The 57,026-nt window shown below is 47.7% G+C and carries 58 protein-coding genes (1 of these 58 cut by a window edge); 40 read left to right on the forward strand and 18 right to left on the reverse strand.

Going from position 1 to position 57,026, the window contains the following annotated elements:
- On the reverse strand, positions 1-754 hold the 5' portion of the coding sequence (locus PPG34_RS00925) for a CocE/NonD family hydrolase (protein WP_313831248.1). 971 nt of this gene lie to the left of the window's left edge; 754 of the gene's 1,725 nt are visible here — the first part of the coding sequence; the start codon lies at positions 752-754; its stop codon lies beyond the left edge, outside the window.
- Between the two features lie 323 nt (positions 755-1,077).
- Here PPG34_RS00925 and PPG34_RS00930 point away from each other — a divergent pair, with 323 nt between their 5' ends.
- Entirely contained in the window at positions 1,078-1,641 is a 564-nt protein-coding gene (locus tag PPG34_RS00930) for a metal-dependent hydrolase (protein ID WP_313831249.1), read from the forward strand.
- A gap of 67 nt (positions 1,642-1,708) precedes the next feature.
- Here the strand turns inward: PPG34_RS00930 and PPG34_RS00935 are convergent, their stop codons facing one another.
- From PPG34_RS00935 to PPG34_RS00945, 3 genes are all read right to left on the reverse strand, one after another.
- Positions 1,709-1,960 (reverse strand): hypothetical protein, encoded by a 252-nt coding sequence (locus PPG34_RS00935; RefSeq protein ID WP_313831250.1) that lies wholly within the window; start codon positions 1,958-1,960, stop codon positions 1,709-1,711.
- Positions 1,961-2,288: 328 nt separating this feature from the next.
- Positions 2,289-2,861: a DNA-3-methyladenine glycosylase I gene (locus PPG34_RS00940; RefSeq protein WP_313831251.1), complete on the reverse strand. Its 573-nt coding sequence runs from the start codon at positions 2,859-2,861 to the stop codon at positions 2,289-2,291.
- A gap of 7 nt (positions 2,862-2,868) precedes the next feature.
- Positions 2,869-4,218 carry an endonuclease/exonuclease/phosphatase family protein gene (locus tag PPG34_RS00945; RefSeq protein ID WP_313831252.1) on the reverse strand — a complete coding sequence of 450 codons (1,350 nt, stop codon included), beginning with the start codon at positions 4,216-4,218 and terminating at the stop codon, positions 2,869-2,871.
- A 189-nt stretch (positions 4,219-4,407) separates the two neighbouring features.
- Here PPG34_RS00945 and PPG34_RS00950 point away from each other — a divergent pair, with 189 nt between their 5' ends.
- Positions 4,408-6,090 carry a formate--tetrahydrofolate ligase gene (locus PPG34_RS00950; RefSeq protein WP_313831253.1) on the forward strand — a complete coding sequence of 561 codons (1,683 nt, stop codon included), beginning with the start codon at positions 4,408-4,410 and terminating at the stop codon, positions 6,088-6,090.
- Positions 6,091-6,139: 49 nt separating this feature from the next.
- Here the strand turns inward: PPG34_RS00950 and PPG34_RS00955 are convergent, their stop codons facing one another.
- Entirely contained in the window at positions 6,140-6,844 is a 705-nt protein-coding gene (locus PPG34_RS00955) for a S16 family serine protease (RefSeq protein ID WP_313831254.1), read from the reverse strand.
- Between the two features lie 404 nt (positions 6,845-7,248).
- On the opposite strand from PPG34_RS00955, the gene uvrB reads away from it, so the two are divergent.
- The gene (gene uvrB, locus PPG34_RS00960; RefSeq protein ID WP_313831255.1) at positions 7,249-9,264 is read left to right on the forward strand and encodes an excinuclease ABC subunit UvrB; all 2,016 of its coding nucleotides are present in this window, start codon (positions 7,249-7,251) and stop codon (positions 9,262-9,264) included.
- A gap of 72 nt (positions 9,265-9,336) precedes the next feature.
- Here the strand turns inward: uvrB and PPG34_RS00965 are convergent, their stop codons facing one another.
- Positions 9,337-9,597 carry a DUF4321 domain-containing protein gene (locus PPG34_RS00965; RefSeq protein ID WP_313831256.1) on the reverse strand — a complete coding sequence of 87 codons (261 nt, stop codon included), beginning with the start codon at positions 9,595-9,597 and terminating at the stop codon, positions 9,337-9,339.
- A gap of 196 nt (positions 9,598-9,793) precedes the next feature.
- On the opposite strand from PPG34_RS00965, the gene ffh reads away from it, so the two are divergent.
- From ffh to PPG34_RS01020, 11 genes are all read left to right on the forward strand, one after another.
- Positions 9,794-11,182, forward strand: a complete 1,389-nt coding sequence (ffh, locus tag PPG34_RS00970) for a signal recognition particle protein (RefSeq protein ID WP_313831257.1) — start codon at positions 9,794-9,796, stop codon at positions 11,180-11,182.
- Positions 11,183-11,268: 86 nt separating this feature from the next.
- Positions 11,269-11,541 (forward strand): 30S ribosomal protein S16, encoded by a 273-nt coding sequence (rpsP, locus tag PPG34_RS00975; protein ID WP_313831258.1) that lies wholly within the window; start codon positions 11,269-11,271, stop codon positions 11,539-11,541.
- A gap of 84 nt (positions 11,542-11,625) precedes the next feature.
- Positions 11,626-12,186, forward strand: a complete 561-nt coding sequence (gene rimM / locus PPG34_RS00980) for a ribosome maturation factor RimM (RefSeq protein ID WP_313831259.1) — start codon at positions 11,626-11,628, stop codon at positions 12,184-12,186.
- Entirely contained in the window at positions 12,173-12,919 is a 747-nt protein-coding gene (trmD, locus tag PPG34_RS00985; protein ID WP_420888073.1) for a tRNA (guanosine(37)-N1)-methyltransferase TrmD, read from the forward strand. Before rimM ends, trmD begins: the two co-directional genes overlap by 14 nt.
- A 28-nt stretch (positions 12,920-12,947) precedes the next feature.
- A complete protein-coding gene (rplS, locus tag PPG34_RS00990) occupies positions 12,948-13,379 on the forward strand; it encodes a 50S ribosomal protein L19 (protein ID WP_313831261.1) in 432 nt (143 codons plus the stop codon).
- Positions 13,380-13,415: 36 nt separating this feature from the next.
- Positions 13,416-14,072 (forward strand): ribonuclease HII, encoded by a 657-nt coding sequence (locus tag PPG34_RS00995; RefSeq protein ID WP_313831262.1) that lies wholly within the window; start codon positions 13,416-13,418, stop codon positions 14,070-14,072.
- On the forward strand, positions 14,069-14,455 hold the full coding sequence (locus PPG34_RS01000; RefSeq protein WP_313831263.1) for a YraN family protein: 387 nt from the start codon (positions 14,069-14,071) through the stop codon (positions 14,453-14,455). The genes PPG34_RS00995 and PPG34_RS01000 overlap by 4 nt, the downstream gene beginning before the upstream one ends.
- A gap of 156 nt (positions 14,456-14,611) precedes the next feature.
- Positions 14,612-15,280 carry a cell division ATP-binding protein FtsE gene (ftsE, locus tag PPG34_RS01005; protein ID WP_420888074.1) on the forward strand — a complete coding sequence of 223 codons (669 nt, stop codon included), beginning with the start codon at positions 14,612-14,614 and terminating at the stop codon, positions 15,278-15,280.
- Positions 15,277-16,185 carry a cell division protein FtsX gene (locus PPG34_RS01010; protein ID WP_313831265.1) on the forward strand — a complete coding sequence of 303 codons (909 nt, stop codon included), beginning with the start codon at positions 15,277-15,279 and terminating at the stop codon, positions 16,183-16,185. The genes ftsE and PPG34_RS01010 overlap by 4 nt, the downstream gene beginning before the upstream one ends.
- Positions 16,175-17,365: a murein hydrolase activator EnvC family protein gene (locus tag PPG34_RS01015; RefSeq protein ID WP_313831266.1), complete on the forward strand. Its 1,191-nt coding sequence runs from the start codon at positions 16,175-16,177 to the stop codon at positions 17,363-17,365. The genes PPG34_RS01010 and PPG34_RS01015 overlap by 11 nt, the downstream gene beginning before the upstream one ends.
- Before the next feature lie 30 nt (positions 17,366-17,395).
- Positions 17,396-18,721 carry a S41 family peptidase gene (locus PPG34_RS01020; RefSeq protein WP_313831267.1) on the forward strand — a complete coding sequence of 442 codons (1,326 nt, stop codon included), beginning with the start codon at positions 17,396-17,398 and terminating at the stop codon, positions 18,719-18,721.
- An 11-nt stretch (positions 18,722-18,732) separates the two neighbouring features.
- Here the strand turns inward: PPG34_RS01020 and PPG34_RS01025 are convergent, their stop codons facing one another.
- Positions 18,733-18,969 (reverse strand): Lrp/AsnC family transcriptional regulator, encoded by a 237-nt coding sequence (locus PPG34_RS01025; protein WP_313831268.1) that lies wholly within the window; start codon positions 18,967-18,969, stop codon positions 18,733-18,735.
- 88 nt (positions 18,970-19,057) lie between these two features.
- A complete protein-coding gene (locus PPG34_RS01030; RefSeq protein WP_313831269.1) occupies positions 19,058-19,531 on the reverse strand; it encodes a histidinol-phosphatase in 474 nt (157 codons plus the stop codon).
- Positions 19,532-19,747: 216 nt separating this feature from the next.
- Between PPG34_RS01030 and thiS the strand changes: the two genes are divergently transcribed.
- The 10 genes from thiS (at position 19,748) to PPG34_RS01080 (ending at position 29,690) form a co-directional block, all read left to right on the forward strand.
- The gene (gene thiS / locus PPG34_RS01035) at positions 19,748-19,948 is read left to right on the forward strand and encodes a sulfur carrier protein ThiS (protein ID WP_313831270.1); all 201 of its coding nucleotides are present in this window, start codon (positions 19,748-19,750) and stop codon (positions 19,946-19,948) included.
- Positions 19,949-20,041: 93 nt separating this feature from the next.
- Positions 20,042-20,815, forward strand: coding sequence for a thiazole synthase (locus tag PPG34_RS01040; RefSeq protein ID WP_313831271.1), 774 nt, complete (start codon positions 20,042-20,044; stop codon positions 20,813-20,815).
- Between the two features lie 109 nt (positions 20,816-20,924).
- Complete coding sequence (thiE, locus tag PPG34_RS01045; protein ID WP_313831272.1) at positions 20,925-21,560, forward strand: thiamine phosphate synthase; 636 nt, start codon at positions 20,925-20,927, stop codon at positions 21,558-21,560.
- A gap of 218 nt (positions 21,561-21,778) precedes the next feature.
- Complete coding sequence (gene arc / locus PPG34_RS01050) at positions 21,779-23,458, forward strand: proteasome ATPase (RefSeq protein ID WP_313831273.1); 1,680 nt, start codon at positions 21,779-21,781, stop codon at positions 23,456-23,458.
- Between the two features lie 32 nt (positions 23,459-23,490).
- Positions 23,491-24,975, forward strand: a complete 1,485-nt coding sequence (dop, locus tag PPG34_RS01055; protein WP_313831274.1) for a depupylase/deamidase Dop — start codon at positions 23,491-23,493, stop codon at positions 24,973-24,975.
- A gap of 42 nt (positions 24,976-25,017) precedes the next feature.
- Entirely contained in the window at positions 25,018-25,854 is an 837-nt protein-coding gene (gene prcB / locus PPG34_RS01060; RefSeq protein WP_313831275.1) for a proteasome subunit beta, read from the forward strand.
- Between the two features lie 2 nt (positions 25,855-25,856).
- On the forward strand, positions 25,857-26,540 hold the full coding sequence (gene prcA / locus PPG34_RS01065; RefSeq protein WP_313831276.1) for a proteasome subunit alpha: 684 nt from the start codon (positions 25,857-25,859) through the stop codon (positions 26,538-26,540).
- 239 nt (positions 26,541-26,779) lie between these two features.
- Positions 26,780-28,156 carry a Pup--protein ligase gene (gene pafA / locus PPG34_RS01070; protein ID WP_313831277.1) on the forward strand — a complete coding sequence of 459 codons (1,377 nt, stop codon included), beginning with the start codon at positions 26,780-26,782 and terminating at the stop codon, positions 28,154-28,156.
- 31 nt (positions 28,157-28,187) lie between these two features.
- Positions 28,188-29,081: a M23 family metallopeptidase gene (locus PPG34_RS01075; protein WP_313831278.1), complete on the forward strand. Its 894-nt coding sequence runs from the start codon at positions 28,188-28,190 to the stop codon at positions 29,079-29,081.
- Between the two features lie 69 nt (positions 29,082-29,150).
- Positions 29,151-29,690, forward strand: a complete 540-nt coding sequence (locus tag PPG34_RS01080; RefSeq protein ID WP_313831279.1) for an LOG family protein — start codon at positions 29,151-29,153, stop codon at positions 29,688-29,690.
- 51 nt (positions 29,691-29,741) lie between these two features.
- Here the strand turns inward: PPG34_RS01080 and PPG34_RS01085 are convergent, their stop codons facing one another.
- Entirely contained in the window at positions 29,742-30,584 is an 843-nt protein-coding gene (locus tag PPG34_RS01085; RefSeq protein ID WP_313831280.1) for a hypothetical protein, read from the reverse strand.
- A 279-nt stretch (positions 30,585-30,863) separates the two neighbouring features.
- On the opposite strand from PPG34_RS01085, the gene PPG34_RS01090 reads away from it, so the two are divergent.
- The 9 genes from PPG34_RS01090 (at position 30,864) to PPG34_RS01130 (ending at position 40,054) form a co-directional block, all read left to right on the forward strand.
- The gene (locus PPG34_RS01090) at positions 30,864-32,453 is read left to right on the forward strand and encodes a TolC family protein (RefSeq protein WP_313831281.1); all 1,590 of its coding nucleotides are present in this window, start codon (positions 30,864-30,866) and stop codon (positions 32,451-32,453) included.
- Positions 32,454-32,523: 70 nt separating this feature from the next.
- A complete protein-coding gene (locus tag PPG34_RS01095; protein ID WP_313831282.1) occupies positions 32,524-33,660 on the forward strand; it encodes an efflux RND transporter periplasmic adaptor subunit in 1,137 nt (378 codons plus the stop codon).
- A gap of 50 nt (positions 33,661-33,710) precedes the next feature.
- The gene (locus PPG34_RS01100) at positions 33,711-34,472 is read left to right on the forward strand and encodes an ABC transporter ATP-binding protein (protein WP_313831283.1); all 762 of its coding nucleotides are present in this window, start codon (positions 33,711-33,713) and stop codon (positions 34,470-34,472) included.
- Complete coding sequence (locus tag PPG34_RS01105) at positions 34,469-35,692, forward strand: ABC transporter permease (RefSeq protein ID WP_313831284.1); 1,224 nt, start codon at positions 34,469-34,471, stop codon at positions 35,690-35,692. Before PPG34_RS01100 ends, PPG34_RS01105 begins: the two co-directional genes overlap by 4 nt.
- 99 nt (positions 35,693-35,791) lie before the next feature.
- Positions 35,792-36,448, forward strand: coding sequence for a CPBP family glutamic-type intramembrane protease (locus PPG34_RS01110; protein WP_313831285.1), 657 nt, complete (start codon positions 35,792-35,794; stop codon positions 36,446-36,448).
- A gap of 51 nt (positions 36,449-36,499) precedes the next feature.
- A complete protein-coding gene (locus tag PPG34_RS01115; RefSeq protein WP_313831286.1) occupies positions 36,500-36,838 on the forward strand; it encodes a DUF3147 domain-containing protein in 339 nt (112 codons plus the stop codon).
- A 45-nt stretch (positions 36,839-36,883) separates the two neighbouring features.
- Positions 36,884-37,312 carry a DUF6941 family protein gene (locus tag PPG34_RS01120; protein ID WP_313831287.1) on the forward strand — a complete coding sequence of 143 codons (429 nt, stop codon included), beginning with the start codon at positions 36,884-36,886 and terminating at the stop codon, positions 37,310-37,312.
- Positions 37,313-37,514: 202 nt separating this feature from the next.
- Positions 37,515-37,940: an alternative ribosome rescue aminoacyl-tRNA hydrolase ArfB gene (arfB, locus tag PPG34_RS01125; protein WP_313831288.1), complete on the forward strand. Its 426-nt coding sequence runs from the start codon at positions 37,515-37,517 to the stop codon at positions 37,938-37,940.
- Positions 37,941-37,981: 41 nt separating this feature from the next.
- Entirely contained in the window at positions 37,982-40,054 is a 2,073-nt protein-coding gene (locus tag PPG34_RS01130) for a S9 family peptidase (protein WP_313831289.1), read from the forward strand.
- 18 nt (positions 40,055-40,072) lie between these two features.
- Here PPG34_RS01130 and PPG34_RS01135 read toward each other — a convergent pair whose 3' ends face one another.
- The 6 genes from PPG34_RS01135 to PPG34_RS01160 form a co-directional block, all read right to left on the reverse strand.
- Positions 40,073-41,311, reverse strand: a complete 1,239-nt coding sequence (locus PPG34_RS01135; RefSeq protein ID WP_313831290.1) for a sigma-70 family RNA polymerase sigma factor — start codon at positions 41,309-41,311, stop codon at positions 40,073-40,075.
- A 57-nt stretch (positions 41,312-41,368) separates the two neighbouring features.
- Complete coding sequence (locus PPG34_RS01140; protein WP_313831291.1) at positions 41,369-42,895, reverse strand: DegQ family serine endoprotease; 1,527 nt, start codon at positions 42,893-42,895, stop codon at positions 41,369-41,371.
- 336 nt (positions 42,896-43,231) lie between these two features.
- Positions 43,232-44,638: a heavy metal sensor histidine kinase gene (locus PPG34_RS01145; RefSeq protein ID WP_313831292.1), complete on the reverse strand. Its 1,407-nt coding sequence runs from the start codon at positions 44,636-44,638 to the stop codon at positions 43,232-43,234.
- A complete protein-coding gene (locus PPG34_RS01150; RefSeq protein ID WP_313831293.1) occupies positions 44,631-45,308 on the reverse strand; it encodes a response regulator transcription factor in 678 nt (225 codons plus the stop codon). The genes PPG34_RS01145 and PPG34_RS01150 overlap by 8 nt, the downstream gene beginning before the upstream one ends.
- Positions 45,309-45,323: 15 nt before the next feature.
- On the reverse strand, positions 45,324-45,770 hold the full coding sequence (locus PPG34_RS01155; RefSeq protein WP_313831294.1) for a hypothetical protein: 447 nt from the start codon (positions 45,768-45,770) through the stop codon (positions 45,324-45,326).
- A gap of 63 nt (positions 45,771-45,833) precedes the next feature.
- On the reverse strand, positions 45,834-46,025 hold the full coding sequence (locus PPG34_RS01160) for a YgaP family membrane protein (RefSeq protein WP_313831295.1): 192 nt from the start codon (positions 46,023-46,025) through the stop codon (positions 45,834-45,836).
- A gap of 169 nt (positions 46,026-46,194) precedes the next feature.
- Here PPG34_RS01160 and ttcA point away from each other — a divergent pair, with 169 nt between their 5' ends.
- Positions 46,195-47,070: a tRNA 2-thiocytidine(32) synthetase TtcA gene (gene ttcA / locus PPG34_RS01165; RefSeq protein WP_313831296.1), complete on the forward strand. Its 876-nt coding sequence runs from the start codon at positions 46,195-46,197 to the stop codon at positions 47,068-47,070.
- A 25-nt stretch (positions 47,071-47,095) separates the two neighbouring features.
- Here the strand turns inward: ttcA and PPG34_RS01170 are convergent, their stop codons facing one another.
- Positions 47,096-47,827 carry a hypothetical protein gene (locus PPG34_RS01170; RefSeq protein WP_313831297.1) on the reverse strand — a complete coding sequence of 244 codons (732 nt, stop codon included), beginning with the start codon at positions 47,825-47,827 and terminating at the stop codon, positions 47,096-47,098.
- 298 nt (positions 47,828-48,125) lie between these two features.
- On the opposite strand from PPG34_RS01170, the gene PPG34_RS01175 reads away from it, so the two are divergent.
- Together PPG34_RS01175 and PPG34_RS01180 are read left to right on the forward strand one after the other, a co-directional pair.
- The gene (locus tag PPG34_RS01175) at positions 48,126-49,178 is read left to right on the forward strand and encodes an AI-2E family transporter (RefSeq protein ID WP_420888075.1); all 1,053 of its coding nucleotides are present in this window, start codon (positions 48,126-48,128) and stop codon (positions 49,176-49,178) included.
- Positions 49,179-49,311: 133 nt separating this feature from the next.
- Positions 49,312-49,749: a hypothetical protein gene (locus PPG34_RS01180; protein WP_313831299.1), complete on the forward strand. Its 438-nt coding sequence runs from the start codon at positions 49,312-49,314 to the stop codon at positions 49,747-49,749.
- Positions 49,750-49,808: 59 nt separating this feature from the next.
- On the opposite strand, the gene PPG34_RS01185 is transcribed toward PPG34_RS01180, so the two are convergent.
- Positions 49,809-50,198, reverse strand: a complete 390-nt coding sequence (locus PPG34_RS01185) for a CBS domain-containing protein (RefSeq protein ID WP_313831300.1) — start codon at positions 50,196-50,198, stop codon at positions 49,809-49,811.
- A gap of 22 nt (positions 50,199-50,220) precedes the next feature.
- Entirely contained in the window at positions 50,221-51,876 is a 1,656-nt protein-coding gene (locus tag PPG34_RS01190) for a DUF342 domain-containing protein (protein WP_313831301.1), read from the reverse strand.
- A 486-nt stretch (positions 51,877-52,362) separates the two neighbouring features.
- Here PPG34_RS01190 and PPG34_RS01195 point away from each other — a divergent pair, with 486 nt between their 5' ends.
- The 4 genes from PPG34_RS01195 to PPG34_RS01210 all read left to right on the forward strand — a co-directional run bounded on the left by PPG34_RS01195 (position 52,363) and on the right by PPG34_RS01210 (position 56,490).
- Positions 52,363-52,959: a PEP-CTERM sorting domain-containing protein gene (locus tag PPG34_RS01195; protein WP_313831302.1), complete on the forward strand. Its 597-nt coding sequence runs from the start codon at positions 52,363-52,365 to the stop codon at positions 52,957-52,959.
- A 629-nt stretch (positions 52,960-53,588) separates the two neighbouring features.
- Positions 53,589-54,185, forward strand: a complete 597-nt coding sequence (locus PPG34_RS01200) for a PEP-CTERM sorting domain-containing protein (RefSeq protein WP_313831303.1) — start codon at positions 53,589-53,591, stop codon at positions 54,183-54,185.
- A 633-nt stretch (positions 54,186-54,818) separates the two neighbouring features.
- Positions 54,819-55,421 carry a PEP-CTERM sorting domain-containing protein gene (locus PPG34_RS01205; RefSeq protein ID WP_313831304.1) on the forward strand — a complete coding sequence of 201 codons (603 nt, stop codon included), beginning with the start codon at positions 54,819-54,821 and terminating at the stop codon, positions 55,419-55,421.
- A 466-nt stretch (positions 55,422-55,887) separates the two neighbouring features.
- The gene (locus tag PPG34_RS01210; RefSeq protein WP_313831305.1) at positions 55,888-56,490 is read left to right on the forward strand and encodes a PEP-CTERM sorting domain-containing protein; all 603 of its coding nucleotides are present in this window, start codon (positions 55,888-55,890) and stop codon (positions 56,488-56,490) included.
- Positions 56,491-57,026: the final 536 nt, after the last annotated feature.

Below are 57,026 nucleotides of genomic sequence, written 5' to 3' on the forward strand. Positions count from 1 at the left end.
TTGTATCTTGATACCACATGGGCCCCAAGGCATCGATGTTGGGTAAATCATGATTCGAAGGTGGGGTATCGTCGCGAAAGGTAATACCCAGAGCTTCCTTATGGGGTTTCCAATTTAAGCGATGGGAGGCAATTGCTTTAGAGAGCATAGTTTCGTTGGGATCTTCGTCAACGGGGTGAACACCAATGATGGACAAGTTCGCAAGCCATCCTCCAAAGGGCAAAGTGTTTTGATCTAAACTATCCGTGATTTGTTGCCAGGTGTTGGTAAACCAAGTCAGGTGAATCCCGCCTGGAAACGCGATTTCCGGATAGAGATCAAATCCCGAAAACATGGGGGCAACGGCCTTCACCGCTGGGTGCTGGTTCACAAGAAGTAATTCGGCGGAGGCGCCTGAGTAGGAAATGCCCAACGAGCCAACCTGCCCATTCGACCATGGTTGTTGCAGTATCCAATCGACAATATGTCCGCCATCGCTGATTTCTTCCGGGGCATGTGAGTAACGGCGATGACCAAAGGAGGCGCCCGATCCGCGAACGTCGACACTCATCCATGCATATCCATTCGCCAAAAAACGTTTGGCATAGTGACCCATCAGCCCACGGGGGAGAGATTCCTTGAAGGCGCTTAGGGGCCATCGGTAGGCCATGGCTCGCCAATATCGCGTTTGATGAAGAATGGTCGGCATCCGTTGCCCGGGATGCCAGGTGGAAGGCAAATACACATCGACCGCAAGTTTGATTCCATCCGGCATCGTGAGATATCTCGACGTTTTGGTAAAAGACAAATCTTCATGTAAAGGCTGGCCTGGGTAGGGACGCGGGTGGGATCTAACGGTGTCTGATCCGTGGGCCAGAATCGGCACTGCCAGAAAGCTTAGGATTACCAAAACTCTATGGAAGACCATGATAGGACATTGGTGGGGCATGCGGGGAATCTTGAGGGTTATTCAAGCCGAGGTGGTTATGGATGGGAATTCACTGAGTAACATTCTTATTGCGTTTTGGACTTATTTTTTCTTTCTACCATGTCGAGAATGTTCACGCACGAGGAATTTGTTACCGGTGCAATAATCTTATGGCTTCTTGGTTAACCCATGCTTTTGTAGCTGGTGCCTTGGGAAAGGCGCAAGTTCCCCATGTTCGAACCGTGCGTTTTTGGATGTGGTCGGTTCTCTGTTCGGTGTTGCCAGATGTGGATGTTCTTGGATTGTTTATGGGCATTGACTATGGGCATGCGTTGGGCCATCGGGGCTTCATGCATTCACTGAGTTTTTCCTTTGGAGTGGGGCTCGTGACGGTTATGGTAGGATTTTCCCATGTCGTTCGTGGTTCAACATTGTGGTGGATCCTCATCTTCCATTTTACGGTGGTGACCGCATCTCATGGAGTATTGGATGCCATGACGAACGGGGGGCTAGGCGTCGCGTTTTTTGCTCCGTTTGATAATACTCGGTATTTTCTTCCTTGGACTCCGATCCTGGTTTCGCCCATTGGGGCAGAGTTTTTCGGATGGCGAGGGTTGGAGGTCATTGCTAGTGAAATCTTCTACGTCTGGATTCCTATTCTGGTTATCGCGTCGGGTGTGGCGGTGATACGCAAAACACTGGCCGACGGGAATTCCGCAGAGTTGGAAAAATGAGGAGGGTAGAAAAAAAGAGACTCCTAACCGGTTGCCCACCAAAACAGAGGAACGAACGAAGGTAGAGTTACAATTCCATGTGCGGGTGTGGAAGTCGGTATTCTCCGGAAAGAATAGGAAGTTGGTAATCCAAGAGTTTTCGTAATTCAAACTCCGCCCCTTCACGAAATCGTTCGGCATCTTGCTCTGCCAGAAAGGGACCATAAATGCGGGGTTCGAATAAATTGCACGAGATTCTTACAAACCACTGTTCCCCGAGTTTTGGTTTTCGTTTTTTGAAGATAGTTTCCTCTCGTTCAATAATCATCTGACTCGCCATACCTTGCCTCCTTTCAGTATTTGATTCGATCCTTGAATCCATGTCGAGAGTGCATTATCTCGGGTTGTCGAAGTGCCAAAATCCTAAGATTTACGCCAATTTTTCACATTTCAAAAGCACATATCCTGTGGGTATTAATTATAGGTGCTACTATATATTGATGTTTTTTTTATTTTTGTCAAGATCTTTTATTAAAAAAATATACTGATGTGGTTAACCCTAGGTAGTAAAGCGCATGGTTTCTAATGAAACACTTCGGCAATGAGGTGGCTTAATCCTACATTCTGAGTGTGGTGTCGTGAGGCTTGGGTGGGGGGGGCAACAAAAATTATGCGAGTTCTTTATAGCGATAACAATCGATGGTATGGTCGTTTACCATACCGGTGGCTTGCATGAAGGCGTAGCAAATCGTGGTGCCGACGAAGGAGAATCCTCGTCGTTTGAGGTCCTTGCTCATCGCATCGGATTCCTTGGTAGAGCACGGGATGTCTTGGTGAGTTTTCCAACGATTCTTGATGGGCTTCTTCTGGACGAATTGCCAAATGTATTCATCAAAAGAGCCAAATTCCTTTCGGAGGGCCAAGTATGCCTGCGCGTTGCTGATGGCCGAATTGATTTTCAGTCGGTTGCGAATGATGCCAGCATTCTTGAGCAGTTGTTGAATTTTTGGATTGGTGTACTTCGCGATACGAGTGGGGTCGAATTGGTCAAAAGCCTCACGAAAGGCTTCCCGCTTTTGCAAGATCGTGTGCCAACTGAGCCCAGCTTGCGCGCCTTCGAGAATTAAAAATTCGAATAGTCGGCGGTCGTCATGAAGAGGAATGCCCCACTCCGTGTCATGGTAGAGAATCAGTCGTTCATTCTTGGCCCAAGCGCATCTGGTGGCCTGGCGGTCTGACATGGTCGCCTTAATCCTGATCTTGGTTGTGAATGTCGATGACCACCGGGCAATGGTCGGATAGCCGTTGATAGGCTAAGGGATAGTCTCCCGCAATTCGTTCACATCCGGCAATGGCGCAATATCCGGTGACCCGGGCCGATCGTGTGCGGACTTCCTCCATTCCATGATTGACCAATACATGATCGAGCCATCCACCACGTCCTCGAAAATAATGGGAACATTGCGGCACTAACGGGAGATCCTGGAACCCAGGCATTTCTTTGGATACCATTCGCCGGACATATTTTAATTCCGAAAGTCGGGAGGCATTGTCTCCTGCCCCCATGGTGTTGAAATCTCCAAGAATGATGACATCTTGATCTTTTTCTAGAAAGGAACTGACTGTTCGGTCAATCCGGTTGAGAGCTTTCTGTCGATCTTCCACGGCGAAAACCGTTGGTCCAGATTTCAAATGAAGCGCAATGAGATGGAAGTCGGCTCCCGGCTGTGGTTGTGCTTGGACATACGCATAATGTCCTGGGCGAAGTCCCCCTTCACAGGGTTTGCCATTTGAGGGGGCTTTGACGTTGAAGGTCCACAGACTTTTGGGCAAGGTCAAATCCACACGTTTGGTATTCCAGAGATACCCGATCTTATGGCTCTCCGGCTCTCCGCACCGTTGAAGGATCCACCGCCAGGAATTTCCAGTGGTGTTTTCCAGAGAGGCTAAAACGGTCTTCCACGTTTTAATGGCCTTTGAAGTGTCGAGACTTTCTTGTACGGCTAGAATATCCACGTTCATCCATTCGATCGTGCAGATGATCCAAGGCACATCGGTTTCTTCTGCCTCCTTGCCTTTTTGGGCAGGAGGATGGCCATAGGGAAACCAGCGAATATTCCATGTCCCTACCCGAAGGGTTTCAGGGGAGGATATAGCCATACGTCCGCCATCTTGTACCACTTGCTGGCAGCCTTCCCGTGAGCCCCACACTAATGCTTCCTCTTCTTTGGAACTGGTATGGAACTTTGTGGATGATATGGATTGCGACTCTGGCTGGGGTATGGGCTGTGATTCTTGCTGTGGTGGTGCCGAATTGGTTTGAATAAACTTGGGTTTCACCCAGGCATTTTCTCCAGATGAAAATTTGATGAAGATCCACTTGTGATCCTCGCTCAATTTTTGCACGATCCCTCGTGATCCGTTTGGGATGTGTTTCCAATAGCTGGGCGTGGGTTTCTGGTGAAGAGGCACACCGATGGTTTTGGGGGAGTTCAGCTTGACCGATTGCCCGACCTGGAATTCTAGGGCCAATGTCCACGACGGGAGGAAAAAGAGGATAAGAAAAAGCGTTTTTATCATGTAATGGGTCATAAGCATGAAGCTTTCTTAGCAAAAGGGTATTGAAATACCAAGTCTGTAATTATGTCCGGTGTTCTAGAGGATGGAACAGTCTATTCAAGCATCTTTGAGGGAGTTGGTTCTGTATCATAGATCACGATACAATGCATGCCCCAGCTCTAATGTTATCATGTTTAGTAAATGAATGAAGGGAAGTGCGAAAAACTTATGGCTGTTCCACTCAGTAATATTGAAATTGCCAATTGTGCGAAATTATGGCCGATTGGCGACGTTGCCGAAAAAAAACTTGGGTTGTCAGTCAAGGATTTAGAGCCCTTTGGATGGTATAAAGCCAAAGTGCCGCTAGCCTTTATCAAAAAGCTCCCTTATCGTCCTTCCAGTAAATTGATCCTTATGACAGCCATGACCCCAACAATGGCTGGCGAGGGAAAGACTACGACATCCGTAGGCCTTGTGGATGGGCTCAACTGCATCGGAAAAAAAGCGATGGCTGCCTTGCGTGAGCCAAGCCTGGGGCCGTGTTTTGGGATGAAGGGAGGAGCCTGCGGGGGAGGGTATGCGCAGGTGGTTCCAATGAGTGATATCAACCTGCATTTCACCGGCGATTTCCATGCTATCACTTCAGCCCATAATTTATTAGCCGCGATGGTCGATAACCATCTGTATTGGGGACATTCCCCCATGTTGGACGCAAGGCGAATCACCTGGCGGCGTACCATGGACATGAATGATCGCTCGCTTCGAAGTATTGTGACGGGAATCGGATCTGTGACTAATGGGTTTGCGCGGGAGGGAAAGTTTGATATTACCGCGGCCTCGGAAGTGATGGCCATTTTGTGTCTGGCGACGGATTTACACGATCTACAACGCCGTTTGGGAAATATCAAGGTTGGACGCACTGCGAAGAAAGAGTTTGTGTTTGCCAAAGATATCAAGGCCGAAGGGGCGATGACCGCCTTATTAAAGGATGCCTTAAATCCCAACCTTGTTCAGACGCTGGAGCATAACCCAGCTTTTGTGCATGGGGGACCATTTGGGAATATCGCGCATGGGTGTAACTCGGTGGTCGCAACCAACGCGGCCTTAAAATTGGCGGACTATGTGGTGACGGAGGCCGGGTTCGGCGCAGATCTAGGAGCTGAAAAATTTTTGAACATCAAATGTCGACGAGCTGGTTTTGAGCCCGCCTGTGCCGTGGTGGTGGCGACGGTGAAAGCTTTAAAACTCCATGGAGGAGTTAATCCCAAAGAGCTGGGAACAGAAAATCTCGAAGCCGTGAATCGGGGACTGCCGAATTTAGTGCGGCACCTCGACAATCTTAAAAAGTTTGGCGTGCCAGTGCTGGTGGCAATTAATCAATTTGCGAGTGATACAAAAGCGGAGCTGGACCTAGTACATGAAATTTGTGCGGGTCGGGGGGTGAAGGTTGCCTTATCCAATCATTGGGCACACGGGGGGGAAGGGGCCAGGGCCTTGGCGGAGTTAGTCGTGAAAACGATCGAAAACGAGCCATCAAAATTTCATACCTTGTACCCCGACGAAATGTCGCTGGCCGAAAAAGTGAGAACCGTATCCCGAGAAATTTATGGGGCCGATGATGCCGATATTCCCTATGCCGTGCTTAAACGTTTTGAAGAGCTAGAGAACGCCGGCTATGGGCATTACCCGGTTTGTATGGCGAAGACTCAATACAGTTTTTCAACGGATCCTTCGAAGAAAGGGGCGCCAACAGGGTTTACCATTCCTATACGAGAAGTGCGACTTTCACTCGGAGCTGAATTCATCGTGGTGTTAACTGGGGACATCATGACCATGCCGGGTCTTCCCCAAGTGCCAGCAGCGGAAGTCGTGGGAGTAGATTCCAAGGGTGACATCTTGGGGTTGTTTTAGTTGAGGGAGAAGGGCCTCATGCCCTCGATTGTCGTGAGGCTCAACGGTGTTATTGGAGTGTGTGCCCAGTGAGGACATAGTAGGCCTTGTCGAGGGTACTCACTGGAGAAACTTGCATCATAAAAGGTGTTTGCCATTCGTCATCCCTCAAGTCGCGTTCCTCAGGAATCACGATCCGATCCATATGCTCTGCATAGGCGGCTTCGACTTTATAGGGAATACCGCCAACTGCGCCGATGTGCCCATCTTCAGTGATGGTCCCGGTAATGGCCCGTCCAAAAATTACCATGTCTCCTTTTGCCATGGCGACGACGCTTAATCCCACCATGGCGGATAAACTATCTCCATACATCGTCAATCCCTGATAAGGAAAGGTCAGATAGATCGTCCAGGAGTCAAGCCGAAGATGGGCGGCTTGGCAGGCTCGAGCGATGGCTTGGGTAACGGCATGTTGTGCATATGGAGAGAATCGACCGGGATCAATTCGGAAGCGGAGCTGTAATCCATTGTGGTCGGGTCGTTGTTCGAAGTAGATGACGACATGGGTGACAATCCCCATGGGTTGGTGTTCTTGGTTGAGTGTGACCCCAAGAATCGGAACGGCCAATTGTTGATATTTCAGCGGAGTAGGATTTGGCGCCCCGCGAGCCGGCATACTAGAAAGCAAGATCCCGGCACTCAGCAAGGAAAGGAGGAGAAATCTGTGAGCGCTTGACTCGGTGGAACGCTTGGTGAAACCTGAGTGATGAGGCATAACTACCTCCCTTGGTTTCTGTTGCTTTCCTTATATTTCTTTCATCGGCAACTTTATTGAGAAAAATTAAGCAATCCAGATGCCAACACGGATTTTTCCAAAATGTTTTATTCATGACAAAACTGAAAATGAAATAATGAGGTTGTTTCTAACCTATTAATTACAAAGGGAAAATAAGCCATGATTTTCTGGCCTGGGTATGGGTGCTGGAAATGGAAGTCCTAAACAGCCAGAACTCTTGGTGAAGGGGAATTGCCGAGTTGCCATGGGGAATTTGTCAAAAATGTGGACATGGTCAAGAATTTGTCACTCGATTGACGGCTGCATTTTTTTGGAGGGATCCTGGTAGGGTAATCTGGAAGGGCTTTATATAATTTCGGAAGAATAGGGATTCAAGATAACGAATGGCGAAGTTCAATTTACAGTCGGAATTTTCTCCCAAAGGCGATCAGGGGCAGGCGATTGCATCACTGACACAGGGGGTTCGAGAGAACAAGAAACACCAGGTGCTTCTAGGGGTCACGGGGTCGGGCAAGACATTTACCATGGCAAATGTCATTGCCAACGTTCAGAAACCGACGTTGGTCGTGGTGCATAACAAAACCTTGGCTGCGCAATTGTATCAGGAATTTAAAAGTTTTTTCCCCGACAATGCGGTGGAGTATTTCGTTAGTTATTACGACTACTATCAGCCCGAAGCATACATTCCGACGACGGATACCTACATTGCCAAAGACTCGGCAATTAATGACACCATCGATCAGATGCGACATGCGGCAACTTCCGCACTCTTGGAACGGGACGACATTATTATTGTCGCGTCGGTGTCCTGTATCTATGGGTTGGGATCTCCAGAGGTCTACCATGAAATGTTGTTGTTTCTGGAAGAAGGCATGGAAATTCGCCGGGAAGCAATATTGGCAAAACTGGTGGATATTCAATACTCCCGCAATGATCTGGAGTTGCAACGTGGAATGTTTCGTGCGCGCGGCGATGTGATTGAAATTTTTCCAGCTGCCTCGGATTCCAACACCATTCGTGTGGAATTGTTTGGCGATACCGTGGATTCGATTTCAGAGATCGATCCGCTCACTGGCCAGTCGTTGAAACGCTTGTCAAAAATACCCATTTATCCCAAAAGCCATTACGTCATTGCGCCGGATCGGTATGAAGGTGCATTGAAGGGGATTGAAGAAGAGTTGGAGGAAAGGATTGCGTATTTCAGTAAAAATAACCAACTTCTTGAAGCGCAACGCATTGAACAGCGGACGCGGTTTGATCTGGAAATGATTCGGGCGATGGGCTATTGCCATGGAATCGAAAACTATTCTCGCCATTTGAGTGGTCGAGCGCCAGGTGAACCCCCTCCGACCCTGCTAGATTATTTTCCCAAAGATTATCTCCTGGTGGTGGATGAAGCGCATGTGACCATTCCGCAATTTGGAGGGATGTATGAGGGCGATCGCTCTCGCAAGAAGACGTTGGTGGAATATGGCTTTCGGCTTCCCTCTGCTTTGGATAATCGACCGCTGACGTTTCAAGAGTTTGGGGGGTTTGTCAATCAGGCAGTGTATGTCTCGGCCACTCCAGGTCCCTATGAATTAAAACATGCGGGAAAAGAAGTCGTGGAGCAAATAATTCGCCCCACGGGATTAATGGATCCTGTGGTAGAAGTGATTCCTGCCAAGGGGCAAGTGGAGCATTTACTCGGCGAGGTGAAAGGCACCATTAAGCAAGGTTTTCGCGTATTGGTTACGACGCTGACCAAACGTATGGCCGAAGATCTTTCGGAGTATTACCATGAACAGGGCTTGAAAGTGCGGTATCTGCATTCGGATATTAAGACCCTCGAACGGGCCGACATTATTCGGGATCTTCGTCGAGGCAAGTTTGATGTACTCGTCGGCATTAACCTCTTACGCGAGGGTTTGGATTTGCCCGAGGTCGCTTTGGTGGGGGTGTTGGATGCGGATAAGGAAGGTTTTCTCCGCGGGCATCGTGCGCTGATTCAAACCGCAGGGCGGGCGGCGCGGAATAGTGAAGGTCGGGTCATTCTTTATGGCGATATCATTACTGACTCCATGAGGACGACCATTGACGAGACGGCCCGCCGGCGTACCATCCAAGCTGAATATAATGCTGTTCATGGAATAACGCCGGCGACGATCAAAAAGCGAATTCATGATCTGGAATATCAGATAGCTGAGGCGGATTATCTTGATCTTGGAGTCGCCGCGGAAAAAGAGGTGGTGTATGGGGATGAATCAGAAATAGAAAAAACGATTGAGGCGTTGAACAAGGAAATGAAAGTTGCAGCCAAGGCTCTAGAGTTTGAACGCGCGGCGAAGTTGCGCGACAAAATCCGTGGATTGCGACAACAAGAGTTACAGTTGGGTGGAACGCTTTCTGAAAATACTTGAGGGAGTAGTCACGGGATCTTGTTTTGGCAAATCTCAAAATTATTGAATTACCAAATCCAAATCAGGACGGAATTAGATATTTTTGTACAGGTAAATTCCTAAGAAAATTCCCAGCAACGTGAGAAGATTGATTTTGAGAATAAACCCAAGCGTGATTTTGAGAAGAACCAAATCAACTGTGAAGGGAGGGTCCAACCCAGGAGAAACGGAACGGGCAAAAATATTTTGAACGGTGCCGGATGGCGTGAATACCCGAAGAATTTCCCCAAGAACTCCGCCCAACAACCCACCAATAAAAATGAACCCGAGTAAGGTCCATCCAGATTTTTTCACAGTTACTCCTTTATGTCAGTAATTTTGAGATGTCAGGATTGAAAAATATAAGGGTAAACTACTAAGAAAATTACGGCAATATAGGCTTTAAGTCAAGGAAGGAATCCCCTAAGTGAAACCTTGACAGAGTGTTAGGTGGTTGTCTAGACTTCAGCGAAATTTTCCAAATTTTTCGTATGGTTAGGAGCCTCGATTCATGTTTTCCGCACTCACCGAAAAAATTGATTCTGTCCTCAAAAAGATCAGAGGGCCAGGTGTCTTGCGTGAGCAGGATGTCACCGAGGCACTAAAGGAAGTTCGTCTCGCCCTCTTAGAGGCAGATGTCAATTTCAAGATCGTCAAGGACTTCATTGCCCGCGTTCAAGAAAAGGCGGTGGGCAAAGAAATCCTAGAAAGCCTGAATCCAGGCCAACAAGTCGTCAAAGTGGTCTGGGAAGAATTGCGGGACCTGATGGGGTCCGAGCATGCAGGCCTGTCCCTCTCCTCACAGCCACCTACCGTGGTGATGATGGTGGGGTTGCAAGGTGCAGGTAAAACCACGAGCTGCGGGAAGCTGGCCTATCAATTCAAAAAACAGAGTAAACGAGTTTTGATGATTGCGGCTGACCCTAGGCGTCCCGCGGCAGCAGATCAATTAGCCTCTCTTGGCTCGGACTTAGACATTCCGGTCCACCGTGCCGACCAAGTATTATCCGGCCGGGCGCAGGTGACTCAGTTCTGTAAAGAGGGCGTTGCCCGAGGTCGCGAACATGGCTATGACGTGGTGGTGTTGGACACTGGCGGCCGTTTACAAGTTGATCAAGATTTAATGCAGGAGTTGGTGGATATAAAGGCCGCCGTCATGCCGCAGGAAATCCTTTTGGTTGCGGACTCCATGACTGGGCAGGAAGCCGTAAACGTGGCCGAGCAGTTTGACCAGCAGGTCGGGATCACCGGGGTGATTTTGACGAAAATCGAGGGAGATGCCCGAGGTGGGGCGGTTCTTTCCATTCGTGCCGCCACGGGAAAGCCCATTAAATACCTTGGTGTCGGGGAGAAATCCGATGCCTTGGAACCCTTTCATCCTGATCGCATGGCCTCCCGTATTTTGGGGATGGGTGACGTATTGTCCCTCATTGAAAAAGCCCAGGATGCAATTTCCAAGGAGGAAGCCGAGTCCCTTCAGCGCAAGATGACGAGCAATACCTTGACCCTGGAGGATTTTCGGGATCAAATCAAGCAGGTCAATAAACTTGGGTCCATGGAGCAAATCATGGGCATGCTCCCTGGGGGGGAGAAGCTGAAGGCCATGGTCAGTGGGGCCTCAAACCAAGGGTTGCCGGAAAAAGAAATGAGCCGGGTGGTGGCTATCATTGATTCCATGACCCCCAAAGAGCGAAGGGATCATACGATTATCAATGGGAGCCGAAAGAAGCGCATCGCTAAAGGCAGTGGTACGTCGGTACAGGAGATTAACCGGCTGATCAAGCAATTTTTAGGCGCTAGGACCATGATGAAATCCTTGGTCGGGGGGAAGGGCAAACCCGGAAAGCTGGGGAAGTTGAAAAGGCGGGGAAAACTTATTCGAGCCCTTCACTCTCCTTGAGTATATTTTTTCATTTCATTTAGAGTATAATGATCACCTTTTGTGAAGAATTGTCTACATTTATACATTGAAGGAGGAGTCAGCGCGTGGCGGTTCATTTACGGTTAAGTCGGGTGGGGAGACACAAGCGGCCATTTTATAGAGTCGTGGCTGTTGATTCGAGAATGCGACGGGATGGACGGGCTCTTGAAGTCCTTGGGACTCATGACCCTTTAAAAGAGCCAACAGTGACTGAATTAAAGTCAGAACGGGTATTGGATTGGCTGCAAAAAGGGGCCCAACCCTCTGTCACAGTTCGTACGCTATTACGACGGTCTGGTATTTGGAAGACTTTTGAAGATTCTCGAAAAAAATCATAGCATCCTTCCGTTCGTTTAGGTTTTCCTTCCCACAATGTTGGGAGTCCCTTATGATAAGGAGGCAACCCAACCTACACGGAATTCATGGAATCCCACTATATTGTAGATGGTGATGTGATGCCTGAAACAGAATTCGTGACTATCGGGAAGATCGTGAAGCCTTTTGGTGTTCGAGGGCAGGTTCGTGTGCTCTCTCTTACCGATGTGCCTGGGCGATTGGAAAACTTGGACGAAGTGAGGATTGAAACAGCATCGGGAGAATCTTTGGTCACCAAAGTCAGCGATGTTCATTCCGATGGGCGGTCCTACTTGTTTCGGTTTCAGGCATTTTCTTCGCCTGAGGAAGTGGCTGCCTTTCGAGGGGCATGGTTAAAAGTTCCCCTAAATACGGTTCCTCCAGCACCTGAAGGACACCATTATCAATTCGAATTGATCGGCCTCACGGTCAAAGAGGAATCTGGGAAGGTTTTGGGAGTGCTGGAGGAAGTGATTGAAACTCCGGCTCAGCACTTATTCGTCATACGGGGGCAGGATGGGGAGCTACTTTTGCCGGCGTTTAAAAAATGGATTCAGAAAGTTGATATTCCCGGCCAAGAGATGATCGTATTTCCAAAAGAAGAATGGTCTGGTGATTATGCAGTGTGACGTTCTTACCTTATTCCCGGAGTTGATTGAAGGTATTGCGGCTCAGAGTATGTTGAAGCGTGCCCAAGAAAGTGGTCGGGTCTGCATCCGATCCCATAATATTCGGGACTATATAAAAGATCGGCATCGCATTGCGGATGATGCCCCTTATGGGGGTGGGTGTGGAATGGTCATGAAGGCCGAACCAATTTTTCGTGCGATTGATGCGTTACAGGATGAGGGACAAGAGTTGCGCTTGATCTTTCCTTCGCCACAAGGCATTCCCTTTTCGCATCAATTGGCGATGGACTTGAGTCGTGAATCGAGGCGGCTGGTCTGGATCTGTGGCCATTATGAGGGTATTGATGAGCGGGTGCTGACTCGATTGGAACCTGAGGAAATTTCCATTGGAGATTACGTGCTGACAGGTGGAGAATTACCAGCCATGGTCATGATTGATGCGGCTGCTCGGTTGGTTCCTGGAGTGGTGGGAGATCCCGGATCGGTGGAACAAGATTCTTTTGCGGATGTATTGCTTGATTATCCCCATTATACTCGGCCCGAAGGAGTTCGTGGGTATGGGGTACCCGATGTGTTGTTGTCCGGCAATCATGCGGCCATTCGTCTTTGGCGGCGAAAAGAATCTTTGCGCAATACCTACTGGAAACGTCCCGATGTTTTGCATGATGAATGCTTAACAGAAGAAGATCGACGATTATTAAGAGAAATATCTCAAGAATGTGAACAAGTTTAATCAGTGAGTGACTGGGAGGAATAAGATCATGAATCGGTTGCAGCGACTTGAGCAGACGTTTCCAACAAACACCCTGCCGGATTTTGAGATTGGCGATACCGTTCGGGTGCATGTCAAGGTCATTGAGGGAGAAAAAGAGCGGGTCCAGGTGTTTGAAGGTCTGGTCATTGCTCGCAAAGGGAAAAAAGTGAGCGAGACCTTCACGGTAAGAAAGATTTCTTATAGTGTGGGGGTGGAACGCGTGTTCCCTGTCAATTCTCCGAATATTGCGAAGGTGGAGGTGATCCGAAAAGGAAAGGTTCGACGCGCAAAACTTTATTACCTTCGCGATAAAATAGGAAAATATGCCAAGGTCGCTGAGCGGGAATATTCTCGGATTAAGAAAGTGACTCCGACCGCTACAGTGGCTGAGTCGACTCCTCTAAAAGAACCAGCAACAGAGACGACATCCTCGGACTAATCTGCAAGGTGTTCAATGGGTTGTGAGGGGCTCCCCGTGGAACAAGAGTCAGTTGCCTGGGGCCAGGATAGCCCCACCCTGTTGTTTGAAGAAGAAGCTCGGGCCTGTGGTTACCGACGAGTGGCAGGGTTGGATGAGGCCGGACGAGGACCTCTTGCCGGTCCAGTGGTGGGCGCGGCAGTTATTCTTCCGCGGCGATTTGCTTTAGAGGGGTTGAATGATTCTAAGGAAGTCAATCCTGAAAAGCGTGAGGTATTGTTTTTCGAAATTGCACAGCAAGCCATTGCTTGGGCCATAGGAATTGCTACAGAGCTGGAAATTGATCACCACAATATTCTCGGAGCCACTCGACTGGCTTGGAGGCGCGCACTTGAACAACTTCCCCTATCCCCGGACTTTTTGCTTATTGATGCCACCACCTTACCGGGAGAATCTATTCCTCAACGAGCGGTGGTGAAGGGGGACCAATTATCTCTTTCAATCGCCGCGGCCTCCATCCTTGCAAAAGTGTATCGTGATCGGTTGATGGAGGACTATCATCATCAATATCCGAATTACCAATTTCATATCCATAAAGGCTATCCGACCCCAACGCATCTTCGGTTAATTCAAGAGTTTGGACCAAGTCCAGTCCACCGGCGGAGTTTTCAGCCAATCAAAACATTACTTCAATCGCATCAGGAGGATGTGTGACGTCCAATTCTCAGGTCTTTGGCAAGGACGCCGAAGTCGCTGCTGAGCAATATCTTCGTCAATTGGGATATCGAATTTTAGGACGTAATGTTCGATTGTCCAATGGGGAGTTGGATCTTGTTGCGCAGCACCAGGACACCATTGTTTTTGTGGAAGTGAAGGCCAGGCGCACGGCGCAATTTGGGGGAGCCAAGTATTCTGTTACGTCTCAAAAGCAGAAACGTTTGATCAATCTTGCGGCACAATACCTCTCTCAGCATGAGTTATCTCAACGACTATCTAGGTTTGATGTCATTTTGTATCAGTGCGACGACAAACAGGTCGGTCATTTGGAGCATCTGGCAAATGCCTTCGAACTTGAAGGGAATGACGGACGCTGGTAGCCAATCGACCGCTTGAGTGAGATTCACTCTGGCTCTGGAAGTGGTTCGACGAAATGTCCTTGGCTCGAAGTTGGTAGGGAAGGAATTTTTACAAAACAGGCCAGAAGCAGTGCAGCGGCAATAAACGCAAGATGGATGAGGTCGCACACCACCCTGATGATTCAACTGTTCCACGTGTCGAAATTTTATGAGCGTTGCACCGCACTTCAGGATGTGTCGTTGCGAATCGAAAAGGGTGAGTGTGTGTTACTTACCGGTCCCAGCGGAGCGGGAAAAACCACTCTCTTAAAATTAATTTTTGGAGCAGAAATTCCTGATGAGGGTCAGATTCTGGTTCAAAATCGCAATGTGGCCAGAATGCGAGAGGGGGATATTCCCTATTTGCGTCGAACCATGGGATTTGTCTTGCAGAACTTCAAATTGCTGCCCAAGAAAACCGTCTTTGAGAATGTGGCGCTCCCTCTTATTATTCAAGGTGTCGCGCGGTCGGAATCCAAGCGAAAAGTCGGTGAGGCCATCAAGGCAGTGGGGATGGGACACAAGCATAAAAGTCAAACCGGGGTTTTGTCGGCCGGGGAACAGCAGCGGGTATGTATTGCACGAGCGATTGTCAATAATCCGATAATCTTATTAGCTGATGAACCCACGGGAAATTTAGATACGGCACTGACTGCGGAGATTGTGGAATTGTTTAAAATCATTAATGCCAGAGGAACCACGGTGCTGTTAGCCACCCATAATCAGAGTGTGGTGGAAAACATGAATGGGCGGGTCTTGCATTTACAGGCTGGTCGGCTCGTGTCTGATAAAGGCCCAGGCGGATGAGGCGGCCTCTCTATCTTATTCAAGAAGCCTTTGTGAATCTTCACCTGAACCGGACGAGTGTGTCCATTGGTATCATCACAACCGCGTTTACTATTTCTTGTTTCGGTGTCTTCGCGTTGCTCTATGGAAATTTGAAGCAACTCGCAGGGACGCTTCAACAGGATGTTGAGGTGGTGGCCTATGTTCAGCCTGACGCCCCATCCAAGATCGTGGAGGGGATTCGTCAACGGTTGGATAGCGAACAGGCAGTCAGTGAGTTGTCCTTCGTGTCAAAAGAAGAGGCGTTGAAGGAATTCCAACGGCAATTTCCTGACGAATCGCGATTGTTGGATGGGATGGAAGAAAATCCCCTTCCGGCTTCATTTGTGATTCAGGTTACTCCACGGTTTCAGGAGGCCGACTCTATCGAAGCGTTTGCGGAACGAGTAAAACAATTTCCTGGCGTTGACCAAGTTCGCTATAGTCAGGATTGGATTGATACGCTGGCCTTATTCGTCAGTTACTTTGAGTTTGGGGCAATTATTATCGGCGTGATCCTTGCGGTTGCCACAATTACCATTATTGCGAACACTGTGCGATTGTCCTTTTATTCCCGAAAAGAGGAAATTGAAATATTACGGCTCATCGGGGCAACTGGGGCCTTTATTGCCACGCCCTATGTGATCGAAGGAGCCATTTTGGGCATGTGTGGCGGAGTATTAGCGTTAGGGCTACTTAAAGGAGTCTTTGAATTTTTCCGCTTTGAATTGAATGCTTCGGGATGGTTTAGTGGACTGGAATCTGTATTGACCTTTTTCCCCCATCAAACGTCTCTTTTTTTAATTTTAGCTGGGATGCTGTTAGGATGTGGAAGTAGTTTGTTGTCGGTATTTGGATTAATGAAAGTCCGAAATAATGCGGCCTAGTGTAATTTTTCTCATCAGCCTGACTCTGTGTTGTGTGTGGGTAGGAAATGATCCTGCGTTTGTATGGGCGGAAAAGGCTTCGCTCAAAGAGAAAATTCTACGAGAGCGTAGTAACCTGGAACAGCTAAAGCAGGAAATCAACGAAACCAGAAAACAGCATGAGCAAACTCAACGACAACATGATACAGTGCTTCAGTCCATTGAGAATCTTGACCGGGAGTTGCATGAAAAGCGGAAAGAGTATGGTGTCATTAGCCGTGAAATTCGAAAGACCGACCGGGAATTGGAAAAGTTGGACCAAAAAGCCAGCCAACTAGAGGCCAGTTTAGAGCAACGATCCAAGGCTGTGAAAACCCGATTGCGTCGGATATACATGGAAGGACAGGGAGCATGGTTTCGCCCCTTATTATCTTCGAACTCCTACTCGCAATTTCAACGTCGCCTAACCTATCTGTCTTCAATGGCCAACTGGGAACAAGAATTGTTGTCACGATATCAAGCTGATATGGAGCAGTTTGCGAAGCTAAAGGAACAACAGGCCCGGGTGCGTCAAACGCTACTTCGCAATAAGCAGCGCACCGAAAAAAATCTCCAAGTGATGAAAGGTATCAAAGGAAAAAAACAAGTCGTGTTGGCCAGTCTTGATCGCCAGACCAGAACTCATGAGAAAACTCTCTCAACCCTGCAGCGTGCGGAAGAACGTAAAGAGACCTTGCTTGATAATTTGCTCAAAAGTAGCAAGAAGGATGATACGGGGAAAACCAAGCAGGCAGTCAGTATGTTGAAGAAAGGTGGATTGTTATGGCCGGCGGATGGCCAAGTGGTCGCGTCGTTTGGTCGGCAGAAGCATCCTATCTTTAATACCTTTATCAACAAAAAAGGAATTGAAATTGAAACGCAAGAAGGAAGCGCCATAAAGGCCGTGTTTGGGGGAAATGTCGTCTATGCTGATTGGCTAAAAGGGTATGGGTTGGTTGTTATTTTGGATCATGACAATGGATTTTTTTCTTTTTATGCTCATGCTTCAAAGCTCCTGGTGGCGCAGGGCGATGATGTGGTCAGTGGCGAAGAGATTGGACATGCTGGAGCATCTGGTCTCACGGACAAAACTATCTTATACTTTGAATTGCGCAAGGGAACCCAACCTGTGGATCCACAGCAGTGGTTGGTTCAGCGTTAGTCGGTCATTTTAAACCAATAGGAAGTGAATATGATGGGAAATGGACGGTTCTCGAAAGTTTGGTTGATAGGTTTCGTCGTGACGGCAACGCTGGTCTTGGGTGTGGTAATCGGAAAAGGTTGGGAAAAGACCGGCCATGCTAGCGAATCGTATGAAGAACTGAAAGCCTTCGCTGAAGTGTTGACGCAAGTCAAAAAACACTATGTGGAGGAAACTCCCACAAAAGACTTGGTCCATGGGGCTGTCCGTGGAATGTTAGCAACTTTGGATCCGCATTCCTCCTATATGACGCCTGACATGTACAAGGAAATGCAAGTAGAAACTCGTGGCGAGTTTGGGGGATTGGGGATTCAAATCGGTGTGAAGAATCATCGGATTACTGTGATTGCCCCGATTGAAGATACCCCCGCTTTTTCCGCAGGCATCGAATCTGGGGATGTCATAACCAAAGTGGATGACACTCCGACCAAGGATCTGACCTTGATGGAAGCCGTCCAAAAAATGCGAGGACATAAAGGCACCAAAGTCACCTTGACGGTTGAGCGCGAAGGGACGACGGCGCCTCTGCAATTCACCCTGATTCGAGACACGATTAAAATTCAAAGTGTGCGGTCCAGGGTGCTGGAAGAGCGAATTGGTTATGTGCGTATTTCCCAATTCCAAGAAGCCACGGCGGACGATTTAAATGGCAAGCTGAACGAGTTGAAAGAGAAAAACATTCAGGGCCTGATTTTGGATTTGAGAAATAATCCTGGAGGATTATTGTCGGCCGCGGTGGGTGTGTCCGAGCAATTCCTTGAGTCAGATAAATTGGTTGTATCGATTAAGGGTCGAGATGGACGTAAGGATGAATATCGTGCTCGGCTACAATCCGACCATTATGAATATCCAATGATCATTTTGGTGAATCAAGGATCCGCGAGTGCTTCGGAAATCGTGGCGGCCGCCATGCAAGATTGGGGAAAGGCTGTGATAATCGGAAAAACCACTTTTGGGAAAGGTTCCGTGCAGACGATTCTTCCTCTCTCTGACGGTTCCGGACTCCGATTAACCACCGCCAAATATTATACCCCTCGTGGGGAGTCCATCCATAATGTTGGTGTGAAGCCAGATATCGAGGTGGAACCTAAACCAATTACGGTGGCGCAAACCCCTCCTTCTACGCCAGGAAAACCCGGGGATGATGCGGCGGCTGTCTCTACACCGAAAGGAAATGGTGATGCCCAAGCTACCGAAGAAGACAAAAAGAGTTTAGAGGAAAGAGAAGCGGAGTTTATGAAAAAAGATGTGCAACTTCAAAAGGCGATAGAATTGTTGAAAACGTGGAAAGTCTTTAAAGAATTACGGTCGCTTTAGGCAGATTGTTCTTAACGTTTTAAGATGACTGAGGTCGTGGTTTTTCGGACGCCATCGACACTTCGGATTTGTGACAATACCGACTCATCTAATTCCTCTAAGGTATCCGCTTCGATATCCACAATGAGGTCATAAGGGCCAGTGACCGAATACAAGTTTTTTACTCCTGGAAGGCGAGTAATCGTTTTAAATGCACTTTTCGTATGATCCCCAATCACATCAACAAAAACAAATGCTGAAATTGCCATACGTTCTTCATCCTTTTCTGTCGCCGGCCTAAACATTTCCAAGAATCATTAAATCAAACTCAAACCTAACAAAGACCTCCCTGGAGGGTCAATTAGTCTTGGATTGCTTCCGTAGGGCGCGAATAGCACTGAGCAGTTCCTCCGTAGAGGCGGTAACGCCAGGGCGCGTTCGTAATAAGTGGGAAGAGGCCAAAGTTTCAAGATCATCGAGTGAGCGAATTCCCAAGCGAAAGTATAAGTCATTGACAATGGGTTCTGAAAACCCGGGAAGGTGCAGCCATTGTTTGGTGAAATCAGGTAGAGGAGTGTGAAGGTCCATATAGGCTTGAATGGTTCCGGTATCCAGATATTCTCGAATTTTGGCGCCTAGGTCCTTTCCAATACCTGGCAAGGAATCCAAATCTCCTCGTTGAGCGATGACGGCAATATCTTCTTGGCAATCATTCACTGTTGCAGCGGCTCGTCGGTAAGCACGAACGCGATATGGATTGGCTCCCTCTTTTTGTAAGAGTTCTGCCATGGTGAGAAAGAGATTGGCGATGGCGACATTTGTCTGAGACATGTGGATGAAAGGGCGAAATGAAGAATGTATAGGCAAATTATAAACTGCGTCTAGGAAAAATTGCTATGGCTACTTCTATTTGAATTTGAAAGCGGGAGTTGCCTCTATTGGCTTGGATTGACAAGCATTTCTGGTGTCTCGTAGGATGTTGTGTGGTTACCTTGGGCATTTTGCATGGTGCCCTTTGAGATGTAAGAATTTGACATTGTTGCAAGAATGAATATTCAGGTAAATGGGGAATCTCGGGAAATTCAAGAAGGCATGTCCGTAGCTAGTCTCTTGCGGCACCTGGAAATTCGTGGAGAGCAAGTGGCAGTTGAAGTGAATAGAGAAATCTTGGATAAGCAAGGTTTTGATACCAGGTTATTGCAAGCCGGAGACCAAGTCGAAATCCTGAGTTTTATCGGAGGCGGATAATCTGGGATCACTTTTCTGGGCGTGATGCTTAATAAAATTCAAGTCACCCATTAGGGTGATGGTTTTCATTGATTAAGTGAGATCGAGAATATTATGAGTAATGATCGTTTGACAATTGCTGGCCGTGAATTCCGTTCTCGTTTGTGGGTAGGAACTGGGAAATATAAAGATTTTGTGGAAACACAAAAAGCCATTGAGGTGTCCGGGGCTGATGTAGTTACCGTAGCCGTTCGAAGGGTGAATATCACCGACCGCAATTCTGAAAATCTTTTAGATTATATTGATCCGAAAAAATATACCATTCTTCCTAATACTGCTGGATGTTATACGGTAGACGATGCGGTCAGGTATGCCCGCCTTGCGAGGGCCGCCGGCGTGTCAGACCTCGTTAAGCTCGAAGTCATTGGTGATGAGAAAACCCTCTTTCCTGATACAACGGGTCTTATTGAGGCTGCGAAAATCCTGATTAAGGAAGGTTTTATTGTCTTGCCCTATACAAATGATGATCCTATTGTGGCGCAAAAACTTGTCGATATTGGGTGCCCGGCCGTGATGCCCCTGGCGGCTCCCATTGGTTCGGGCTTGGGCATTCGAAATCCGTACAATCTAAAGATTATTCTCGAAACCATCAAAGTCCCAGTGATTGTTGATGCCGGAGTTGGGACGGCTTCGGATGCAGCCATGGCCATGGAGTTGGGAGCAGATGCTGTGTTGATGAATACCGCCATTGCGGGGGCGCAAGATCCCATTGCCATGGCCGAGGCGATGAAATATGCTGTGGATGCCGGACGTCTTGCTTTTCGGGCCGGGCGTATACCTAGAAAGCTGTATGCCACGGCGAGTACCACTATTGAAGGCATGTTGTAGGCAAACGAATAAGGGTGATCGGTTAAGCGTAATGTGTATATTATTTAAATATTCTTAACGCATTACGCATCACGGTTTTAGAGTCAGCGTTTCCTTGGCCTCGCCATTCATGTCTAGCTCTCGCCTTCCTTCTTTATATGTTGTCACCGATCGGACTCAGGTAGCTGATGCCAACCTTCTACCCGTATTAGAGCATCTTATTCCTCTAGGAGGGATAATGCTTCAGCTTCGTGAAAAAGATCTACCAACTCGTATTTTATTAGAATGGGCGCGAACCATTGTGTCTTGGTGTCGGCGCTACCAGGTTCCCTTCCTTATTAATGATCGGGTGGATATTGCCATGGCCACTGACGCCCATGGAGTACACCTTCGAGAATCTAGTCTTCCCGTCAAAAAAGTAAGGCAATGTGTGGGAGAGCATCGGTTGATTGGTGTATCAGTGCATTCGATAGAGGAGGCCATTCAGCAGGAGAAAGAGGGAGCTGACTTTGTTGTCTTGGGGCCGATTTATGATACACCTTCAAAGCGAGCTTATGGACCATCTTTAGGGATATCAGTTCTCGAAGAAGCTACTCTTCAGTGTCATATACCCATTTATGCGATTGGTGGGATAGATCTCTCGCGTGTTGAGGCCCTGAAGAAAGCAGGCGCATATGGCGTGGCGGTAATTTCCTCAATTTTTCAATCAGATTCTCCTGGCGAAGCCGTCAAGAATTATACTACGCAACTCGGCGTACCAATCTAGGGGAAATTTACGCGCTGCCCTGTTGCTTCTTTTTTAAAGCCAGTGCTAGAATTCTGAATCGTCAATTGAAAGGGAAAGATTATGCATTTTTCCCTTTAAATTCAGTTGTTTTTCAGACTTTTCGAAGTGCACGAGTGCAGGTTGATAATGTAAGCCCAAGTGGACTTCCTTAACGAAGACTTGCCTTTTTTTTTAAATGCTGATTAGTTGAAAATCTTATGGGATTTCGAAAACACGAAGACTACGATCGCGAACTGGAGAAGTTGCGGGGTGAGCTGCAGTCGTTAGAACGTGAAACCCGTCAGCTGTATGATGCCCGTATCAAGCTTCAGCAAACCCAAAAACAAAACGAAAAACTCGCGACAACCCTCCAGGAAGCCAAAACCCAAATTGAATCCCTTCGGGCAGAAATTGAAAAGCTGACAGCCCCACCTTCCGCCTATGCCTTGTTTAGCAGCCTCAATGACGACCGAACCGCAAATGTATATATCTCGGGTCGGAAGATGCGCGTCAGTGTCCATGACTCGATTGTTGTAGAGAGGCTACAGAAGGGGCAGGAAGTCATTTTGAATGAAGCGATGAATATTATTGAGGCCAGAGGGTTTGATCCACAAGGTCAAGTGGTTCGATTAAAGGACCGCCTTGATGATATTCGGGCTTTAGTCCAGTTACATCATGATGAGGAGCGAGTCGTCGAGCTTGGCGAACCCCTGCTTCATGAGCGATTGAGCGTGGGGGATCATCTTCTTTTTGATGCCCGATCCGGCTATGTTATTGAAAAGATCCCCAAATCGGAAATCGAAGAACTTGTGATTGAGGAAGTCCCGGACATTGGATATGAGGATGTCGGAGGGTTAGCCAAGGAAGTCGAACATGTGACGGATGCGGTCGAACTGCCGTTTCTTCACCCCGATCTTTTTCTCGAGCATAAATTGACGCCACCTAAAGGTGTGTTGCTCTATGGGCCGCCGGGTTGTGGGAAAACCATGATTGCGAAGGCTGTAGCTAATTCAATCGCTAAAAAATTGCAGCATCTTTCCGGCAAAGACGTACGCAGTTACTTTCTTCATATCAAAGGTCCCGAGCTTCTGAATAAATATGTTGGAGAGTCCGAGAGACAAATTCGTGAAGTCTTTTCCAAGGCCCGAGATAAAGCGGCCACGGGGAATCCAGTGATTGTCTTCTTTGATGAAATGGACGCTCTTTTTCGGACGCGTGGATCTGGAATTTCTTCAGACATTGAATCGACAATTGTGCCCCAGTTTTTAGCCGAGATCGACGGTGTGGAACGATTGCAAAATGTTATCGTGATCGGCGCAAGCAATCGCCAAGACTTAATAGATCCTGCAGTCTTGCGACCGGGCCGGTTAGATGTGAAAGTGAAAATTCCTCGACCGGATAAATATGGTGCCAAGGATATCTTTGCCAAATATCTGGTGAGTGATCTTCCTTTGGCGAAGGAGGAAGTTGACCGATATGATGGCGATCGAAAAAAAGTCGTCGACCATTTGATCGATGCCACCGTGGAAAGCATGTATGCCTTGTCGGAAGAAAATCGCTATCTCGAAGTGACTTATGCGAACGGTGAAAAAGAGACTCTCTATTTTAAGGATTTTTCCAGTGGTGCTTTGATTGAAGGTGTCGTATCTCGCGCCAAAAAATCTGCAGTCAAGCGAACGATTTCTACTGGTGAAAAGGGTATCAAAGAAGAGGATCTCTTGCGGGCCATTCGTGATGAATTTAAAGCCCATGAAGATTTACCCAATACGACGAATCCAGATGATTGGGCACGCATTGCCGGGAAAAAAGGCGAGAAAATTATTCACGTGCGCACCTTGACCCCCGGATCGGACGAGTCCCGCGAAATAGAAACCGTAAGCGCCGGGCATTATTTTTAAATTTCAACCGTACATGTGCGAATGAGGCCCCCTTGCATAGAATCCTTGGAACAGAAACAGAATTTGGTATTGCTGCTCGCCATGCTCCACTTTCCGATCCCGTTGCCAATTCCCTCCACTTAATTAGTTGCTATCCTTCGCTTCCTGTCCCCCTGGCTCTTTGGGATTACGAAAATGAAAATCCTCTCCTCGATGCACGTGGTTTTGAAATTGAAGGAGAGCGTGAACGTCCAGGTCCGGATTACAATCGTCAATTAAATAAGGTCTTGGCCAACGCGGGGCGCTGGTATGTGGATGGCGCGCATCCCGAGTATTCCACACCGGAGTGCAGCAATCCCCGTGAACTGGTGGCCTATGAGCGGGCTGGGGAAATGATTGCGGCCAAAAGTTTGGCAGTGATGAATCAAGAGAACCGCGAAGCCCAGTATGTGCTGTACAAAAATAATTCTGATGGCAAGGGGAATAGTTACGGATACCATGAAAACTATTTATTAGCACGCACCGTTCCATTTGAGCAGATTATCAAAATATTGTTGCCATTTTTTGTAAGCCGACAAATTTATGCAGGTGCCGGGAAAGTTGGGGCGGAAAATGGAACGATTCCTGTTGATTATCAGATTTCTCAACGCTCGGATTTTTTTGAGTGTTTGGTAGATTTAAACACGATGGTCAAGCGGCCCATTGTGAATACTCGCGATGAACCTCATGGAGACCCTTCCCGGTTTCGTCGGGTGCATGTCATTGTGGGTGATGCCAACATGGCGGAAATATCCACCTATTTGAAGGTCGGGACAACGGCGATTGTGATGCACATGCTCGAGGAGGGGGCGGCCTTGCCTCCCATTGTCCTGGATGATCCTGTTGAAGCCATCAAGAAGGTGTCTCGGGATTTATCTGTCACCTGTGATATCAAGCTGAACAACGGGAAAATAACGACGGCGATTGCCATGCAACGTGAATTTTTGCGAGCCGCACATGATTTTTTTGCATGTCGAGATCTTAGCCCGGCCACCAAGGATGTGTTAGTGCGTTGGGAGTCTGTCTTAGATACACTAGAAAAAGATCCTATGCTCCTTGGCCGAGAGCTCGATTGGGTCGCGAAGAAGCAAATGATCGAATCGTATATTGATCGAAAAGATTGTAGTTGGAAAGATCCTCGGGTGGCGCTTATGGATCTTCAATATCACGATATCCGGCCAGGAAAAGGGTTGTATTATTCCTTGGAGCGTAATGGCCGAATCGAACGATTGTTGCAAGATGAGGATATTCAGCGAGCGGAGCAACATGCACCCACTGGGTCTCGGGCCTACTTTCGAGGCCTTTGCCTCCAAAAATTTCCGAAGCACGTGTATGGCATGAGTTGGACTTCCGTGTTATTTGATGTGGGAAATACCACCATCAAACGGATTCCTTTAATGGACCCTTGTCGGGGTACGCGGGAATTGGCCAATGAATTAATGGAAGGGGTGGATACGGCGGAAGAGTTGTTGGCCAAACTAGCGGATGCCGAAAAGTAATTCCGGAATTCAAAATTCAATTTACGAAAAACAATATTAATTATGGAATGGATAAAATCCTCACCGGCTGCCAATTTGCAATGCTCGAGTTTTTTCGATCACTTGTTGCAGACCCGCCCAGAACTCACTCCAGCCGTAAGGTGGGGTGCCTCATGGCCCACATCGTTTTCAGCAGATGATGTTCAGCGTGGCTATCTGGCCTCGGTGACTCATGGCACCACAGTATTGGCGATTAAATTTGAGCATGGAGTGATTATTGCTGGAGATCGTCGCGCGACTGAAGGGTATCAACTCGCCGCACGCACCATGGAGAAAGTGTTCAAAACCGATAGCCATTCGGCTATGGCGATCGCTGGTGCCGCAGGGCCCTGTATGGAAATGGCCAAACTTTTTGAGATTGAATTGGAGCATTACGAAAAACTCGATGGCGTGCAGTTGTCCTGCGTCGGTAAAGCCAATCGACTCGGGCAAATGGTCAAAGCAAATTTGCCAATGGTAATGCAAGGACTTGTGGTGATTCCTTTATTTGTTGGATTCGACTTAAAACTCGGTCAAGGTCGGATTTTTAAATATGATGTGACCGGCGGGCGCTATGAAGAGACCGATTATCATTCGATTGGGTCTGGTGGTAAAGATGCCAAGGTGACGATCAAGGAGCGATATCGTCGGAACCTTCCAGAAGAAGAGGCAATTCGGCTTGCCTTGCAAGCGTTGTTCAGTGCGGCCGAAGAAGATGTGGGAACCGGTGGCCCTGATACCTTTCGTCGTATTTTTCCATCGATGAAGTTGATTGATAGGGCAGGTGTCCGGGACGTCGAAGAGCCCCGAGTTGCCTCCATGTGCGAGGAACTTGCGAAGGCCAGAGCCAAACAGGACTGATCATGTCGATTCCCTACTATGTTTCTCCCGAACAATTGATGCAGGATAAGGCAGAGTATGCCAAAAAAGGCATCGCCAAGGGCCGATCCATCATTGCCATAGAGTATCAAGATGGGGTGTTGTTCGTGGCCGACAATCCGAGCACCTCATTATTCAAAGTTTCAGAAATTTATGACAACATCGCGTTCTCCGGTGCCGGAAAATATAGCGAGTTTGAAAATTTGCGAAAAGCTGGTATCCAACATGCCGATTTAAAGGGGTTTATGTATAGCCGTGAGGATGTCACTGCAAGATCGCTTGCGAATGGTTATTCTCAAACCCTGGGAACAATTTTTAGTCAAGAATTAAAACCCTTTGAAGTGGAAATTCTGCTGGCGCAGGTCGGGGAGCAGCCAGGAGAAAATGAACTGTTCCGTATTGCCTTTGATGGAACCATTTTTCACGAGCGTTCCTTCGTGGCCATTGGAGGGCGGTCAGAGTCGTTGTTGTTGGCCTTACAAAAAAAATCCGGCGATCAACTCATGAACGCTCAAGCGGCCCTTAAGCATTGTGTTGGAGCATTGACGAAGGTGTCCGAACAGGCAGTTGCTCCCGATGGTCTAGAAGTAGCGACTCTTGATCGTAATCGGGTTGGTCGAAAATTTCGACGATTTCCACAAGAGGAACTCTCCTCTCTTCTTTCCTGAATTCTTTTTTTCTTTACATGGTTGCACATTTCGTGGTCTTCTTCCACTTATCGGAATTGTTATAAGGGAGAAAGAATTTAATTGTCTCACTCTTTGGGCAAGAAAAAACTCTAAGCCAATACGCGCATAAAATCATCAAATCTTGGTGCGTAGAATGCCGTATTGTGGGGGTTACTTCAGTTGAAGGGCATGCGAGTTGGGGTGTATGCTCCACAAGGGGGAGGTGAGTAGTCGCCATTATGATGAAGCGAATATTTGGTCTTGAATGTGAATATGGGTTAACGTTTTCCCCGAACGGGCGGGTGTATCTACCCATTGAGAAAATCCTTGGCTATATTTTTGAAGGCCTCATTCCCAACAGTTGGCCTTCTAATGCTTTCCTGACCAATGGTGCTCGCTTTTATCAAGATACCGGATGCCATCCTGAATACTCGACTCCTGAATGTGATGACATTTTTGACTTGGTTGTTCATGAAAAAGCCGGTGAGCGAATATTAGAATCTTGCCTGCCTGCCGCTGAGGATCGCCTTCGGGAAGAAGGCCTCTCCGGCGATATTTTTATCTTCAAAAATAATACTGATTCGTTAGGGAATACCTACGGAAGCCATGAAAATTTTTTAATGCGGCGCGATGTAGATTTTTGGAAAGTCGCTGAACAGCTCATTCCATTTTTTGTAACGCGCCAAATTTTTTCTGGATCTGGGAAAGTGCTGAAGATTTCCGGGAAGTCGCAATTTTTTATTTCCCAACGGGCCCAGCATATTCATGAGAAAACGTCCTCATCGACAACCTCCTCCCGGAGTATCATCAATACGAGAGATGAACCCCATGCGGATGCGGAACGATTTCGACGTCTTCACATTATCTTAGGCGATTCGAATATGTCGGAATTCAGCACATATTTGAAAGTGGGGACGGCTGCGTTAGTGTTGTCCATGATTGAAGATGGTTTCTTTCTTCCTGGAATTGAATTAGAAGATCCGGTCAAAGCCATTCGTGAAATTTCACGAGATCCTACCTTAAAGAAACGCGTAAAGTTAGATGATGGCCGGGAAATGAGTGGCCTTGAAATTCAACGTATGTATCTAGAACGAGCCCAGGAGTACTTACCGACACAGCCTTTCGATAAGGTCATGGCTGATGTTTTGCAAGAATGGGAACGGGTCTTGAATGCCTTGGATGATGATCCCATGCAACTGGTCAAGGAAGTGGACTGGGTGACCAAGAAGTGGCTGATGGAATCCTACTCGGATCGGAAACATTGTGGCTTGGAAGATCCTCGGATTGCCATGATGGATTTACAATATCACGATATCAATCGGAAGCGGGGTCTCTACTATGTCCTGGAATCTCATGGGAAAGTCGCCAAAATCATGGATGAACAAGCCATTGAGCGTGCCATGACAGTCCCACCACAATCCACCCGGGCCAAGGTGCGTGGAGATTTTATCAGATTTGCCAGAGCGAAAAATCGTTCGTATACTGTGGATTGGACTTATTTGAAACTCAATGGATACTGGGAAGAGACAATTCTTTGCATGGATCCATTCACGGCGTTCAACCGGCGGGTGGATGAACTTTTGGCGCAAGTTCCCACGGCTCGTCTCTATCCTTAACCTCGTTTTCTTCTTTCAAAATTTACGACAGATGATTCGTCTTTCAACCCGAACCCTGTTGGTCCTTGGCCTCTTATTTGCCAGTATCTTTCCTCTAAATTTTTTCCCTCATGCACAAGATCTTCCTGCAGGAACCCATGTACAGTTGAGTGGTAAACAGGGGGAGGTCTTGGTTGTGACCCTTCCTGTCTCGGGTCATCCCCAAAAAGTTGTCGGTCATCTTTTAAAACGGGACATCATCTTTTTTCCGATTGCTGATGGGGAATATGCTGGGCTTTTGGGCCTAGATATGCAAGACCGGCCTGGACAGCATGATCTGGTGATTCAGGTGGAGTATCCAGATCGTCAAGAAGAGCACAAAGTCACGATCTTATTAATGAAAGAAGACTATAAGGTCCAACATTTGAAGTTGCCCAAAAAGATGGTGGATCTCGACAGTAAAACCCTCGCACGCGTGAAAAAAGAATCTAAGGTTCTTCATCAAGCTTTTGACAGTGTAGTGCCCAAGCCGCTTTGGCGAACGGGTTTTATTGAGCCGGTGCAAGGACGGGTTTCAGGAAGGTTTGGCAGCCGGCGAGTTATAAATGGGCAATCAAAACGTCCGCACAGTGGGGAAGATATCGCTGCTCCCAATGGTACGCCGGTTGTTGCCATGAATAGTGGGGTGGTCCGGTTAACGATGGATCATTTTTTCACTGGAAAAGGTGTGGTGTTGGACCATGGTCTCGGACTCTTCTCTATGTACTTCCACTTGGCGGACGTGGATGTGTCCCAAGGACAAATGGTTGAAAAGGGTCAAACGATAGGGAAAGTTGGGGCCACGGGGCGGGCAACCGGGCCTCATTTACATTGGGGGGTTCGTTTAAATGGCTCACGCATCGATCCCTATTCCCTGCTGAAGGTTTCCGTGAAGGGCATGTCTTAACTGTTCCCCTACGTTTTCTTCCATCCGTGTAAAAACCGAGCAACCGGGTTTCGATGAGAAAGGGTTTCCATGAAACGTGTGTGTGTCTTTTGTGGATCCAGTCATGGCGAGAAACCAATTTATCAGGATGGGGCCCATGCATTAGGGAAGGAACTCGTAGCTCGTGGGATCGGGTTAGTCTATGGAGGGGGAAATATCGGCTTGATGAGTGTGATTGCGGAAACGGTCCTGGCAGGAGGTGGTGAAGTGCTGGGGGTGATCCCTGAATTTATGGCAGAAAAAGAGTTAGCGCGTCAGGATCTGACCGAACTCCATATTGTGGGATCAATGCATGAACGTAAGGCGCTCATGGCTGATTTGTCTGATGCCTTTCTCGCGATGCCAGGGGGATATGGAACCTTAGAGGAGTTTTGTGAAATGATTACATGGAAACAACTGCGAATTCATAAGAAGCCGTGCGGGCTTCTCAATGTGGAAGGGTTTTTCGATGCTTTACTCAGGTTCGTAGACCACCAAGTTCATGAAGGATTTGTGACATATGAAAACCGTGAATATATTCTCACCGCTCGTGACCCCGCAACACTACTGGATCTCCTGACCCAAGTATAGATCCGACCTCGTCTCAACCCCATTTTTCGATATTCTTTTGACAAACAGATGTTAATAGGCGGGAGGTCGGGAAATGGGAATTCCCGTGGTGATTTCCACCACTCGCAAATTGTCAAAGGCAAACGTACCATCGCCCGTGGTGATAAGGCCAGGATTGCCGGAAACCAGACTTTTGGGCTCAAGGGACATGACAAACTGATTATCAAACGAAACTTCTACCACCTCATGGCTTACAATTGACGTCAAGTGGATGCGCATGAAATGCCACATTGAGCCTTTTTTGGGAACTACAGTCTGTTCTTTCAAGAGGGTTGGGACGCCATCGATGAATTGAAAGGCTTTGACGGTATTGGTCGAGGGGTAAACCAGAACGGTAATGAAATTTTTGTGATTTTGCGCATTAAAGATTAATCCGGCACCAGAGTTCGGTGTCCCCATGGCGGAATACATCCCGACGCTTAAATCCATATATTTGGCACGAACATTTTGGCTGATGAGGACTTGGTAGCAAGATTCCGAGGAACAGGGGACCTGTTGTTGTAAAACATGGCTACGACTTGGGGCATCCTGTTGTTCAACGAGAACCCATTCACCCGGTTTTCCCGGTCCTAATGTATTGGAACTGAAACCTGGAGGGAATGTTTCATGGCTGAATTTTTCAAAAGTCCATTCCTCAAAAATTGGTGGTGTATGCCTCAGGACCCGGCGCGGGAGTTCCTTACCTTCTTCTATTTCCTCGGCCAATCCCATGGGCGCCATTCCTAGAAAAAAGGCTATTACTGTGGTTGAAAGCACCAATCTAGCGCTGACCTTGTAAAGGGCTGACAGACAAAATGGTGAAAATCGGTGAGCGAACCGTGTACAATTATATCGTTGAGACTGAGAAGAATTCATAAAAAGCTCCATATGTAAAATCCTAAAAACATGGTCCTGCTAAGATGATACGAAGAAAAGGGCACGTCCTGCAAGGTCGGAATCAAGAATGGCGAAGATGGGCAAAACCCTACATGTGATAGGTCAATATACTCACAAAATTGTGAAAAAATGTATGATGGAAGCGTTTGTCTATCCGTGGCCTGACTTCTGAGTTGGAAGGGATACGACTGTTGGTCATTTGATTGAGGCAGTAAAGCTATTCGATATGCAACTGTTGGAAAAAGGGACTCTTAAAAAATGAAAAATTCTCATTTACTGTACGGGCTGTGTTGCAAGGTTGGGTTTCTTTTTTTTGTGTTGCTGGCTGGGCTAAGTCCAACTTGGGCGGCCCCGTTGGAACCAGAAAGCATGGATTCGTTCAATGTCGAGAGTCTGCTGGATGACGATGGCGTGGTGACTATTTCTCTCAAGGATGTTGTGCTTCAAGCATTGGAGCATAATCTTGATATTACCGTGAGCCGGCAAAGTCGAGATGTCCGAGTAACGGACATTCTGTTTGAGCAAGCGAAGTTTGACCCTACCGTAGAAATGTCGGCTCGATATGATCGATCTATTGTGCCTTTAAATCGGCCGGTGTTTGGATTCGGCGGAGTTACCCAGGGAGCGGAACCTGATAATTTCGATCAAAACGATACCCAGGCCAGTCTTGGGTTAACTCAGAAACTCTATTCTGGTGGTACCTACGATATGGCATTGGACACCAATCGAAACTCAGTTGCAGGAAGTTCATCATTTTTGTTTAACCCCGGCTATACCGCGAATTTTTTGGTGAATTTTACTCAGCCGCTTCTGCGTGATTTCGGAGCAAAGGTCAATCAAACCGCGATTCATATTGCCCAAAATTCCGTCCAAGTCGAACATTACACTTTTGTCAGAGAAGTTTTGGAGGTGATTGCCGAGGTCGAACAAGCCTATTGGGAGCTGGTCTTTGCTCGTGAAAACGAGTCCGTCTTTCGTGAGGCTCTCACTGCCGCTAAGGAACTCTTGGCCAGCAATCGGGCGAAGGTTAAGGCTGGTGTCATGGCTGATGTTGAAGTCCTACAAGCCAAAACGGGCGTGGCCAATCGAGTCGAGCAAATTTTGGTGGCCCAGAAAGCCGTGCGTGATCAAGAAGATCAACTCCGTCAATTAATAAGCCCCACAGAGGAAGAGTTGCGACAAACCCTGGTCCTGGTACCGCTAGATCGTCCTGCACAAGACCGGGATGCCTCATTATGGGGTCACGCGGTGGATGCGGCACTCCAGCACCGACCGGAAATACTACAAGCCAAAACCAATATTGAATCGAGCACCCTGAATACCTCTTTGGCCAAAAATAAGTTGCTGCCCCGCCTTGAATTTCAAGGGAGCGTGGGATTGAGCGGATTAGGGAAAGAAGTGGGCGATACTCTCGATCGAACCAGGAGTACTGATTTTTATAATCTTGGCGCGGGGATGGTGTTGAGCTATCCGCTTGGTAATCGATCAGCCCAAAGTCAGTATCGTCGCAGACAACTCGAAGCGGATCAGGCGAAATCCACATTACAAAATGTTCGACGACAAGTGATTGTAGATTCCAAGGAAGCCGTGCGCCGAGTAAAGACTGATTTAAAACGAATGGCTACCACGCGCATCGCCCGAAAACTCGCTGAACGTCAACGTGCCGCAGAACAGGAGCGTCTGAATCTTGGACTCAGTACCACCAGGCAAGTCCTCGAATTTCAACGCGACGAAGCCATTGCCCGCGTCAACGCTCTTCGTGCTATCGTGGATTATAATCAATCCCTGGCGAATCTCAATCGTATGACCGTCGCCACTCTCGACAAGTACGCAATATCTCTGCGGTAACACATTCTTTTGTCTTTACCTCGTACATCCTGTAGCCCCAAACTCAGCATTTTCTGATAGAATCCTCAATATGAAGCGTGGATGGATAATTTTTTTATTGACAGTCCTTGTCATTGGGACGGGGGGATATTGGGCCTTCTCGACGAAATCCGAGAAACTTGATCAGAGGAAGATCGAACCAAAAATCCTTGTTGTGGAGCGGAGTACGTTGAAGACCCGGGTATCCGAGACGGGAACGTTGGCCCCAATTAAAACGTTGGACATTAAATCCCAGTTTTCTGGAGAAGTGTTGGAGATTTTTATTCGGGAAGGTGAGTCGGTGGTTCGCGATCAACCGTTAATGGTGATTCGTCAGGAACCAAACCAAGCGCGACAGGTGGCCCAGTTGCGGGCGAAATTAGAGCAAGAAGGCATAAATGTGGCTCAAGCGCGGCGGAACCTCATCCGGATGGAAGGGCTGCATGAAAAAGGATTTGTGGCACGTCAAGAATTAGAGGTTGCTGAACAAGAAGCCCAGCAGGCCATGGTGCGCCGGGAACTCGCTGAAAAAGAATTGTTGTTAGCCTTGGGAGGGAATCAAGAATTATTTCATAGATATGTATCCCAAGACCCAACGGAAACGGGGCTGGAAGAATTTCGAGTGTTATCGCCGTCAAATGGAACCATTATTGATATCAATGTGCAACCTGGTGAAATTATTACCTCCGGGACGGCGACAGTGGGCGGGGGGACCGTGCTGATGAAATTGGCTGATCTCCATAAGATGGTGGCGCAAGCCAAAATTAACGAAGTGAATATTCATCGAGTGCGGATAGGGCAACCTGTCATGGTTCGACTTGATGCTATTCCCGGGGCCGAGTTTGAGGGGGTGGTAACGGCGATTGCTCCTCAGGGCGTGAAAGAAGAGAGTATTGTGACGTACGAAGTGACGATTCAGATCGACAACAAAGAACTCAGTTTGCGTCCTATGATGACCGCGAATGTGGATATTGTCACGGAAGATTTGCCCGATGTCATTACGGTTCCACTAGAAATTCTTCAAACTGAGCAAGGCGACGATGTAGTCTATGTACAAGAAGGCATGGAACAGGTACGAAGAAAAGTGCGTGTGGCTTTTCGAACACCAACCGAAGCTGTGATTGCCCAAGGGTTAGAGGAAGGCGACCGTGTGGTGATTCCATCATTAAGGACGGAACGGCCTCGATAAATTGTTTGGTTTCGCTTTTGCCCTTGATCACTCTCGCATTCAGATCCTCAATGGAAATCTCAAGATCATATAATGGAGCCGAATCGAACAGAAAGCCGATTATTGTCTTGCGGGATATTTCGAAAGTCTATCATGCGGGTGAAGTCAAGATTCATGCGTTGTCGGGGATTGAAATTACAATTGAGAAAGGCGAGTTTGTGGCGATTGTCGGACAGTCAGGAAGCGGCAAAACCACTTTGTTGGATATCTTGGGATGTTTGGGGCAGCCGACAGGAGGAGCGTATTGGTTGGATGGCCAAAATGTCGGCTTGTTGAGTGAAGAAGAGTTGACGAATATTCGGAATCAAAAAATTGGTTTTGTCTTTCAAACCTTTCACCTGTTGCCTCGCAAGACGGCCTTAGAAAATGTCCAGTTACCGTTGCAGTATGCAGGAATTTCCATGGGCGAACAGAGGACACGTGCGGCTACGTTACTGGCACGAGTAGGATTGCAAGATCGAATGTTGCACTTTCCAACACAATTATCCGGAGGACAGCAACAGCGTGTCGCCATTGCACGGGCATTGGTCAATGATCCGGCCATTCTATTGGCCGATGAACCCACAGGAAATTTGGATAGTCGAACGGGCCAGGAAGTTATGGCAATGTTTGACGCCCTTCATCATGAGGGACAAACGATTTTGTTGATTACTCATGATCAAGACGTGGCACAGGCTGCGAAACGACGGATTACACTGCGAGATGGCCATGTGGTGAACGATGATGGAGCTACACGAACCACATCTGACAGCGGGGCGGTAGCGCCACGATGATTGTCCAATCGATCCTGCTTGATGCGTTGAAGAATTTGAGGTCCAACATTCTTCGGACTGGCTTGACCATGCTTGGAGTGATTATCGGGGTGGCCGCAGTCATTGCCATGATTGCGATTGTCGAGGGAGGGCAGATTTGGTTGGTCCGGTCTATCGAACGTCTGGGGACCAACTTGCTGTTTGTGTGGCAAAGGTCATTGAATCTTGAAGAGCAACGTCAGTTTTCCGGACGGTCCTTGGGGTTGCGGTATAGCGATGTCATGGCACTTCGTCAGCAGTTTCCTGGAATAGTGGTCATTCCAGAGATAGAGATTGATCAACAATTGAAGGCTGGTGATCGGGACTTTAGCGGTGAAGTGACTGGGACCTGGCCAGAATATCAGGAGGTAAGGAATTTCCATGTTGAACATGGCAGGTTTCTTCTTTCCTCGGATTTGTCGGAATGGAAACGTGTCGTGGTGCTCGGCAAGGAGGTGGCGGAAGAACTTTTTGGCAGCGAATTACCACTCAATAAAGAAGTCAAAATTGGGGATCATCGATTTACCGTGGTGGGGGTCATGGAACCCAAAGGGATGGTCCGTCGCACGAATTACGATGAAATGGTCTTCGTTCCGATCACGACGATGATGAGACGATTTACCGGAAACGATCGAATTCGACGCATGGTCATTCATGTTCCTGATCGCGAACAGATGGAACAGGTGACACAACACGTTCATTCTTTACTGATACAGCTTCATGATGGAGTGGATGATATTCGCGTTCGCAACCAGGGGGAATTCCTCAATGCGGTTGATCAAACCATTTGGACTTTTCGAATTGTCTTGGGTGGTGTGGCTGTGGTGGCGTTGCTGGTTGGCGGTATTGGCATAATGAATATCATGCTGGTGACGGTCACGGAGCGAACCCGGGAAGTGGGCCTGCGTAAAGCGATCGGCGCGCGGCGTCGGGACATCTTGCTTCAGTTTCTCATTGAGTCGGTCACCATCAGTGCCATAGGTGGTGGGCTGGGTATTGTCGGTGGAATTGCGGCGGCTTATGGATTTGGAGGATTCGTTGCGCAGTCCATGCCCGGAGGAGGGGATTGGGGCGCAGTCGTGCAACCCTCCGCTATCATTATTGCGTTTTCGTTTGCGGTGTTTGTCGGGGTATTTTTTGGTTTATACCCCGCCGTTAAAGCGTCCAAGCTTGATCCAGCTGAAGCGCTTCGGTATCAATAGTCTGGTTTTTTTATTGTTTGGCCAAGAGCAAGGCATCTGAATCCCCTTTCTACTAGCCCTCAAATAGGCTGTGATCCAAAGGAAAGAGCTGTCGGATGGGTGTTGCTTCCGATCTTTCTGACAGGGTTGTATTATCTGCTTCCTTCCACACTTCAACACTTTCGGCTCATCCAATTTCTTCCGCAGATTTCTGCCTACGTTGCACTTGGGATTTGGTGCGCTTCCAATGTTCATCCCTTGAAACGACTTGGATGGAGCTTTCGGAATTTAGGGTTCGGAATCAAATGGGGGGGCATCACTGGCATGCTTCTTGGGGCCTTCAATACCATTGTCATACTTTGGGGAGTTCCAGGGATTGGGGGAGACATTGAATTTTTGAATGAGACACCCCATGCGCATATGCCAACTTGGGTCATGGTCCCTTGGGGAATTTTTGTAATTGCCCTAGGAGTAGAACTCAACTTTCGTGGGTTTCTCCTTGGACGGTTGGCCATAGTGTCCTGCCATTGGCTTCGAGAATATCCAACCTATGCTCTGAACGCAGGGAGAATTCTAGCCGTGGGAGTCTCTGCCCTGGTATTTGCTTTTGACCCGTTCATGGTGACGACGTTTCGACATCTTCATTGGATTGCGGTTTGGGATGGTTTGATTTGGGGATGGATTGTTGTTCGGACAAACAATCTTTTGACGGTAATCGTGGCGCATGCGGTTGAAGTCATGATACTGTACTCCTGTATCAAATTTGCCTTGAATTAAAGGTAGAGGAGAAACAATGGTGATTCTTGAGAAACTTGGGGTGAGTCTTCGATGAGCGAATGGGCAAAATACGTCATTTATTTTGTGCTTGGCGGATCATTAGTCTCGATATCGACGTATTTCGGTTCGCATGGAAAAGGGTTTTTGGCAGCGCTGGTGAGTACCTTGCCGGTCATCAGTGGGGTCACCTTTACCTTGATTTTTCTCAGTGCCGGGACGGGACCTACGGTGTCCTTTGCCAAAAATTTAATCTGGCTTTCTCCCCCTTGGTTTGCCTATGTGTTCACCATGATGTTTGGCGTTCCACGGTTCGGGTTTGCGATTTCTTTTGCCATGGCTATGACCTTATTTGCGGTATTGGTATCGATCATTCGTGTGATTCTTCGATGAAAAGGTTGGGGAGCGTTTGTTGTGATTAAATTTGGAGTACGCTAAATGTCCGATCAGGAGATTGTGAAACCCTCCGTGCAAGCGTTTTTAGTTTGCGATCAAGTCATTGTGGATAGTCAGACCGGAAAAAAGAGTTTGATCGGAACCTTTACCCATCTTTGGGCCCCACGATTCCCGTGCCAACATCATCAAATGGGGGTTTATTTTTGCTTGACGGATGCGGAAGGGGAGTACGAGTTTGAGTTGCAACTTGCGTATTTAGATCAGGATAAGATTGTTGGGAAAGCCACGCTGACTCCATTTACGATTAAGAATCGATTGGAAATTCATGACTTTGGCGTCAACATTCCGTCCCTGGTGTTTCCGGGTCCTGGCCGATATGAGTTTCGGCTGAAAGCCAATGGGTATTTTATCACCCACAAAGATTTTGATGTGATTCAGCAAGAAAGGCCTCAACAGTCTCACGATGAATAGATTTTCGTTTTCCTTGGTGCCTCCTTATTGAAATTCTTAAAAACTTCCTTCCTCGGAGTACTTTTCCTGTCTTGTCCCTATATTCGGCTTTGGATTGAGGATCCTGTGGATGGGTTCCTTGTACGCTTAGGACCAGAGGTCTGGATTAACCTCTCTCTTTATGAGTCCGATAGGGGAATGAGAATGTGAAGGGGAGTCTACGATGATTGTGGTGACCAAACAGGTTGCGATTCCAACTCATGAGGTGCATATTACGGCTTCTCGTAGTGGTGGGCCTGGAGGACAAAATGTCAATAAAGTGAATAGTCGTGTGACCCTGCATTTTCATGTGTGGTCTTCGAAATATTTGACCGATTCACAGAAGTCGAAAATTACCACCCGCCTCAAATCCCGTATGACCAAGGACGGGACTTTCTATCTTCATTCCCAGGGAACGCGAAGTCAGGCAGCGAACCGCGCCGATCTTATTGAGAAATTTTCGGCCCTTTTGGGCGAGGCCTTAAAACCAAAAAAGTCTCGAAAGAAAACTTACATCCCTCGTGGTGTCAAGGAACGACGGTTGGTAGAAAAAAAACAACGCAGTGGGCTAAAAAAGGAACGGGGAATCCCTCGTCGTCTTGAAGATTAAATTCTCTTCAATTTGGGCCTTTATACGAAAAGGAGAATTTCGTGTCTGTTACAAATAAACAGGAAACAACGATCCCGCTCACTCCCCCAATAGCTTCAGTGAAGCCTGTGACCTTGGAAAAGCATGGGCGGGCGAGAATCGATCCTTATTATTGGTTGAATGATCGAGAGAATCCCGAGGTCGTTGCCTACCTTCAGGCCGAGAATGACTATACGAAATCCGTCATGGCTCATCGGGAACAGTTGGAAAAGGAATTATTTGAGGAGATCAAGGGACGAATTCAGCAAACTGATTTATCCGTTCCCTATAAACTTGATGACTATTTTTATTACACGCGTTTTGAAGAGGGAAAAGAATATCCTGTGTTCTGTCGGAAGAAGGAATCCCTTGAGGCTGAAGAAAACATTATTCTGAATGCCAACGTCTTAGCCGAAGGGCATGAGTATTTTGCCATTGGCGGAATGGGCATCAGTTATAAGCAAAACCTTTTGGCTTATGCCATCGATACGCAGGGCCGCCGTATTTATACGATTCAATTTAAAAATCTGGACACGGGAGAATTGTTGGCCGATACCATTTCAGGTGTCAGTGGAAATATGGCCTGGGCCAACGATAATTACACGCTGTTTTATGGCAAGCAAGACTCGACTACTCTCCGGTCCTATCAGATTTATCGCCATGTGCTTGGTACGGACCCTTCTCAAGATGTTCTAGTCTATGAAGAAAAGGATGACACCTTTTCCGTGGCTGTTTTTAAAACCAAATCCAAACGCTATGTCATGATCGCCTCGCATCAAACCGTGAGTAGCGAATATCGTTATGTGGAGGCCGATGACCCAGGTGGGACCTTCAAAGTTTTTTTACCAAGAACCCGTGATCATGAATATGATGTGGATCATTATCAGGATTCGTTTTATATCCGTACAAATTGGCAAGCCAAGAATTTCCGATTGATGAAGACGCTGGTGAGCGGGACGGCTCAGGCACAATGGCAGGAGGTGATTCCTCATCGTGATAATGTGCTGCTAGAGTCCTTTGAATTGTTTCGCGATCATTTGGTGGTGGAAGAACGCAAGGAAGGCTTAGTCAATATCAGAATTATGCCTTGGTCTGGCGAAGGCGATCATTATTTAGATTTCGGCGAACCTGCCTATTTAGCCGGTGTGGGGGAAAACCCGGATTTTAATACCTCGCTGCTGCGGTTTGGGTATACCTCCATGACGACCCCGAATTCCGTGTTTGACTACGATATGATCACCCACGAGAAAACATTACTCAAGCAAGAGGAAGTTCTGGGAGGATTTGATCCCAATAAATATTGCACCGAGCGAGTGTGGGCGATGGCGGCCGATGGCACACGTATTCCAATTTCTTTGGTGTATCAAAAGGGGTGTGCGAAAGATGGAAATAATCCTCTGTTGTTGTATGGCTATGGTTCGTATGGGGCCTGCATGGATGCCAATTTTAGTTCCGCCAGGCTCAGTTTGCTCGATAGGGGGTTCGTGTTTGCCATTGCGCATATCCGGGGGGGGGAGGAGTTGGGGCGGCATTGGTATGAAGATGGGAAACTTCTTCGTAAGAAAAACACATTTACGGATTTCATTGCCTGTGCCGAACATCTTATTGCCGAAGGCTATACACGGGCTGAAAGGTTATTTGCGATGGGGGGAAGTGCCGGAGGATTACTGATTGGAGCGGTCGTGAATATGCGGCCTGAGTTGTTTAAAGGAGCTGTGGCACAAGTGCCGTTTGTCGATGTGATTACGACAATGTTGGATCCAAATATACCTTTAACCACGGGAGAATATGATGAATGGGGGGATCCGAATCAACAGGAAGCCTTCGAATACATTCTCTCGTATTCACCCTATGATAACGTCGAACCCAAGGCCTACCCCCATTTGCTTGTGACCACGGGATTGCATGACTCGCAAGTCCAATACTGGGAGCCAGCGAAATGGGTTGCCAAGCTGCGAACTATGAAGACCGATGATCATCGACTCTTACTCAAAACCAATATGGATGCCGGCCATGGCGGAGTCTCAGGACGCTTTCGTCGTTTAAAAGAGTTAGCCTTCATATATACCTTTCTGCTAGATTTGGTTGAAGCCTAAGACCCTTGACATTCTTTATCAGCAGACCTCCGCCAACTGCATTTTTATTCCTGGTTCACGAAGCTTCTTGAGCGCAACGACTTCAATTTGGCGGATGCGTTCACGGGTCACATTCATGGTTTTGCCCACTTCTTCTAATGTGAAGGAGTGATCTTGTCCTAGCCCAAACCGCATCCGAATGACCTGTTCTTCCCGAGGGGTCAAGGTGCTCAATACTTGATTGATGTGGGTCGTGGTCTGCTCCTCCTGAAGATTCTCATCTGGGTGAACAAAGTTGTCGTCAGGCAAAAAATCCCCTAAAAAAGTTTCGTCATCCCCAGTGGGATTATCGAAGGAAACAGGTTCCAGAAAGGCTTGAATCGTTTCCTGTACCCGTTCTGGTGGAATCCCAAGCGCTTCCCCGATTTCTTCGACTTTCGGTTCACGCCCCAATTGTTGAGACAAACGTTGGGTTGTTTTGGACATGCGTTGCCAGGCTTCCGTGGTGTGTACCGGGACACGGATGGTTCGCGATTGATCCGCCAGGGCTCGAAGGATGCCTTGTCGGACCCACCATGTGGCATACGTGCTAAACTTAAATCCCTTGCGATATTGAAAACGTTCGGCAGCTCGCATGAGCCCCAGGTTCCCTTCTTGTATAAGGTCCAGCAGTGAAAGTCCTCGCCCCGTAAAACGTTTGGCCAGATCTACCACTAACCGAAGATTTCGTTGGACCAGTCCATCTTTGGCCTGCTCCAGCTGCTCACGGGACCGGGCAATCTGTTGTTGAGAGGTGCGCAAACGTTTTTTCATCGCTTGGCCCTTTGGCCCCGTTTCTGCTAAAGCCGCCATCAGACCCGATAAAGTCGCAATAGCGTCATCCAGCGAGGGTGCCGAGAATCCGCTCAAATCTCGAGTTGCAGCTAATTTTTTGAGAGACGGCTGAAAATGGGGTTTGTCTGCCAGATGCTTCATTAGTTGAATGGATTGTGTTAAGGCAGCTCGAATGGTTTGGCTGCTTTCATCAATTTCCATGGCGAGTTGCAACTCTTCGTCACGGGCCAAGAGAGGACGTGTTCGAAAGGTTCTGAAATAAACGGTTTCCAGCGCCGCGGTATTTGACTCCTTAGAGTTTTCCTCTCCTTTTTCTTCGATCATCGTGTCAAGAGTCGGAGCCATTTCCCTTAAATAGCGAGTGGCTTTGGAGTCCGAGGAAAATTCATCAAGATGCTGAGTCGAGATCATGTCAGTGTGTTGAAGTGTTTGCATGGTTGTCATGATCAGTGTCCTTTCTGACGTTTCGCAAACAAGCTAAATGTTGCTATGGGGTTTCCATTACACTTTCACTGTCAAAAAAATTGGAACGCCTTGGCGATGAATCAACAGTAACGCCGGGCGTTCGTCGGATGTATTTGAAATCGCCGACTCGTAGTCCTTCACGTTGCGCACAGGTTTTCTGTTCACTTCGTTGATGATGTCGCCTTGTATGAGCCCAGCATCATCCGCTTTACTCCCGGGTTGAACGGCTGTCACAACGACTCCCTGGACGTCAGGGGTAAGTTTGAGACGTCGAGCCATTTGTGGAGTAATTTCTTCCACAGTTAACCCTGCCAATTTTGTAGTTACTGAAGGGGAAGTGATGTTGGCCACTTTTCGCGTGTCTGGGTGTTCCACCAGGATTGTGCTGAGGGTGAGAGCTTTCCCATCACGGATCACTCCCATCTTGACCTGGTCACCTATGGCCGTTCCGGTAACTATTTGTTGTAACCTTCTAGGATCGTCCACGGGTTGGTCCTGAAAGGAGACAATTGTGTCGCCCCGTTCCAGTCCTGCTTTATCTGCGGGACTGTTCTCTTGGACATTTGTCACCAAAGCCCCAGTTGTGTCGGGTAAGTTTAAGGAAGTCGCCAAATCCTTTGATACTTCCTGAATGCCGACTCCCAAATATCCTCGGCGGACCGTGCCGGTTTTCACTACGCTATCGAACACGTGTTTGCCCATGCTGGTGGGAATGGCAAAGCCCACGCCTTGATACCCACCTGTTCTGGACAGAATGGCGGTGTTAATGCCTACCAATTCTCCTTGCATATTGACTAAGGCGCCACCGGAATTTCCTGGATTGATAGCCGCATCGGTTTGAATAAAATCTTCATATTTGGTGATCCCCATTCCTCCACGCCCTAGTGCGCTGACGATTCCTTGGGTGACTGTGGAATTTAAACCGAAGGGATTGCCAATGGCCAAGACATATTCCCCAACCTCAAGTTTGGAGGAATCTCCCCAGGGGATGTAGGGAAAATCTTTGCCGGGTATTTTGATGACGGCAAGGTCAGTTTGTGGATCACTGCCCACAACAGTGCCAATAAACTCACGTTTGTCGATCAGAGTGACCGTGACCTTAGAGGCTCCATCCACAACGTGATGATTGGTGACCAGGTACCCGTCCGGCGAGACCAGCACGCCTGATCCCATCCCTCCGCTGAATGGTTCTCTAGGCATCGGTGGCATACCTGGAAATTCCGGTTGACCGGGACCGAACCAATTAGGCCCATCGTTATGAAAATCAGGTCCGGGCGAATTGGTAAGGACCCTCGTTGAGGTAATATTGACGATGGCAGGGCGGACGGCTTTCACAATGTGGGCAAAGCCATGGCGCTGGTCGCCGATGATTTGGGTTGTAGATTTCGGAACCTCTGCTATTTCTGCTATTGAGGAAGGTGGGGAATCCATGGATCCAACGATCATTGAACCCAGCAGTAATCCAGCAAGAGCCAGACTGACCGAAGTCCGGGGAGACGACCAGCGTCCTGATTTCTGATGCGATTGTGAGTGAGTGGGGGAGGTTTGCGAAAATTCTTTCATGTCTTTTCTCCTTGAGAATGGTTTCCTCCCTGAGGGAGGTTAGCGTGTTAATACAGTAATAGCATTGAGACATGAAAATAAGATTAAGCTCTCATTAGAATTTTCTAATAAAAGGAGGGTGGGGAAAGGTGAATTATGGTCAGGTAAGTGAAAAAGAGAGTGTATATATTGAGGGGTTTCGTCCCCGCATGACCTTTCGACCTTGCCGGGGGGAGGCGAGGCACTAAGATTTCGGCAAAGGTGTCCAAAACCGTCGTTGCCTTTGCGGGGCCGGACCGATTTCGCCCCACCCACCGCGGGGGAGAAGGGAATAGAAGAAGGGGAGAATGATTTGATCTAGACTTGGCCGTGCAGTGGGAGAGAAATGATGAAACGGGAGCCCTTACCTGGGCTGCTTTCGACGCGAATGTTTCCTTGGTGTGTTTCGGCAATCCATTTGCAAATGGCTAAGCCTAGGCCTGTGCCTTTCTGAGCATGGGCACGAGCCGTATCTGATCGGAAAAATCGATTGAAAATTACCGTTTGTTCTTCGGGACTGATTCCAATCCCATGGTCTTTCACAGAAATGTTGGCCATACCGTTGGCATGTTCCAGGCTAATTTCTATAGTGCCTTTTTCCTGTGAATACTTGATGGCGTTATCCACAATATTTAATAGCAGTTCGCGAAGACGTAATTCATCTCCCACAATTGTGGTGGGTTCAAGATGACCCAAGACCGGGTTTATGTCTCTCTCTTTTCCAAGAACCATGGCTTGGTGATGAATCTCTTGGACTAATTGATCGAGCTGGACAGGGTCTTTGGCGATCTTGATTTCTCCCAAATCAGCACGGGATAGGAAGAGCAATTCATCTACAATACGACTCATGCGATCAATTTCTTCTAGATTACTTTCCAAGACCTCCCGGTAAACTTCCGATTGCCGGTCTTTTCTCAATGCGAGTTCGGTTTCACCTTTAATGATGGTTAATGGCGTGCGTAATTCATGGGATGCGTCGGCACTGAACTGACGGATCTGTCGAATTGATGCTTCAAGGCGGGCAATCATATCGTTAAACGTTGAGGCGAGTCGGCCAATCTCATCGGTTGAAGTTGTTTGAAGGCGTTGGGTCAGGTCTCCGGCAGCGATCCGTTGAGCCGTGTGGGTAATGGTATCCACCGGACGAAGAGCGCGTCCAGCTAAAAACCACCCACCTAATACGGAGACCAAGACCGCAAGCGGCGATCCGATTAGCAACACAAACACCAAACGGTCCAACATCTCTTCTACGGGTCGAAGCGAGGTTCCCACACGCAGAATATTGACAAGTGTGTCGCCATGGTTAATCGGATACGAAAGGAGACGAATGGGAATTTCATTATGAACCCGGACGGATTCATACGTGGCTTGGCTTTTCAGTGCCGATCTCTTGGCCTGTTCACTTAACGGAATGTCTTGGGTTTTAATGTTGGCGGATTGCAGAGTGATTTGCCCCTGCGGTCCGAAGATCTGGAAAAACTTGTCGAGGAGAGCCAGCTCCGGAAAGGCTTGCGCCAGGTCATCGAGTAAAAGGAACGGGCCGAAACGATGTTCTTCCAATGAGCGAGCGGCAGCCACGGCTGCGTCTTCTAAGGATACGTCGATTTGATCTTGCAAGGCCCGTGACATGACAAGATAGAGGGCGCTGGCGAAAAGAATCATGATCAAGGCGAGTCCGCCTCCATACCAAATCGTCAAGCGTACGCGGATGGAGGTGTTACGCATCAGCAGCCTTAATGGTATACCCGCTGCCTCGTACGGTATGAATGAGGTGGTGCTTTCGGCCCTTGTCGATTTTGTTTCGGAGGTAACTGATGTAGACGTCAATTACATTGGTGAAGGTGTCAAAATCCAAATCCCAGACATGTTCTGAGATCATGGGGCGGGTGAGGACTCTTCCGGCATTACGCATCATGTATTCCAAGAGGGCATATTCTTTGGACGTGAGCTCGATGCGTTGGCCGTCGCGGGTGACTTCATGGGTGATGGGATTCAGGATGAGATCGTCGATTTGGAGGATGCCGGACGTTACACCGCTGGCGCGGCGAAGCAAGGCTCTGGCACGGGCCAACAATTCCTCAATGGCAAATGGTTTTGTGAGATAGTCGTCGGCTCCGGCGTCTAAGCCTTTCACGCGTTGGTCTATCTCAGATCGAGCCGTCAAAATGAGAATGGGTGTTTTGACTTTTTGCGCTCGAATGCCTTTTAAAACTTCCAATCCTGGAAGATTGGGGAGCATGAGATCGAGAATGATCAAGTCGTAATTGACTTCACAGGCGAGGTCTCGGCCCTGGACACCATCAGGGCAGACATCCACGGCATAACTTTCTTCCTCCAAAGCCCGGCGAATAAAGGAGGCCACTTTGGGTTCATCTTCGACAATTAATATTCGCATGGTGTTTCGATTATATCATGGAATTGTCCACCCCGGAGCATTCGATGATTCATCCGCCTTTAGTCGGAAGCCATAACGTTTGCTGGTGAGAGCTGCCATCTTTCCGGATTGATAGTCATAATATGCCGCTTGCCATGTTGGGTGTCCGTGTTCATCAATGGTGGTGGCCGCGCAGCTGACGGTTTTATCAATGGCCTGTTTTTCCTCCAAAGGGAGGGCATGCCATTTAGGACCCACATATATCCACAACAAATTTGTCAGGCTGGAGCCATGGCCAGTATTCCGGATACCTTTATCTGAAAGAAGGCGTAATTCAAGGTGTGCGGCTTGTGGGTCACAGGTGATGGGGGCGAATTGAGTCGTCCATATCCAATATCCTGAGACCCCTATGATCAAAAGGGCCAAGACAAGATAGATCGGTTGTGATTTTGTGGGTGAACGGTGATTCATGAATGTGGCCAAGGGGCCAGGCTCCTCCGACCTTGGCCCGGTGCGAGATTTGCTCGTGCGCTTCCCTATAGAGTTTTAATCATTAGGGCAGGTTCGATCAAGAATAAAATAGACGGGACAAAAACCAGTAACTCCACTTTGCAGTAAGGTGACTCCAAGAATGCCAGGCAAGAGAAGCCACGTGGGGTCTACATAAAAACCCAGGGCCACACCAAGGGTAATCAAACCGCCAGCAATACTGTCATGAATTCGTCGCTTGGTATTCATTTTTGCACCTCCTCCTACAGTGGTTAAGAATTCCTAGCGTGACTTCCTTCGACATGAATATCCCTGGTCGGGATTTGTCCTTGAGACCATCGGTTTCTCTCATAAAATATGGTATTGTCGCGTCAGAATCAATGTGTCCATATTTGACCTGCTTATGTGAGGCGTTGGGATGAGGAATAGTGATTTAGTTGTTCCCAGAATAAGGACTTTCGGGAACCTGAAGAATAAAGGACCCCTGAAATCCATTCATACCCGCCTGTGCCGACTTGTGGGGCAAGCCATTGCCGATTTCAGTATGGTTGATGAAGGCGATCGGATAATGGTCTGTGTGTCCGGAGGCAAGGATAGTTATGGGTTGTTGGATATTTTGCTCGCGCTCCAGAAAAAAGCGCCAATTCGTTTTGATCTGATCGCTGTTAATTTAGATCAAAAGCAACCTGGTTTTCCAGGTGAGGTATTACCTAAATACTTGGCAGCACTCGGAGTGGAATTTCATATCGAGGAACAAGATACCTATTCAGTGGTGAAGGAGTTGATCCCTGAAGGCAAGACGATGTGCTCTTTGTGTTCAAGGCTTCGGCGTGGGGTGCTTTATCGATTGGCTGATCAGCTTGGCGTGACAAAGATCGCTTTAGGCCATCATCGAAATGATCTGGTCGAAACCTTATTTCTCAATATGTTTCTCAAGGGGCGGTTTGCCAGCATGCCTCCTAAGTTGTTGTCTGATGATGGGCGGCATGTGGTGATTCGTCCTTTAGCCTATGTCGATGAGGCTGACTTAGCCAGTTATGCCGAGTTAAAGACCTTCCCCATCATTCCCTGCAATTTGTGCGGATCGCAAGATAATCTCAAACGACAGGACATGAAACGATTGATTCAACACCTCGATCAGCAGTTTCCTGGTTGTGTCGAAAATATCCTTTCTTCGATGGGCCGTGTGAAACCTCATCGCTTAATGGATTCCACCTTATTTGATTTTGTACAGATGCAATCTGTTGTCCCAGGGACACAGGAAAATCTTCAATTTGGGGAAGAAGCTGTCTGATCTGGGTGGCTCAATAACGGGAGGCTCAGGGACCAACGATTTGAGATTGGGGAGCGACGAACACTATTTCTTCTTGCCCTGGAAAAAATATTCGGACACGCGTTGGAAATTGGTTCAGTAACGCCTCTCCAAGGTTGTGGGGAAAAAAATAGGTATCCGTCAATTGAATAGGTGGCGGCGCAAAGCGTTTGAGAAAGTCGGAGATCGCAATTGAACAAAAGGCAGGCGCTGTCTCTGTGTGGAATTCTCCCTGGGGATGAGTTTCATCGGTTTCCTTCTGTAGCACTTCCCGGAGTGACTCGGTTTGCTTTGCGGACAAATCCCATTCAAAAATTTCTACTGATGAGTCGCCGACGTACCATCTGAATTTCAGATAGGAGGGAATGTCGGGAATGTGTGTGACGACAATGTCTCTGACGCGTTGGCCATAGGGTTTGATGCTATGCCCGTTCGAATCAATCAGGTGCCCGACGAGTCCATAGGCTCCCGCCGGATCCCAAAATGTCACATGTTCTTGATCCGATTCGAGTCGAAGTGCTGAATGGCTGGAAAGGAGACCGTCATAGGTAATGATGATTTGTAAGCGGGACGATGAGGAATTGGTCGAAATGAAGTGCGACCGTGCCGTCTGAGACACCCAATGATCTGATAAAAATTGTTCGTGAGTCGTACTGCATCCTGTCATAAATATGAGAAAAAGAAGCCCAGCCGTAGTTATCTGACGACGAAGATTGAAAAAACTAAGAAAGACGTTCATAGGGAGATTAAGTAATTCAAAAATGGGAAAGGCATGCTATCGAACACGATAGGAACATTCAACCTTTTTCCCATGAAAGATCCTCTTAGAATAGGGAAGCGAAAGACCAACCCATTTTTTCTTCATTGTCTGGTGTGGGTTCTGCATTGGGCGCTGCCCCATTTCCTTGGTAGACGAGTTCATGATTTTATGACAGGATACTGAGTTCTGTTTATATTCTATTAATGAACGTTTACCGTCTGTTGCTTTCCAAATTCCCCTCACTGTCATGAGTACTCCGTCGTCACCGTCATCAGGGATGTCATTTTTGGCCACGGCTGGATGGTTGATTATTTTGGTGGCAGGCATGAAGGCAGGTCATGCCATTCTCGTCCCACTGTTGTTGTCGATGTTTATTTCCATTATTTGTGCGGGACCAATGATGTGGCTAGAGAGCAAACGAGTGCCTTCGGGTGTGGCTCTGTTGTTGGTGATGCTTGGAGTGTCGGGTCTGGGAGTCGCCATGGTGGCCATGATCGGTACCTCGGTGGATGATTTCTCCTTGGCGCTTCCTCGTTATCAAGTTCGCCTTGAGCAAGAGCTCGCAGCCTTTTTTGGATGGCTCCAAAATCAAGGTTTGGCGATTTCGACCCCCGACCTCTTGGATCATGTCAATCCTGGTGCAGCCATGGAGCTCGGGGCCAATATGCTTTCAGGGTTAGGGGGGATTTTTACGAACTCCTTTTTGATTCTAATGACTGTGATCTTCATGTTAATGGAGTCGTCCGCATTTCGAAAAAAAGTCCAATTAATTTGGGAAGGGAATGATCGTTCATCAGGAGCCTTTGGTCAGTTTGCCCATGATGTGCAACATTTATTAGCGATCAAAACGGCTGTGAGTATCGGAACCGGCCTCGTGGTTGGGATTTGGGTAGCGGTTCTGGGTGTGGATTTCCCTGTACTCTGGGGACTCTTGGCCTTTTTACTCAATTATATCCCCAATTTGGGGTCTATCCTTGCAGGTGCTCCCGCAGTGCTATTGGGATTTATTCAATTTGGGATTGGCCGAGCGCTCCTTGTGGCGGCAGGGTATGTAGTCGTGAATATTGTCTTTGGCAATGTGATCGAACCCAAACTCATGGGGCAACGACTTGGGTTATCGACTCTCACGGTGTTTTTATCATTAGTATTCTGGGGATGGGTCTGGGGACCAGTCGGCATGATCCTTTCCGTTCCCTTAACGATGGTCGTAAAAATTGCTTTGGAAAGCAGGGAAGACACGCGATGGATTGCTCTGTTATTGGCTTCCGATGCGGCGGTAAAAGAAGCCGTCCTTGCCGTTGACTCTCCGCCCGAACCCAAAACTCTGTAACCAAACTGGTAGAAACTTTCAAGAAATGGTCGGTTTCTCCTTGTCATGACATTTTCGGATAATGCCCGGTGGTATTTATTTTCTAATGAGGGATGGGGTGCAGGAATAATTTCTGTATTGTACAGTAATGTTCATGGCTGACTCTGTGCAGTCCAGTACAAAAGATCCCAGACGGAATCCCTTGATCCCCATTGGGTTGGCGATTCTGACGGTCTTGATCATCCCACCTCTTATTTATTCCATTGGTCCCCAAGGCCCGATTAAAAAGGACAATGTGGTGTTCTCCACCGGCCAACATCGTGCAAATTTTGCCAACATGAATCAATTCGAAATCCTTGGGTATCAAGGATTTTGCCTGTTGGAAGCGCGTGAACAGTTGCTTGTTTTGGAGAGTGCGGAGGCCAGAGAAGACGGGATGTATCTTTTACATAAAATGGGTTCGAGAAAAAAGAGTTTCCCTGGATGTCCCTCGCAGGCCCAGGTGCTGTTGCATGAGCATCAGATCACCCTGAAACCCGATATGTGGGGCGGAATCGAGGATATGTTGACTCGATGGTTTCTTTCAGATTAATCCCAGCGGGATTTCGTTTCATCCCCAATGGTTACTTCCCCGGACCTCAGAGTACTGTGTTACCGCACATAGACATAATATTTCAGCATGTCTTTCCAAGTCAGAATGCCTTCGATGTCTCCATTAGTGGAAACCACGGGTAAGCACGAAATATTATGTTCGAGTAATAAAATAGCAGCGGCGTCAATGAGGGTATCTTTTTTGGCGGTGATTAATGTGGTGGACATTATAGTTTGCGCATGGTTGTCAAGTAGAGATTGATCGTGGGCCGTCGCATCGGTGGTATCTAGAAAGGGGCTCGACATGCGTAAGACATCTCGATCCGAAATGACGCCCAAAAGTTGGTTGTCCTGGGCTACGAGTATGTGGTGATACCGAACCCGTTTAAAAATTCCGCGTAGTTCAGCTAAGGTGACCTCTGGTCCAACACAGTGGACAGGCTCCGTCATAATCGATTCCACATGCATAGCGCTATTCCCTTTTTTCCGGAGTTGCGGGTTGGTGGTCCTTCCCCGGTTGCATCAGTGCGCTCCCTAGTTGAATCCATGTGGATCCCTCAGTTTTTTCTGAAAACAGTTTGGCGGTTCCATTGATTGTCATGATGGTGTTGGGGTAGATGGTTTTGGTCACTTCAATGGTTGCCTTTTTTTGAAGTTCGATTTCCGGTTCTAAGGCGGTGAGCAGGTTTTGGGTTCTGGCCATCTTTTCTTGGATGGCCAGAATGGTGTTCTGAATTTTTTGGGATTTATCCAAGGGAATCTTTCCGAGGAGAATGGGGTCGCCTTGTTGTATTTTGGCGTGAACGGCGGCTAATTGCTCTGCTTCATGAGTACGAGCGGCAAATTCGTTTTCGAGGTTGTGATACACCTTATATACCTCACTGAGGTGCCCGGCGGTTACGTATGTGGGTATATACCCTTCATTACCGATTTGATTGGCGGTAATTCGATGTAAGGCTTCGCAATGTCCGCCAAACACGATGCCTTTTCCCCCTTCTTGGCCGAGAAGCAATTGATTGCCGGCTTTGACATAACTGTGATTCAGATATTCCTTGATGACAATATTGTTCTCTGCTTGGAGGGTAGCCAAATTCACAAACTTGGCCTCAATATCCGCCCCAGCTTTCAAACAATATTCAATAGGTGTTTCTGTGATGCCTTTAGTTTCTTCTTCACCAAAAATCCCACCACCGATTTTGATGTTGTGGCCGGCTTTGATCATGGCCCGGTCCACGCCTCCTTGAATAATGACATCCCCCGTGACGTCAATCGATAAGCCAGCAACAACTTCACCCTTGACCTCCAATGAGCCGTCAAAGGAAATATCTCCGGTGTTGACATCTACGCTGTCCAAATGAAGCGTCGGGTCAACATGGACCCCCTGTTTTTCTACCAAAGGATGGCCTTTGACTTGGGCGATCAGAAGGTTCGGGTCCTCTGGGGAAATGATGGCTCCGGTTAGGTTCATGGAAAATCCCATGTCATTCCCTGGTGTCGGTTTTATTTCAGATCCAGTCACATCGGTCCCCGGTTCGCCTTGAGTTGCGGGGACACGTCGCATGAGTGGTGTTCCCACCTCCACGATGACGAATTGATGCGTGTGCATCATATCCGCCACACCATGTTCATCCACAGTGGGAGGCGTAACCATTTCGGAATCTACCAGGGAGATAAACTCCGCATCCTTCCCTTTTTGGGGGAGTCGACCTTGAGCGATACATACGTCTTTGACCGATTGTTGTTCAAGACATGTGTTCACGGCCTCTCGATCTACCAAATCCGTGGATACTCCGGCGGTGGCAATGGCATGGAAAATGTTATCCAAAGTGATTAGCGTCCCCCCATCGGCAGTCGTGAGGGTGAGAAAGGCTCGTTGCTTGTCATTGGCGAGAGTCACGGACGCTGTTGCATCGATCAGGGTTTTCAAGGCCACCGTACTTTCTTTTCCCTGCTGGGCATTTGCAAGGAGTTCCGCGATCGCGTTGGCAGGAAAATTGAGGTTGCGGTATCCCGCCTCTTCCACCTTCTGTTTCACGGCGTGCATGGAAATCTCTTCGGATTCCTCATTTGTCGTAAGCTCGGCATACAGCGTTCGATCCTGTTCATTGAATCCGATGGTTAGTCGCATTGAATTATTTCAAAAATTGCGCATTTTGCGTTGGCTTTGAGACCCGTTTCTCTTAATTATTCGGTATTTTGTAGAGGGGCGTTAATGGGGAAAAGGTTTTTGGGGAACGCCTAAGGCTTTCTTTATCTTACGGAAATCAATCAAGTAATTTGGGAAGTGAAGATAGAATAAACCATCCGTCTACAGTCGTCGGGAATTTTGACATATTGGAATACTGGTGGTTGGTCTCCAATTATTTTTGTTGAGTGAGATTGGGTCATGTTCATGGATATTGTCTTAAGTTTAATGTCGGAAACTTTTACATAAAATATTTTTTTTGTCGTTTTTGAGTGTTTTGTTAAATTTATGCAAACCCTCATGAATACTATAGATTCATTCACTTTTCTGAAAAAAAACAATTTTGGCCTGGCAATTGCTACTGTCAAAGGTATGACGATGATAACAATCAGTCACAATTCAATTCACAATAATTAAAAGGAGAGTGTTATGAAATCAGTTTTGCGTTCAGGAATGAGTTTGTTGGCGTTAGCGGGGATGTTAATGGTGGCCAGTCCCAGCCATGCCTTATTAGTGGATGCGACCGTCAGTGCGGGGGATGCGGAGATTGATCCCATTCGCCCCGGGGGCACCATCACCTTGAAGTTCAATGGTTTGCCTTCCCTGGCACTCACCGATGCATTGGTGACAGTCACGGTATTTGGAGGCTATCTATCCCCGGACGAATATATCGATTTATCACTCGATGGACTCCCCGGTGGTCGGTGGTTGAACAATAACACTGCGGATGATCTGTTGACCGGCCCTGTTGGGGATGTGGGGAATTCGTATTTTAGTGATATTGTCGGGACGGTGACCATTGGCAAAACTACTCTGAATGGTCTTATCGCCGATAACATGCTTGAATTTGTCTTTGATTATAGTAGCGATGTTTATGCGGGTGGACCTGGAGATTTGGCCCAAGTTCGAATCCAATATACTGCGGATCCCGCGTCGAATCCTGTGCCGGAACCCAGCACGATGTTGTTGTTAGGTACGGGTTTAGTAGGAATGGTGGCCTGGCGTATGAAGAAAGCCCAAGCCTAAATTCTGAAGTCTGAAGAAAGGATTCTTTTGAAGTGCCCGGCCTCTGTAGATGGCCGGGCACTTTTTTTTAGAAGGCAATTTCTAGTTCAACCTCCATGATTGGTCGGAAGGTATGGCCTGCGAAATTCCTTTGGATTTTTATGCAGCGTGTCAGACCAGCACGTTTCAGGGGCTACCTCCCTCAAAGTCAGCAAGCCAAAATTCCCTATTCTCGGGATTTAACATTCAAGTGCCTCCCTTGAAGTACAAGCCACACTTCACAAATCCCCTCAGATTTATCTGGTAATCCGGTTATCGCCGAAAGTGCAGTCGTTTGTATCTAGCCGATCTGTCGGAAAATTTGACAGGCTCGGAAATAGTGCATTGTTCTCTCGTACATTTCATTTGGTGAAATTATTTTAGTTTGGTGGAAATTCTCTGGTCCGGTCAGTCGGAAAATTTTACAGGAAACATTTTGTCAGTTGTTTGTGGTTTTCGCCTGCCTTGTCGAAATCACGCATGAATACTGATGTTTTCTCCATTTCTCTCTCGAAATTTGAAAATGGCCTGGCAATTGCTACTGTCAAAGGTATGACAATGGCAACAATCTGTTTCAATCTATTATTCACAATAATCAAAAGGAGAGTATTATGAAATCAGTTTTACGTTCAGGAATGAGTTTGTTGGCGTTAGCGGGGATGTTAATGGTGGCCAGTCCCAGCCATGCCTTATTAGTGGATGCGACCGTCAGTGCGGGGGATGCGGAGATTGATCCCATTCGCCCCGGGGGCACCATCACCTTGAAGTTCAATGGTTTGCCTTCCCTGGCACTCACCGATGCATTGGTGACAGTCACGGTATTTGGAGGCTATCTATCCCCGGACGAATATATCGATTTATCACTCGATGGACTCCCCGGTGGTCGGTGGTTGAACAATAACACTGCGGATGATCTGTTGACCGGCCCTGTTGGGGATGTGGGGAATTCGTATTTTAGTGATATTGTCGGGACGGTGACCATTGGCAAAACTACTCTGAATGGTCTTATCGCCGATAACATGCTTGAATTTGTCTTTGATTATAGTAGCGATGTTTATGCGGGTGGACCTGGAGATTTGGCCCAAGTTCGAATCCAATATACTGCGGATCCCGCGTCGAATCCTGTGCCGGAACCCAGCACGATGTTGTTGTTAGGTACGGGTTTAGTAGGAATGGTGGCCTGGCGTATGAAGAAAGCCAAAGCCTAATTCCTCTGTAGAAAAAGAAAGGAAGGTTTTAGAGCGCCCGGCCTAGTGGCCGGGCGCTTTTTAATTTTGGATGGAATTATCTAGTTCAACCTCCATGAATGGTCGGAAGGAGTGGCCTGCGAAAATCCTTGGGATTTTTTATGCAGCGTAACAGTCCAACACCTTTCAGGGGCTACTTCCCTCAAAGCCAGCAAGGCAAAGTTCCCTATTGCCTTGTCGAATATTCAAGTGCCTCCCTTGAAGTACAAACCACACTTCACAAAACCCCCTCAGAGTTATCTGGTAATTGGGTTATCGCCGGAAGTCCAGTCGTTTGGGTCTGGCCGACTTGTCGGAATTATTGACAAGCTTCGAAATGGCGCATTGTTCTCTCGTACATTTTCTTTGATGAAATTGCGTTGGCTTGGTGGCAGATATCTTATTCAAGTTGTCGGAAAAGTTTACTGTAAAAAATTTCGACGGTTGTTTGGGGTTTTCGTTCGCATCGTCGAAACCACTCATGAATACTGACGAATCCATGATTTCTCTTTGGAAAATTGAAAGTGGCCTGAAAATTGCTGATGTCAAAGGTATGACAATGGGAACAAGCAGTCACAATGCATTAACATTAACAATTTTCCATAGGAGGTTAATATGAAATCACTACTTCGTTCAGGAATGAGTTTGTTGGCATTAGCAGGGATGTTAATGGTGGCCAGTCCTAGCCATGCCTTATTAGTGGATGCGACCGTCAGTGCGGGGGATGCGGAGATTGATCCGATTCGCCCTGGGGGAACCCTCACCTTGACGTTGCACGGTTTACCTTCCGTGGCACTCGGCGATGCGTTGGTGACCATCACGGTATTCGGAGGTTATTTGCTCCCGACCGAATATATCGATCTGTCCGTGGATGGAATCTCCGGTGGTCGGTGGTTGAACAATGAACCTTTGGACAACCCTTTTGTCATCGGCCCAATCGATGATAAGGGGAATTCGTATTTTGGTAACATTGTTGGGACGGCAACCATTGGCATGGCTACCATGAATAGCGGCATTTTGGATGATCACACGTTAGAGTTTGTCTTTGATTATAGTAGCGATGTTTTCGCCGGTGGACCTGGTGATTTGGCCCAAGTGCAAATCGTCTATGATGCTGATCCCGCGTCGAGCCCTGTGCCGGAACCCAGCACGATGTTGTTGTTGGGCACGGGTTTAGTAGGAATGGTGGCCTGGCGCATGAAAAAAGCCCAAGCCTAAGTTCTGAAGTTTGAAGTCTGAAGAAAGGATTCTTCAAAAGTGCCTGGCTCTCAACAGAGGCCGGGCACTTTTTTTTATTTCAGGCGATTTCATTCAGTTTAATTATTTGTATTTGAAATTGGTGGTGTCGGGTGTCGGCTTGTAAAGTCACTAAAAAGCTCTCAAATACTGTCGGAAAATTTTCCTCTCCCTGATTGAGCTCGTTGCTACCCTCCAGTATTTGTCTTTGGAATTTTTTGATTTTTCCTGGTGATTGTCGAATTTCGGCCGTCGGATAATTTTACGAGAGCCTTACGCCCTTCGAATGTGACGTCCTCAAGCATTTTCCAAGAAACCATCATGAATACAGGGGTTTGGGTAGAATCAATGCCGAAAATTTTGGCTTGGCCTGGGACTTGCTGAAATTATAGTTACCGAAACGAAAACGTCAAACATAATAATTCGTGACTTTACAAAGGAGGGTGCTATGAAAACTTTACTTCGAACAGGAATGAGCATGTTAGCGTTGGCGGGAATGTTAATGGTGACCGCCCCCAGCTATGCATTACCAGTGGATGTTACCGTGAGTGCGGGTGATGCGGAAATTGATCCGCTTGTCAATGGTGGAGCCGCGGGAACTCTAACCCTTACAATGTTGGGATTGCCCACGGTGGCGACAAGCGATGCGACAGTGACCGTGACGGTATTCGGAGATTTCAATAGCAGTGCAGAATGGATTGATTTATCCGTTGATGGAATTTCGGGCGGACGTTGGCTGAACAACAATGATGGTGATGACAGCATTGTTGGCCCAACTGGGGATGTCGGCAACCAATATGGATCCAATCTCGTCGGAACGGCGATTATTTCGACGGCTCTGTTGAATCCGGAGTTGGCGGATGGCACCTTGGAGTTCCTCTTTACATATAGCAATAATGTTCACAATTTACTGGCAGGCGACTTTGCCTCTGTTCGCATTCAATATGATACGGTTGATGTTGCTCCGGTTCCAGAACCCAGCACGCTGTTGCTCTTAGGCACCGGCTTAGCGGGTGTGGTGGCTTGGCGCAAGAAACAAGTCCAAGCCTAATCTCTGAAGTTTGAATCCTTCCTTACAAAACGCCGGGCCTCAACAGCCTGGCGTTTTTTTTTCTTCTTTGGGAATATAGATTACTTACTGTTAGAAAAATAAGTGGCCCATGGACTTTATACGTTAGCTATTCAGTGAGGATTTACAACCAGCCCAATTAGTAAGATAGTCGGGAGGTTATGAATACGGAATCCCTGAAAGATGGGTCCTGATATGCCTTTGCTGCCCTACCTGAAATGTTATTAATTGAAGAAGATTCCAACCTCTATTTCGATCATCTAGGTTTTTCATTGAATTGTATTTATCTATGAATTCAACTGTTATAAATGTTGTTTCGCCGACCTGTCGGAAAATTAGCCACCCTCTGAATGAGCCCATTTCTTTCCTCTCCTGTTTGTTATTTGAGTTTTCCGATCATTTCTAGTTGTTGTCTGATTTCGCCCGTCGAATACTTTAACAATAGTCCTTTGGGTCTCGAGTGTTTTACTGGCGACGGATTGACGGAAACTATTGTAAATACAATGGCTTATGGGATG

Source organism: Candidatus Nitronereus thalassa (assembly GCF_032191465.1).
GTDB lineage: Bacteria > Nitrospirota > Nitrospiria > Nitrospirales > UBA8639 > Nitronereus > Nitronereus thalassa.

Excerpts from the sequence above, each read along its gene's own strand:
- PPG34_RS01095 (WP_313831282.1), top strand. The coding sequence starts at position 32,524 with ATGAAGCGTGGATGGATAATTTTTTTATTGACAGTCCTTGTCATTGGG.
- ftsE (WP_420888074.1), top strand. The coding sequence starts at position 14,612 with ATGATTCAACTGTTCCACGTGTCGAAATTTTATGAGCGTTGCACCGCA.
- PPG34_RS01100 (WP_313831283.1), top strand. The coding sequence starts at position 33,711 with ATGGAAATCTCAAGATCATATAATGGAGCCGAATCGAACAGAAAGCCG.
- ttcA (WP_313831296.1), top strand. The coding sequence starts at position 46,195 with ATGAGGAATAGTGATTTAGTTGTTCCCAGAATAAGGACTTTCGGGAAC.
- PPG34_RS01190 (WP_313831301.1), bottom strand. The coding sequence starts at position 51,876 with ATGCGACTAACCATCGGATTCAATGAACAGGATCGAACGCTGTATGCC.
- PPG34_RS00945 (WP_313831252.1), bottom strand. The coding sequence starts at position 4,218 with ATGCTTATGACCCATTACATGATAAAAACGCTTTTTCTTATCCTCTTT.
- PPG34_RS01150 (WP_313831293.1), bottom strand. The coding sequence starts at position 45,308 with ATGCGAATATTAATTGTCGAAGATGAACCCAAAGTGGCCTCCTTTATT.
- PPG34_RS01075 (WP_313831278.1), top strand. The coding sequence starts at position 28,188 with ATGATTCGTCTTTCAACCCGAACCCTGTTGGTCCTTGGCCTCTTATTT.
- PPG34_RS01105 (WP_313831284.1), top strand. The coding sequence starts at position 34,469 with ATGATTGTCCAATCGATCCTGCTTGATGCGTTGAAGAATTTGAGGTCC.
- PPG34_RS01170 (WP_313831297.1), bottom strand. The coding sequence starts at position 47,827 with ATGAACGTCTTTCTTAGTTTTTTCAATCTTCGTCGTCAGATAACTACG.
- PPG34_RS01185 (WP_313831300.1), bottom strand. The coding sequence starts at position 50,198 with ATGACGGAGCCTGTCCACTGTGTTGGACCAGAGGTCACCTTAGCTGAA.
- prcA (WP_313831276.1), top strand. The coding sequence starts at position 25,857 with ATGTCGATTCCCTACTATGTTTCTCCCGAACAATTGATGCAGGATAAG.
- PPG34_RS01180 (WP_313831299.1), top strand. The coding sequence starts at position 49,312 with ATGGCTGACTCTGTGCAGTCCAGTACAAAAGATCCCAGACGGAATCCC.
- PPG34_RS01120 (WP_313831287.1), top strand. The coding sequence starts at position 36,884 with ATGTCCGATCAGGAGATTGTGAAACCCTCCGTGCAAGCGTTTTTAGTT.
- PPG34_RS01020 (WP_313831267.1), top strand. The coding sequence starts at position 17,396 with ATGATGGGAAATGGACGGTTCTCGAAAGTTTGGTTGATAGGTTTCGTC.
- PPG34_RS01175 (WP_420888075.1), top strand. The coding sequence starts at position 48,126 with ATGTCATTTTTGGCCACGGCTGGATGGTTGATTATTTTGGTGGCAGGC.
- PPG34_RS01010 (WP_313831265.1), top strand. The coding sequence starts at position 15,277 with ATGAGGCGGCCTCTCTATCTTATTCAAGAAGCCTTTGTGAATCTTCAC.
- PPG34_RS01135 (WP_313831290.1), bottom strand. The coding sequence starts at position 41,311 with ATGACAACCATGCAAACACTTCAACACACTGACATGATCTCGACTCAG.
- PPG34_RS00955 (WP_313831254.1), bottom strand. The coding sequence starts at position 6,844 with ATGCCTCATCACTCAGGTTTCACCAAGCGTTCCACCGAGTCAAGCGCT.
- PPG34_RS01030 (WP_313831269.1), bottom strand. The coding sequence starts at position 19,531 with ATGTCTCAGACAAATGTCGCCATCGCCAATCTCTTTCTCACCATGGCA.
- PPG34_RS01160 (WP_313831295.1), bottom strand. The coding sequence starts at position 46,025 with ATGAATACCAAGCGACGAATTCATGACAGTATTGCTGGCGGTTTGATT.
- rimM (WP_313831259.1), top strand. The coding sequence starts at position 11,626 with ATGGAATCCCACTATATTGTAGATGGTGATGTGATGCCTGAAACAGAA.
- PPG34_RS01210 (WP_313831305.1), top strand. The coding sequence starts at position 55,888 with ATGAAAACTTTACTTCGAACAGGAATGAGCATGTTAGCGTTGGCGGGA.
- thiE (WP_313831272.1), top strand. The coding sequence starts at position 20,925 with ATGTCTAGCTCTCGCCTTCCTTCTTTATATGTTGTCACCGATCGGACT.
- PPG34_RS01015 (WP_313831266.1), top strand. The coding sequence starts at position 16,175 with ATGCGGCCTAGTGTAATTTTTCTCATCAGCCTGACTCTGTGTTGTGTG.
- PPG34_RS00930 (WP_313831249.1), top strand. The coding sequence starts at position 1,078 with ATGGCTTCTTGGTTAACCCATGCTTTTGTAGCTGGTGCCTTGGGAAAG.
- rplS (WP_313831261.1), top strand. The coding sequence starts at position 12,948 with ATGAATCGGTTGCAGCGACTTGAGCAGACGTTTCCAACAAACACCCTG.
- PPG34_RS01080 (WP_313831279.1), top strand. The coding sequence starts at position 29,151 with ATGAAACGTGTGTGTGTCTTTTGTGGATCCAGTCATGGCGAGAAACCA.
- PPG34_RS00950 (WP_313831253.1), top strand. The coding sequence starts at position 4,408 with ATGGCTGTTCCACTCAGTAATATTGAAATTGCCAATTGTGCGAAATTA.
- arfB (WP_313831288.1), top strand. The coding sequence starts at position 37,515 with ATGATTGTGGTGACCAAACAGGTTGCGATTCCAACTCATGAGGTGCAT.
- PPG34_RS00935 (WP_313831250.1), bottom strand. The coding sequence starts at position 1,960 with ATGGCGAGTCAGATGATTATTGAACGAGAGGAAACTATCTTCAAAAAA.
- uvrB (WP_313831255.1), top strand. The coding sequence starts at position 7,249 with ATGGCGAAGTTCAATTTACAGTCGGAATTTTCTCCCAAAGGCGATCAG.
- arc (WP_313831273.1), top strand. The coding sequence starts at position 21,779 with ATGGGATTTCGAAAACACGAAGACTACGATCGCGAACTGGAGAAGTTG.
- pafA (WP_313831277.1), top strand. The coding sequence starts at position 26,780 with ATGATGAAGCGAATATTTGGTCTTGAATGTGAATATGGGTTAACGTTT.
- thiS (WP_313831270.1), top strand. The coding sequence starts at position 19,748 with ATGAATATTCAGGTAAATGGGGAATCTCGGGAAATTCAAGAAGGCATG.
- PPG34_RS01195 (WP_313831302.1), top strand. The coding sequence starts at position 52,363 with ATGAAATCAGTTTTGCGTTCAGGAATGAGTTTGTTGGCGTTAGCGGGG.
- PPG34_RS01145 (WP_313831292.1), bottom strand. The coding sequence starts at position 44,638 with ATGCGTAACACCTCCATCCGCGTACGCTTGACGATTTGGTATGGAGGC.
- PPG34_RS00940 (WP_313831251.1), bottom strand. The coding sequence starts at position 2,861 with ATGTCAGACCGCCAGGCCACCAGATGCGCTTGGGCCAAGAATGAACGA.
- ffh (WP_313831257.1), top strand. The coding sequence starts at position 9,794 with ATGTTTTCCGCACTCACCGAAAAAATTGATTCTGTCCTCAAAAAGATC.
- PPG34_RS01025 (WP_313831268.1), bottom strand. The coding sequence starts at position 18,969 with ATGGCAATTTCAGCATTTGTTTTTGTTGATGTGATTGGGGATCATACG.
- prcB (WP_313831275.1), top strand. The coding sequence starts at position 25,018 with ATGGAATGGATAAAATCCTCACCGGCTGCCAATTTGCAATGCTCGAGT.
- PPG34_RS01200 (WP_313831303.1), top strand. The coding sequence starts at position 53,589 with ATGAAATCAGTTTTACGTTCAGGAATGAGTTTGTTGGCGTTAGCGGGG.
- PPG34_RS01140 (WP_313831291.1), bottom strand. The coding sequence starts at position 42,895 with ATGAAAGAATTTTCGCAAACCTCCCCCACTCACTCACAATCGCATCAG.
- PPG34_RS01205 (WP_313831304.1), top strand. The coding sequence starts at position 54,819 with ATGAAATCACTACTTCGTTCAGGAATGAGTTTGTTGGCATTAGCAGGG.
- PPG34_RS01085 (WP_313831280.1), bottom strand. The coding sequence starts at position 30,584 with ATGAATTCTTCTCAGTCTCAACGATATAATTGTACACGGTTCGCTCAC.
- PPG34_RS01115 (WP_313831286.1), top strand. The coding sequence starts at position 36,500 with ATGAGCGAATGGGCAAAATACGTCATTTATTTTGTGCTTGGCGGATCA.
- PPG34_RS01040 (WP_313831271.1), top strand. The coding sequence starts at position 20,042 with ATGAGTAATGATCGTTTGACAATTGCTGGCCGTGAATTCCGTTCTCGT.
- PPG34_RS01090 (WP_313831281.1), top strand. The coding sequence starts at position 30,864 with ATGAAAAATTCTCATTTACTGTACGGGCTGTGTTGCAAGGTTGGGTTT.